The 57,671-nt window shown below is 68.4% G+C and carries 45 protein-coding genes and 1 pseudogene (1 of these 46 running past the window's edge); 27 read left to right on the top strand and 19 right to left on the bottom strand.

Annotation, left to right across the window (positions count from 1 at the left end; translation table 11 throughout):
• Both pbpC and BST28156_RS07515 read right to left on the bottom strand, forming a co-directional pair.
• On the bottom strand, nucleotides 1-2,169 hold the 5' portion of the coding sequence (pbpC, locus tag BST28156_RS07520; protein ID WP_059606007.1) for a penicillin-binding protein 1C. It extends 252 nt beyond the left edge of the window; the window shows 2,169 of its 2,421 coding nt (coding positions 1-2,169); its start codon is at nucleotides 2,167-2,169; its stop codon lies beyond the left edge, outside the window.
• Between the two features lie 30 nt (nucleotides 2,170-2,199).
• Nucleotides 2,200-8,202, bottom strand: coding sequence for an alpha-2-macroglobulin family protein (locus BST28156_RS07515; RefSeq protein WP_174901905.1), 6,003 nt, complete (start codon nucleotides 8,200-8,202; stop codon nucleotides 2,200-2,202).
• Nucleotides 8,203-8,480: 278 nt separating this feature from the next.
• Here BST28156_RS07515 and BST28156_RS07510 point away from each other — a divergent pair, with 278 nt between their 5' ends.
• Nucleotides 8,481-9,524, top strand: a complete 1,044-nt coding sequence (locus BST28156_RS07510; RefSeq protein ID WP_244131445.1) for a serine hydrolase domain-containing protein — start codon at nucleotides 8,481-8,483, stop codon at nucleotides 9,522-9,524.
• Between the two features lie 9 nt (nucleotides 9,525-9,533).
• On the opposite strand, the gene BST28156_RS07505 is transcribed toward BST28156_RS07510, so the two are convergent.
• The 3 genes from BST28156_RS07505 to BST28156_RS07495 form a co-directional block, all read right to left on the bottom strand.
• Nucleotides 9,534-10,346: a hypothetical protein gene (locus BST28156_RS07505; protein WP_060244520.1), complete on the bottom strand. Its 813-nt coding sequence runs from the start codon at nucleotides 10,344-10,346 to the stop codon at nucleotides 9,534-9,536.
• Between the two features lie 70 nt (nucleotides 10,347-10,416).
• Nucleotides 10,417-11,679: a Zn-dependent hydrolase gene (locus BST28156_RS07500; protein WP_174901903.1), complete on the bottom strand. Its 1,263-nt coding sequence runs from the start codon at nucleotides 11,677-11,679 to the stop codon at nucleotides 10,417-10,419.
• Nucleotides 11,680-11,917: 238 nt separating this feature from the next.
• Complete coding sequence (locus BST28156_RS07495) at nucleotides 11,918-12,847, bottom strand: 2-hydroxyacid dehydrogenase (protein ID WP_174901902.1); 930 nt, start codon at nucleotides 12,845-12,847, stop codon at nucleotides 11,918-11,920.
• Between the two features lie 165 nt (nucleotides 12,848-13,012).
• On the opposite strand from BST28156_RS07495, the gene osmF reads away from it, so the two are divergent.
• From osmF to BST28156_RS07470, 5 genes are all read left to right on the top strand, one after another.
• On the top strand, nucleotides 13,013-13,936 hold the full coding sequence (gene osmF, locus BST28156_RS07490; protein ID WP_060244526.1) for a glycine betaine ABC transporter substrate-binding protein OsmF: 924 nt from the start codon (nucleotides 13,013-13,015) through the stop codon (nucleotides 13,934-13,936).
• Nucleotides 13,933-15,111: an ABC transporter permease gene (locus tag BST28156_RS07485; protein ID WP_174901901.1), complete on the top strand. Its 1,179-nt coding sequence runs from the start codon at nucleotides 13,933-13,935 to the stop codon at nucleotides 15,109-15,111. Before osmF ends, BST28156_RS07485 begins: the two co-directional genes overlap by 4 nt.
• Nucleotides 15,108-16,046, top strand: coding sequence for an ABC transporter ATP-binding protein (locus BST28156_RS07480; protein ID WP_174901900.1), 939 nt, complete (start codon nucleotides 15,108-15,110; stop codon nucleotides 16,044-16,046). Before BST28156_RS07485 ends, BST28156_RS07480 begins: the two co-directional genes overlap by 4 nt.
• Nucleotides 16,043-16,831: an ABC transporter permease gene (locus BST28156_RS07475; RefSeq protein WP_174901899.1), complete on the top strand. Its 789-nt coding sequence runs from the start codon at nucleotides 16,043-16,045 to the stop codon at nucleotides 16,829-16,831. Before BST28156_RS07480 ends, BST28156_RS07475 begins: the two co-directional genes overlap by 4 nt.
• A gap of 184 nt (nucleotides 16,832-17,015) precedes the next feature.
• Nucleotides 17,016-17,693: a lytic transglycosylase domain-containing protein gene (locus tag BST28156_RS07470; protein ID WP_174901898.1), complete on the top strand. Its 678-nt coding sequence runs from the start codon at nucleotides 17,016-17,018 to the stop codon at nucleotides 17,691-17,693.
• Nucleotides 17,694-18,029: 336 nt separating this feature from the next.
• Here BST28156_RS07470 and BST28156_RS07465 read toward each other — a convergent pair whose 3' ends face one another.
• From BST28156_RS07465 to BST28156_RS07440, 6 genes are read right to left on the bottom strand one after another with little or no spacing between them, the layout of a single operon-like run.
• Nucleotides 18,030-18,470 carry a dihydroneopterin aldolase gene (locus BST28156_RS07465; protein ID WP_174901897.1) on the bottom strand — a complete coding sequence of 147 codons (441 nt, stop codon included), beginning with the start codon at nucleotides 18,468-18,470 and terminating at the stop codon, nucleotides 18,030-18,032.
• The gene (locus tag BST28156_RS07460; protein WP_060244545.1) at nucleotides 18,467-19,099 is read right to left on the bottom strand and encodes a sarcosine oxidase subunit gamma; all 633 of its coding nucleotides are present in this window, start codon (nucleotides 19,097-19,099) and stop codon (nucleotides 18,467-18,469) included. Before BST28156_RS07460 ends, BST28156_RS07465 begins: the two co-directional genes overlap by 4 nt.
• Nucleotides 19,089-22,100 (bottom strand): sarcosine oxidase subunit alpha family protein, encoded by a 3,012-nt coding sequence (locus BST28156_RS07455; protein WP_174901896.1) that lies wholly within the window; start codon nucleotides 22,098-22,100, stop codon nucleotides 19,089-19,091. The genes BST28156_RS07460 and BST28156_RS07455 overlap by 11 nt, the downstream gene beginning before the upstream one ends.
• On the bottom strand, nucleotides 22,097-22,411 hold the full coding sequence (locus tag BST28156_RS07450; RefSeq protein WP_060244548.1) for a sarcosine oxidase subunit delta: 315 nt from the start codon (nucleotides 22,409-22,411) through the stop codon (nucleotides 22,097-22,099). The genes BST28156_RS07455 and BST28156_RS07450 overlap by 4 nt, the downstream gene beginning before the upstream one ends.
• 16 nt (nucleotides 22,412-22,427) lie before the next feature.
• Nucleotides 22,428-23,672: a sarcosine oxidase subunit beta family protein gene (locus BST28156_RS07445; RefSeq protein WP_010089369.1), complete on the bottom strand. Its 1,245-nt coding sequence runs from the start codon at nucleotides 23,670-23,672 to the stop codon at nucleotides 22,428-22,430.
• Nucleotides 23,673-23,688: 16 nt separating this feature from the next.
• On the bottom strand, nucleotides 23,689-25,074 hold the full coding sequence (locus tag BST28156_RS07440) for an L-serine ammonia-lyase (protein ID WP_174901895.1): 1,386 nt from the start codon (nucleotides 25,072-25,074) through the stop codon (nucleotides 23,689-23,691).
• 271 nt (nucleotides 25,075-25,345) lie between these two features.
• On the opposite strand from BST28156_RS07440, the gene BST28156_RS07435 reads away from it, so the two are divergent.
• The 8 genes from BST28156_RS07435 to denD all read left to right on the top strand — a co-directional run bounded on the left by BST28156_RS07435 (nucleotide 25,346) and on the right by denD (nucleotide 33,519).
• The gene (locus BST28156_RS07435; protein ID WP_060244552.1) at nucleotides 25,346-26,422 is read left to right on the top strand and encodes a GlxA family transcriptional regulator; all 1,077 of its coding nucleotides are present in this window, start codon (nucleotides 25,346-25,348) and stop codon (nucleotides 26,420-26,422) included.
• A 214-nt stretch (nucleotides 26,423-26,636) separates the two neighbouring features.
• A complete protein-coding gene (locus tag BST28156_RS07430; protein ID WP_060244555.1) occupies nucleotides 26,637-27,341 on the top strand; it encodes a FadR/GntR family transcriptional regulator in 705 nt (234 codons plus the stop codon).
• A 61-nt stretch (nucleotides 27,342-27,402) separates the two neighbouring features.
• Complete coding sequence (gene ltnD, locus BST28156_RS07425) at nucleotides 27,403-28,293, top strand: L-threonate dehydrogenase (protein WP_059479565.1); 891 nt, start codon at nucleotides 27,403-27,405, stop codon at nucleotides 28,291-28,293.
• Nucleotides 28,294-28,312: 19 nt separating this feature from the next.
• Nucleotides 28,313-29,602 (top strand): 3-oxo-tetronate kinase, encoded by a 1,290-nt coding sequence (gene otnK, locus BST28156_RS07420; protein ID WP_174901894.1) that lies wholly within the window; start codon nucleotides 28,313-28,315, stop codon nucleotides 29,600-29,602.
• Nucleotides 29,599-30,237 (top strand): 3-oxo-tetronate 4-phosphate decarboxylase, encoded by a 639-nt coding sequence (gene otnC / locus BST28156_RS07415; protein WP_060244560.1) that lies wholly within the window; start codon nucleotides 29,599-29,601, stop codon nucleotides 30,235-30,237. Before otnK ends, otnC begins: the two co-directional genes overlap by 4 nt.
• A 121-nt stretch (nucleotides 30,238-30,358) precedes the next feature.
• Nucleotides 30,359-31,684, top strand: coding sequence for an MFS transporter (locus tag BST28156_RS07410; RefSeq protein WP_060244635.1), 1,326 nt, complete (start codon nucleotides 30,359-30,361; stop codon nucleotides 31,682-31,684).
• A 58-nt stretch (nucleotides 31,685-31,742) separates the two neighbouring features.
• Nucleotides 31,743-32,519 carry a 2-oxo-tetronate isomerase gene (gene otnI, locus BST28156_RS07405; RefSeq protein WP_060244562.1) on the top strand — a complete coding sequence of 259 codons (777 nt, stop codon included), beginning with the start codon at nucleotides 31,743-31,745 and terminating at the stop codon, nucleotides 32,517-32,519.
• 28 nt (nucleotides 32,520-32,547) lie between these two features.
• Nucleotides 32,548-33,519, top strand: a complete 972-nt coding sequence (denD, locus tag BST28156_RS07400; protein WP_174901893.1) for a D-erythronate dehydrogenase — start codon at nucleotides 32,548-32,550, stop codon at nucleotides 33,517-33,519.
• A 42-nt stretch (nucleotides 33,520-33,561) separates the two neighbouring features.
• Here the strand turns inward: denD and BST28156_RS07395 are convergent, their stop codons facing one another.
• Genes BST28156_RS07395 through BST28156_RS07385 form a run of 3 tightly spaced genes read right to left on the bottom strand, consistent with a single transcriptional unit; the run spans nucleotide 33,562 to nucleotide 36,173 of the window.
• Complete coding sequence (locus tag BST28156_RS07395) at nucleotides 33,562-34,602, bottom strand: lysylphosphatidylglycerol synthase domain-containing protein (RefSeq protein ID WP_174901892.1); 1,041 nt, start codon at nucleotides 34,600-34,602, stop codon at nucleotides 33,562-33,564.
• Nucleotides 34,602-35,771, bottom strand: a complete 1,170-nt coding sequence (gene hpnI, locus BST28156_RS07390) for a bacteriohopanetetrol glucosamine biosynthesis glycosyltransferase HpnI (RefSeq protein ID WP_174901891.1) — start codon at nucleotides 35,769-35,771, stop codon at nucleotides 34,602-34,604. The genes BST28156_RS07395 and hpnI overlap by 1 nt, the downstream gene beginning before the upstream one ends.
• Before the next feature lie 51 nt (nucleotides 35,772-35,822).
• A complete protein-coding gene (locus tag BST28156_RS07385) occupies nucleotides 35,823-36,173 on the bottom strand; it encodes a hypothetical protein (protein ID WP_060244572.1) in 351 nt (116 codons plus the stop codon).
• 284 nt (nucleotides 36,174-36,457) lie between these two features.
• On the opposite strand from BST28156_RS07385, the gene BST28156_RS07380 reads away from it, so the two are divergent.
• From BST28156_RS07380 to BST28156_RS07370, 3 genes are all read left to right on the top strand, one after another.
• Nucleotides 36,458-37,117 carry a response regulator gene (locus BST28156_RS07380; RefSeq protein WP_060244573.1) on the top strand — a complete coding sequence of 220 codons (660 nt, stop codon included), beginning with the start codon at nucleotides 36,458-36,460 and terminating at the stop codon, nucleotides 37,115-37,117.
• Nucleotides 37,114-38,520 carry an ATP-binding protein gene (locus BST28156_RS07375; protein ID WP_174901890.1) on the top strand — a complete coding sequence of 469 codons (1,407 nt, stop codon included), beginning with the start codon at nucleotides 37,114-37,116 and terminating at the stop codon, nucleotides 38,518-38,520. The genes BST28156_RS07380 and BST28156_RS07375 overlap by 4 nt, the downstream gene beginning before the upstream one ends.
• 70 nt (nucleotides 38,521-38,590) lie before the next feature.
• Entirely contained in the window at nucleotides 38,591-39,118 is a 528-nt protein-coding gene (locus BST28156_RS07370; RefSeq protein WP_174901889.1) for a cytochrome b, read from the top strand.
• Between the two features lie 108 nt (nucleotides 39,119-39,226).
• On the opposite strand, the gene BST28156_RS07365 is transcribed toward BST28156_RS07370, so the two are convergent.
• On the bottom strand, nucleotides 39,227-39,571 hold the full coding sequence (locus tag BST28156_RS07365) for a DUF4148 domain-containing protein (protein WP_174901888.1): 345 nt from the start codon (nucleotides 39,569-39,571) through the stop codon (nucleotides 39,227-39,229).
• Nucleotides 39,572-39,772: 201 nt separating this feature from the next.
• Between BST28156_RS07365 and BST28156_RS07360 the strand changes: the two genes are divergently transcribed.
• The 4 genes from BST28156_RS07360 (at nucleotide 39,773) to BST28156_RS07345 (ending at nucleotide 42,325) form a co-directional block, all read left to right on the top strand.
• Nucleotides 39,773-40,462 carry an aspartyl/asparaginyl beta-hydroxylase domain-containing protein gene (locus BST28156_RS07360; RefSeq protein ID WP_174901887.1) on the top strand — a complete coding sequence of 230 codons (690 nt, stop codon included), beginning with the start codon at nucleotides 39,773-39,775 and terminating at the stop codon, nucleotides 40,460-40,462.
• A gap of 91 nt (nucleotides 40,463-40,553) precedes the next feature.
• Entirely contained in the window at nucleotides 40,554-40,823 is a 270-nt protein-coding gene (locus BST28156_RS07355) for a MoaD/ThiS family protein (RefSeq protein WP_060244582.1), read from the top strand.
• 72 nt (nucleotides 40,824-40,895) lie between these two features.
• Entirely contained in the window at nucleotides 40,896-42,035 is a 1,140-nt protein-coding gene (locus BST28156_RS07350; RefSeq protein ID WP_174901886.1) for a WD40/YVTN/BNR-like repeat-containing protein, read from the top strand.
• 137 nt (nucleotides 42,036-42,172) lie between these two features.
• Entirely contained in the window at nucleotides 42,173-42,325 is a 153-nt protein-coding gene (locus tag BST28156_RS07345; RefSeq protein WP_254596356.1) for a chlorhexidine efflux transporter, read from the top strand.
• 92 nt (nucleotides 42,326-42,417) lie between these two features.
• Here the strand turns inward: BST28156_RS07345 and BST28156_RS07340 are convergent, their stop codons facing one another.
• The 4 genes and pseudogenes from BST28156_RS07340 to BST28156_RS07325 all read right to left on the bottom strand — a co-directional run bounded on the left by BST28156_RS07340 (nucleotide 42,418) and on the right by BST28156_RS07325 (nucleotide 47,179).
• The gene (locus tag BST28156_RS07340; protein ID WP_060244587.1) at nucleotides 42,418-43,368 is read right to left on the bottom strand and encodes a choline ABC transporter substrate-binding protein; all 951 of its coding nucleotides are present in this window, start codon (nucleotides 43,366-43,368) and stop codon (nucleotides 42,418-42,420) included.
• 98 nt (nucleotides 43,369-43,466) lie between these two features.
• Nucleotides 43,467-44,465 carry a GlxA family transcriptional regulator gene (locus BST28156_RS07335; protein ID WP_060244590.1) on the bottom strand — a complete coding sequence of 333 codons (999 nt, stop codon included), beginning with the start codon at nucleotides 44,463-44,465 and terminating at the stop codon, nucleotides 43,467-43,469.
• Between the two features lie 112 nt (nucleotides 44,466-44,577).
• Nucleotides 44,578-45,474 (bottom strand): choline ABC transporter permease subunit, encoded by an 897-nt coding sequence (gene choW / locus BST28156_RS07330; protein ID WP_060244592.1) that lies wholly within the window; start codon nucleotides 45,472-45,474, stop codon nucleotides 44,578-44,580.
• Nucleotides 45,467-47,179: pseudogene (locus BST28156_RS07325) on the bottom strand (quaternary amine ABC transporter ATP-binding protein). The gene choW and the pseudogene BST28156_RS07325 overlap by 8 nt, the downstream one beginning before the upstream one ends.
• Nucleotides 47,180-47,223: 44 nt before the next feature.
• Between BST28156_RS07325 and BST28156_RS07320 the strand changes: the two are divergent.
• The 6 genes from BST28156_RS07320 to BST28156_RS07295 form a co-directional block, all read left to right on the top strand.
• Nucleotides 47,224-50,655: a DUF2339 domain-containing protein gene (locus tag BST28156_RS07320; RefSeq protein ID WP_174901885.1), complete on the top strand. Its 3,432-nt coding sequence runs from the start codon at nucleotides 47,224-47,226 to the stop codon at nucleotides 50,653-50,655.
• A complete protein-coding gene (locus BST28156_RS07315) occupies nucleotides 50,652-52,016 on the top strand; it encodes a DUF3999 domain-containing protein (RefSeq protein ID WP_174901884.1) in 1,365 nt (454 codons plus the stop codon). Before BST28156_RS07320 ends, BST28156_RS07315 begins: the two co-directional genes overlap by 4 nt.
• Nucleotides 52,017-52,295: 279 nt before the next feature.
• Nucleotides 52,296-52,949 carry an NADPH-dependent FMN reductase gene (locus tag BST28156_RS07310; protein WP_009687262.1) on the top strand — a complete coding sequence of 218 codons (654 nt, stop codon included), beginning with the start codon at nucleotides 52,296-52,298 and terminating at the stop codon, nucleotides 52,947-52,949.
• Between the two features lie 224 nt (nucleotides 52,950-53,173).
• Complete coding sequence (locus tag BST28156_RS07305; protein WP_009687263.1) at nucleotides 53,174-53,392, top strand: hypothetical protein; 219 nt, start codon at nucleotides 53,174-53,176, stop codon at nucleotides 53,390-53,392.
• A 94-nt stretch (nucleotides 53,393-53,486) separates the two neighbouring features.
• Nucleotides 53,487-54,392 carry a ferritin-like domain-containing protein gene (locus BST28156_RS07300; RefSeq protein ID WP_174901883.1) on the top strand — a complete coding sequence of 302 codons (906 nt, stop codon included), beginning with the start codon at nucleotides 53,487-53,489 and terminating at the stop codon, nucleotides 54,390-54,392.
• Between the two features lie 1,030 nt (nucleotides 54,393-55,422).
• On the top strand, nucleotides 55,423-57,671 hold a 2,249-nt coding region (locus BST28156_RS07295), incomplete at its 3' end, for an ESPR-type extended signal peptide-containing protein (protein WP_302478004.1).

The raw sequence follows: 57,671 nt of genomic DNA, 5'->3' as shown, positions 1-57,671 counted from the left end.
CGTGATGCGCGGCGGATCGCCGTCGACCTGCCCCGCGTCGCGGCAGTCCGGATTCTGCGGCGGACGCCGGCGCGGGATGCCGGCCTGTACGAACACCTGCTGCAGATCCGACGGCCAGAACTCGAAGACCTCGGTATGCGTGCGCTTGCCGTCGTACGGCGGACACGCGGCGTTGCCGGTCGCGTCGTCGATCACGACCGGCCGGTGCACGGTGCTCACACGGATCGGCGACGTGCCGGGAATGAACCAGGTCCAGCCCTGCTGCGGACACCACTGGTTCGGCAGATCGCCGCTCGCCAGGCAGATCCGCACGCGCTTCAGGTTGGCCGGCACCGGGCGCGGCGGCTCGACCAGCGTGCGCTCGGCGTTCAGCGCGTCGATCACCTGGAAGAACAGCGGTGCGGCCGCATCGACGCCGACGAAGGCCGTGTTGCTCGAATTGTCGAAGTTGCCGACCCACACGACGAGCACGTACGGGCCGACCACGCCGGCCGTCCATGCATCGCGGAACGACCATGACGTGCCGGTCTTCCAGTAGACGGGCACGCCCGACGGCTGCGCGCCGCTGGTCTCGTCGGGGCGCAGGTGCTGGCGCAGCATGTCCATCGTCATGTAGCTCGCCTCCGCGCTCAGCAGCCGGCGGCCCGGCGCGACCGGCTCGTCGTCGCGCAGCCGCAGCGGCCGGAACACGCCGCGATTCGCGAGCATCGCGTAGAGGCCCGCGAGATCCTGCATCGTGACCTCGCCACCGCCGAGCACGAGCGCGAGCCCGTAGTGCTGCGCGCTCGCGAGCCGGCGCACGCCGGCTTCCTGCAGGAACCGGTACAGATCGGGCGACTTGAGCTGCGACGCGACCCACACGGCCGGCACGTTGCGGCTGCGGTTCAGCGCGTCGGTCGCGGTGATCGGCCCGAGGAAATGGCCGTCGAAGTTCTCCGGCGCATACGGGCCGAACGCGGTCGGCACGTCGCGCAGCACGGTTTGCGGATGCAGCACGCCCTGGTCGAAACCCAGCGCATAGATGAACGGCTTCAGCGTCGAGCCCGGCGAGCGCCGGGCGAGCGTGCCGTTCACCTGCCCGTCGATCGACCGGTCGAAGAAGTTCGCGGACCCGACCAGCGCCTTCACGCCCATGTCGCGCGTATCGACGAGCAGCGCCGCCGCGTTGCGCACGCCGCGCGTGTCGTTGCGCGCGACGTAGCGCGCGATCTGCCGTTCGAGCAGGTGCTGCAGGTCGAGGTCAAGCGTCGTTGCGAACGTGGCATTCGCGTCGTCGCCGTCGCCTGCATCGCCCGCCTCGCCCGAGCGCATGCGCCATGCTCGCCGCGCGGCGAGCGCCTGGTCGACCGCATGCGGCGCCTCGAACGGCAGCGCCGACAGCGGGCGCATCGCGAGCGGCAACGCGAACAGCGGCCGCAGCGACGCATCGCGCGGATGCACGCGCAACCAGCGCGCGTAAAGCCGGTTGCGCGACAGGGCGAGCGCGCGGTTGATCGCCTCCTGCCCGCCGCGCACGCGCCGCGCCGGGTCCTGCGGAATCACCGCGAGCGCGAGCGCCTCGGGCAGCGTCAGCGCGTCGGGCATCTTGTCGAAATAGACGACGCTCGCGGTGCCCGCGCCTTCGACGTTGCGGCCGTACGGCGCATCGTTCAGATAGGCTTCGAGGATCTGCCGCTTCGAGTAGAAGAGTTCGAGCTGGATCGCGCGCGCGACCTGTTCGAGCTTGCCGAGCGGCGTGCGCGTGTTGATCCGCCAGAGCGAACGCGCGAGCTGCATCGTCAGCGTCGAGCCGCCCTGCGGGTTGCCGCCGCGCACGTACGTGACCCATGCGCCGCGCGCGAGCCCGTACGGATTGAAGCCCGGATGCCAGCGGAACCAGCGGTCCTCGTGCAGCATCACCGCGTCGACCAGCTGCGGCGACATCCGGTCGAGCGGCACCCACAGCCGGTAGCGCTCGTCCTTCGCGAGAGTGAGCCGCAGCAAACGGCCATCCGCGGCGACCACCGCGGTCGACGATGGCTTCCAGTCGCGCAGCGGCGGATGCGGCCACAGCCGGCATCCGGCCAGCACCGCGAACACGAGCAGTGCGCCGACGATCCAGTTCTGCCAGCGCTGCAGCCAGCGGCCCGCGCCGCGCAGCACGCGCCGCAACGCCGATGCGTCAGCCATGCACCGGCACTCCCGCGCGCCCGCACCGCGTCATCGCGCGCGCTCCACCGTCAGCGCCGCCCCGCCCGGCGCCTGGGCCTGCAGCCGGCGATCGTACATCGACTCGCCGTAGGCGGGCGGCACGATGAAGCGGCCCGCGTTGCTCGCCTTGATCCGGTACACGAACTCGCGCACGTCGCTCGTCGCGGTGCCGTAGATCACCACGCGATCCTCGCGCACGTCCGCAAACTGCGGCTGCCAGGTCGAGCCGGCCACGCCGATCGGCGAGCGCCACGGCGCATCCGCGGCCGGCGCCGACGCACCGCCGTCGCCGCCATCGCCGTTGCTGCCGTCCTGCGCATCGGTCGCGGGCGGCGGCGCGATCACCGGATCGAAGCCGCCCGGCAGCAGATCGACGATCGCGACGTTGCCGACGCTCGCCGAGCCGGTCGCCCGGATCTTCAGATGCACGTCGATCTCCTGGCCGAGCACGATCTTGTCGAGCGGCTTGCCGTTCTTGTCCGTGTAGTCGCGCACGATCTCGAGGCCGTTGCGAATCGCCTGCTTCGACGTGCCGCGCTCGTAGCCCGACTGGCTCGCGACCCACCACGCGGGCAGCGCGCTGCCGTTCACGAAGTCGACGCGCGATGCGCCGGCCGCCCACGTGCCCGAGCGCACGAGATTCGCGCGGATCGACGACACGTCCTTCGTCGCGGCGCCCGCGCGGATCTCGTCGATCGCGAGCCGGTCGAGCTGGCCCGCATTCGACGCCGCGTACGCATCCAGCGCGAGGATCGTCATCGCCGACGACAGCGTGTTGAAGCGGTTGTCGACGATCGGCGCGGCGATGTTGTCCATCGCACGCGGCGACAGGCTGCGCGCACGCTCGGGGAAATGCTTCGCGAGCAGGTACAGCACGCTTGCGTCGCGCGTCAGCGGATCGAGGTAGTAGCCCGTCGCGTAGCCGTCGTCGGCGCGAGGCCGCCGCTCGAGCAGCGCCTGCGGGCCCGCGATCAGCGTGGCGGCCTCCTTGTCCTGCTTGAGCAGGCGGTACGATGCGGCCAGCCACGCGGCCGCGAGATCGTTCTTCCACGCGTCGGGATACGCATCCTGCAGGCGCTTCTGCACGGTCGCGAGGCTGTTGGTCGTCACGTTGCCCAGACGCGTCAGCAGGTACACCGCATACGCACGCTGGCGCAGCAGGTCGAGCGAACCGAGCGCGTCGTTCGCCGCGAGCTTCTGCAGATACTGCGTGCCGGCGTCGAGCATGTCCTTCGGCACGGCCGCGCCGCGCTCGCGCGCGTCGATCAGCACATGCATCGCGTAGGCGGACACGAACGGATCCGCGTCCGGCGTCGCGCTCCACATGCCGAAGCCGCCCTGCGCGTTCTGCCGGCTGCGCAACACGCCGAAGAACTGCGCGACCGCGTTCGCATTGGCCGCATCCGCGCCGGCTTCCGGCGCATGCATCGCGCTCGTCAGCGCACGCACCGACAGCCAGTTCGACGCGAACAACCGCGGCACGACCGCGCTCACCATCTGCTCGCTGCAGTAGTGATCGAAATTGACGAGATACGACGACAGCCCTTCCGACAGCACGAGCGGCGCGGTGGACAGGCTTGCGTCGCGCGACGCATACGCGTCGTACATCGGCCGCAGGTTCGGCACGCTCGCCTTCTTGCCCGCATCGAGCCGGCCGACGTCGAGCTGCGTGCGGAACGCGGCGGCCGGTCGCACCGACACGTCGACGTTCTGCTGCGCGCCCTTCGCGCCATAGCGCGCGCCGAACGACAGCGTGCCCGAGCCGAGCGTGTCGGTCGCCCTCACGCGGAACAGCGCGACGCCCTCGCGCTGCGGCGCGAGTGCGACGTTCTGCGTCGCCGCGCCGATCACCTGCAGCTGCGGGCCCGTCTTCAGCGTGACCGCAACCGGCACCGGCTGGTTGCCCGCGCCGGTCAGGTTGTTCGCGACGCCGACGCTGACGTCGGCTTCGTCGCCCGGCGCAAGCGTGGTCGGCACGTTCGGCGACAGCACGAAGTCGCCGCGCACCGTGGTCGCGCCTTCGAACGTGCCGACCAGGTCCGGCGACACCGACACCGCCATCACGCGCAGCTTCCCGTTGAAGTAGTCGGGCACCGTGTAGCTCACGCGCGTGTCGCCGTTCACATCGACGATCCCCGACCAGTAGACGACCGGCTTGTCGCGCTTGCGCCTGAATGGATTGAGCTGGCGGCCGATCGCGTCGTCGGCGTCGCCGCCCGGCGCGGCCATCGACATCAGCTTGTCGAAGTCCGGCAGGATCAGGTCGAGGATCTGCGACGTGCCGACTTCGAGCATCCGCTTGCGGAAGAAGAACTTCAGCGGATCGCCGAGCTTGTAGCGCGCGACCTGCAGGATCCCCTCGTCGACCGCGAACACGACGACCTTCGCCGGCTTCGCCGAATGCACGGTGAAATTCACCGTGTCGCCCGGCTTCACGAGCGCCGGCGCATCGACCGTCAGCGCGTTGCGGCGCGCGTCGAGGTTCACCGAGAACGGCACGACGCCGTAGCTCAGCGGGCTCATGAAGATCTCGTCCGACGAGGGATCGCGGATGTACTGCACGTTGATGTAGCCGTTGCCCTCGAAACCGGCCGGCACCGTGATGTGCTGGATCGAGCTCGTCGTGTCCGCATGGAACCACGCGTGCGCGTACACCTTGTCGCGCTCGATCGTGATCAGGCCGCTGCCCGCGTACGGCGCACGGATCGCGATCTCGACCTGCTCGCCCGGCTTGTAGTCGTGCTTCGCGAGGCTCACCTGCAACTCTGCGTTGCGGTCGAGCGAGCGCGTGACGTTCGCGTCGCCCGCCACCGCATACCCGATCCGGTTCACCGCGCCGCCGTTCGCGTCGCGGATCACGAGCGCGTAGCTGCCCGGCTTGTCGGTGCGCAGCGCGAAATCGACGCCGGCCGCCGGGATCGCCAGCGGCTTGTCGTCGACCGGCACCTCCTTCAGCCGCGAGTCGTATTTGTATACGCCGGAATCCTGCCGGGTCAGCACCGACACGTAGCGCTCCTCGACGAGCTGCGCGCGCAGGCCCTTTACCTCGATCGCCTTCGCGTTCGGATCGATCGCGACCAGCCGCACCGTGCGCGGGCTGCCGCGCTTCACGTACCCCAGATCGTCGACCGACCGGTAGCCGACCAGCCAGTCGTTGTTCGACACGAGCGTCTGCGCGTTCGCCGCGACGTTGCGTCCGCCCTCCGCTTCGTATGCCTTCGCCTGGAAGTAGAGCTGGTAGGTCGCGTCCGCGTACTTGTCGAGATCGAGGTCGAACTCCGCGTGGCCCTTGTCGTCGGTCGTGCCGTCCTGCAGCGTGGTCGTATAGCCTTCCTTCGCGCGCCGCGCGTCGAAGAAGCGGTAGCCCTGCCAGTTGCGGAACGACGGCCACACGGGGCGCAGCGTCAGCGTCGCAGCGACGCGCCGCTTCTCGGCCGGCGTGCCGAACAGGTTCTGCGCGTCGACGATGCCCTTCAGTCCCTTCGGCTTCACCCAGCCGTCGAGCACCTGCAGCGACAGCCTCGCATCGACCTTCATCCGGTCGGGCAGGAACTCCTTCACCTGCACCGTCGTGCTGCCGATCGGCTCGTCGCCGGGCTGACCGTTCTTCATGATGTACAGGTTGACCGTCCAGGTGCCGGTCGGCGCCGTCTCGGCCGTCGTATAGTCGAGCTCGGTGAAACCGGTCGCATCGACGCTCACCGGCTTGCGCTCGACCGTGATGCCGCGCGAATCGACGATCTCGGCCTGCAGCGGTACGCCGGCCGGGCTGCGCGCCCAGCTCGCCGCGCGCACGATCAGCCCGATATGGAACGGGTCGCCGGGCCGGTACAGTCCGCGATCCGAGAACAGGTATGCGGACAGCTGGCCCTGGCCCGTCGCGTTGCGCTCGCCGTCGACGTCGAAGCGCGAGAAGTCGAGCTGGCGGTCACGGCCGCCGACCGGCAGGAACGACAGGTCGCCGTCCTTCTTCACGACATAGAGCTGCGGGCGCTTCTCGCGGTCGAGGCCCTTGAACGCGGGGAAATGCACGACGCCGTCGGCGCTCGTCGTCTGCGTGAACAGCGCCTGCCCGTTCACCGCGAGCACCGACACGGTCGCGCCCGCGACCGGCCGGCCGGAGCGGATCGACTGGATGAACACGTCCTGGCTGCCGTCGAGCGCGCGCTTGACCAGCATCCCGAGATCGGTGACGACGATCAGCCGCGTGTCGCCGAGCGCGCTGTCGTCGTCGCTGCCGGCGTCGCCGGAATCGGCCTGGTCGGACTGATCCTGACTGTTGTCGCCGTCGGAGGATGCGTCGCCCTCCTGCGCGTCGTCGCTTTTCTTCTTCTCGGCGGCCGGGTCGTACTTCGACAGGTGCAGCAGGAACACGCCGCGCTTGCCGCCCTTCAGGTACTGGCCGAGATCGATGCCCTCGTAGTGCGCCTTGCCCGGATCGCCGGCCGGGAATGCGCGCTTCTGCACGAAGCGCTCGACGATGTGATCCTCGCTGAACGAATACGACAGCTCGGGACGCGAGTACGAGCCGTTGTTGAAGCTGACCAGATGCTGAAGCTGGTCGGGCACGACGCGGCCGATCTCGACCTTCATCCCCGGCAGGTTGCGCGACACGACCGACAGCCGCTTGCTGCCGCTCATCGACAGCAGCGAGCCGTCGGCCATGAAGCGCAGCAGCTTCGGATAGTCGGGCACCGTGAAAGCGCGCGTCACCGGCTTGCCGAGCAGGTAGCCGCCCGCCGATTTCAGCCCGTCGTCGAAGCGCACGTAGACGCGGTCGCCCGGCGTCGCGTGGTACTTGAAGCTCTGCATCGTCGCGTAGTCGTCCTCGGTCGGAATCGCTTCGAGCGGCAGCGGCTTCGATTGCTTCAGCACCGCGTCGCTGATGTCGGCGACGTTCCATTCGTACGGAGGATCGTCGTCGGACTGGTCGACGCCCGGCTTGCGCTTCGGCAGCACCCAGGCCTTCGCGCGCGCGGCGAGCTCGGCGCTGCGCACGCCGTCCGACGTTTCCGCGACGAGCACTTGCTCGGGCTCGTAGCGTTCGTTGTCGACGAGTGTCGGCGATACGTCGCCGATCGACAGGCTGTACAGGCCCGGCACGGCAACCGCCGCCTGCAGCGCGGCCTGCGTGCCGGCGCCGCCGCGCGCGCTCTTCACGCCCTTGTCGACGTCAAGGCGCGCGGACAACGGGTCGCGCGGAATCTCGAGCGGCTGCGAGCGGACCCACGCGCGCATTTTCATCGTGTCGTAGCTGACCGTGTAGCGCAGCGGCGTCGTGGTCTTGCCGTCGCGGCCGACCAGCACGAGGCCGATGCGCTTCTCGAGCTCGGCCGGATCGACCGGGTAGTTGAAGTTCAGTTGCAGCAGCGCCTGCTTTTCCGCCGGATTGTCGGGGTTCTGGTAGAACGTGTTGTCGCTCGACTGCATCGCGAATGCCGGGATGTCGAACGCGAAATGGTCGTCCTGCAGCGTGACCTGCGGCGCGAACGCCTGGCGCACCGCGAACCGCACCTCGACGTGCGCGCCAACCGGCCAGTCGGCCGCCGGCGTGAAGCGCAGCGTCTTGTCGTCGGCCCATTCCCATGCGCCCTTCAGCGCGGGCGTCATCTCGATGCCCTGCCCGGCCGGCTTGCCGACGAGTTCGATCGGCGCGGCCGACTGCGCGAACGCGACTTCGAGCGGATGCACGGTCAACTTCGGCTTGCCGCTGTCGTCGACCTCGTAGGCCGTGACGGCCGGCGCCTTCACAGTGAAGCCGACGGTCGCCGGCTCGGGCGGTTTCGGACGATGCTTGTACCAGTATCCGGCGGCGGCGAGCGCGGCCGCGAGCAGTACCGCACCGCCGGCATGCCACGGGCGGCGGCGCACGGCCGTAGCGGTGAGGCCGAGCCATGCGGGCGCGGTCCACGACACGTCGCCGAGCAGCGGCCGCAGCACGCGGCCGAGCAGACGCCAGACAAAACCGATCGCACGAATCGGCAGGAGCAGCAGAAAGCGCAGCAAATCCATTTTGTTATTTCCTTATCCAGGACATGCTGCCGGTACGGCAACGCTCCCCGAATCGTTCTCTCAGTGACGGCGCGGCCCGGTTGCGCCGTGGGTCTTCGACCCGATGTTGGTCGCCATTATGGGTCAGAGCGGGAACGATGCAAATATCGGTGTGCCGGCGCGCAACATTGGCGCATGCCGGCCGGTCGGCGATTTGCCGGTATGCTGGCGCGTGCCGCCCGCCGCATGCGTCGATCCGGAGCGCCGCGGTCCGACGCCATCTTCAACCGGAGGAACCGTTGAACTTCGAACGACTCGCCGCTGCGCTGCAGGACCTCGACACCCCGGTCGCGCTGTTCGCCACCGGCGACGGCCTCGCCACGTCCTGGAGCGCCGCGCACGGCGTCGCGAACGCCGCGACGGGGCAGCCGTTGACCGCCGATACGCCGCTGCGCGTCGCGAGCAATACGAAGACCTTCGTCGCCGCGGCGCTGATGCGCTTGTCCGAGCAGCGCCGCATCGACCTCGACGCGCCGGCCGATGCGTCGCTCGATCGCGAACTGGTCGCGCTGCTGGCCGACGCCGGCTACCGCCCGTCGTCGATGACGCTGCGGCAACTGGCGAGCCATTCGGCCGGCCTGCCCGACCACGCGGACGAAAACTATCTGCGGATCGTGCTGGCAAACCCGGCGCGCCGCTGGAGCCGGGCGGAACAGGTCGGTCTCGGCGTCGGCCGCGAACGGCCGAGCGACGCGCCGGGCACGCGATTCCGGTATTCGGACACCGGCTACCTGCTGCTCGGCGACGCGATCGAACGCGCGACCGGATGGCCGCTGGCGCACGCGGTGCGGCGCCTGCTGCGCTTCGACGCGCTCGGGCTCGCGTCGACCTGGTGGGAAGACGCCGAAGCGCCGCCGGCCGGCGTTGCGCCGCGCGCGCACCAGTCCTTCGGCGGCGTCGACGTCACGCACGTCGATCCGACGATGGACCTGTACGGCGGCGGCGGCCTCGTGATGACCGCGCGCGACCTCGCCGCGTTCATGCGCGGGCTGTTCGAGGGGCGCGTGTTCGACGCACGCGGGACGCTGGACGAGATGTTGAGGCCCGGCCCGCACGCGGGTGCGGACGGCTACCGTATCGGGCTCGCGGCCCAGACGATCGCCGGCCGGCCCTGCTATTCGCACGCCGGGTTCTGGGGCACGGTGGCCTGCTACGTGCCCGCGCTGCGCATCGCGATCGCGGGCTTCACGACGTCGCGCGAAACGCGCACCGGGCTGGTCTCGCTGATCGAAGCCGCGCTCGGCGACGCGTTGCGCGAGCCGGCGATACGCCCGGGCGCGTAGGCGCCGACATCAGGCGATCGCGTGGAAGCCGAGGCGGTTGCCGTCCTGCGAGCCGGGCGCGGCGAGCACCGCGAAGTCCATGTCGATCAGCACCGGCCGCATGCCGTACGTCTTTTGCCCTGAACCGTCGACGAAGACCGCCGTGCCGGACGACAGCTGGCGGTCGATATCCAGCAGCGCCAGCGTGCCGCGTGCGGTGCCGGCCGACTGCTCGACCTTCAGCGGCGTGCCGTCCTGCGCAACGTAGTGGCCGCCCGCTTGCAACAGCTCGTGATTGCGCTCGACGGCCGCATTGATCAGGTCCATGAAGCGGAAGCGCCCGTCGGCGCGCTGGCTGGCCGCCGCGCGATCGTCGGCGCTGAACGGCGTCTCGCCGCGCACCAGTGCGCCCTGCGCGTCGATGTCGACCGCCTGGTCGTGAAACGCGCGCGTCGCCAGCACCAGGTTCGCATTGCCGTTCAGCGTCTGCTCGATCCACGCGCGATCGCTTTCCTTCATCGTTTTCGACACGACCTGGATGGCGCCGTCGTCGGTGTGGAAGTCGAATTGCGCGTCCGCCAGATCGGGGCGCTTCGCGACAATCTCGCTCATGCTCGACGCGAGCGCGTCAGTCACCCGGTTCAGCTTCGTCGACAGTTCGCCCGCCATCGACAGCTGCTTCGTCAACGCCGCCTGCATCGCCTGCAGGTCGAGCGCACGCACCTCCAACGGCGGATCCTGCGGCGGCGCGGCCGCCGCGCCCGCAAGCTGCCGGTCGTCGAGCGCCGCCTGCGCCATTTGCGCAGGCGACAGGCTGCCCGCCGACGTGACCGAACTCGTCATGGCCCTCTCTCCTTTCAGATGGTTTTTTCAGGGTTTACGGACCGATTCCGAAGAAGTTGAGGGCGGCCGCTCAGCTCGCCGCGAGACGCCTGAGCACGACATCGAGCAACACGTTCGCGCCGTCGAGCAGCTGATCGTCGTCGGTGTGCTCGCGCGGGTTGTGGCTGATCCCGCCGCGGCTCGGCACGAAGATCATCGCGGCCGGTGCGATGCGCGCGATCATCTGCGCGTCATGCCCCGCGCCCGACGTCATCCGCCGATACGACAAACCGGCGCGGCGCGCCGACGCCTCGATCTCGTCGGCCAGGCCGGCGTCGAACACGACCGGCTCGAAACGAGCGAGCCGCTCGGTCGAGATCGTCACGCCCTCCTGTTCCGCCACCTGCACGAGAAATTCGGCCAGACGCCGCTCCGCATCCTGCAGCCGCCGTTCGTCCGGATCGCGCAGGTCCACCGTGAACACCGCCTTGCGCGAAATGACGTTGATCACGTTCGGCTCGATGCGCAGCATGCCGATCGTCGCGAGCGTCGTGCCGGCCTCGACCGCCAGCGTGCGCAGGAAGGCCGAGACGGCCGCCGCGACCCAGCCGGCGTCGTGCCGCAGATGCGTCGGCGTGGTGCCCGCGTGGTTCGCGTTGCCCTGGACGGCGATCTGCTGCCACGAGATGCCCTGCAGGTTTTCGACCACGCCGATGCGGACCTGCTCGGCCTCGAGGATCGGACCTTGCTCGATATGCAGTTCGAGGTATTCGTGCGGCACGATCGCGCCGGGCTCGAGATCGCCCGCATAACCGATGCGCGCCAGTTCGTCGCCGAGCCGCGTGCCGTCGATGCCGACCGTATCGAGCGCCGCTTCGACCGGCATGCCGCCCGCGTACACGAGCGAGCCCATCATGTCGGGCTGGTAGCGGATGCCTTCCTCGTTGGTAAACGCGCCGATCGTGATCGGGCGCCGCGGCTGGAGCCCTGCATCGCGGAAAGCCCGCACGACGGCGAGGCCCGCCAGCACGCCGTAGCAGCCGTCGAGTGCGCCGGCGTTCGTCACGGTGTCGATGTGGGAGCCGATCATCAGCGGACGCAGGTCGCCTGCATCGGCGTGCGCGCGCAGCGTGCCGAACAGGTTGCCGATCCGGTCGACGCGAACCTCGAGGTCCAGCTCGCGCATCCATGCGGCAACGAGATCGCGGCCGGCCCGCTCGTCGTCCGTCAGCGCGATGCGAGTCCGGCCGCCCGCTTCGCGGTCGGCGCCGATCTCGCCGAGCTGCCGCAACTGGTCGAGCAGAAGGGGACCGTCCAGTTTCAGGGCCGGCAGAGGTGCTGCAGAGGGATTCATCGGTCGTCTCCATGAGGCGCGCAGGTCCGGCCACGCAGCCGGACGTCATGGAGAAAAATATTATTTCAGGCCGCTCGATATTTCGGCTCTCAATGACCGGGCGCGGCGCAACTTTTTTTCATATTGAGCCGCCCGACGTGAACAAATGCGCGGAAGGGCGCGCGCCGCTGCGGTCGATCGCCGTACGACGCGTTCCTTCGCCGCAACACGCATCCCGCCGCTACAGCAGACGCAAGACTCACACCGGCGTCAGCACCGGTTGCCCGGCGAAATGCCGTGCAGCGTTGTCGAGAAACTGCTGCACCGAGCGGTCGAGCGCCTCGGGCGACCAGCCGCCCATGTGCGGCGTCAGCACGACGTTGTCGAGATCGGTCAGCGCGCGCGGCGGTTCGGGTTCGCCTTCGTACACATCAAGCCCCGCGCCCGCGATGCGCCCTTCGCGCAGCGCTTCCGCCAGGGCAGCGGTATCGACGACGCTGCCGCGCGACACGTTCACGATGAAACCGTCCGGGCCGAGCGCATCGAGCACCGCACGATCGACGAGGTGCCGCGTGCCCGCGCCGCCCGGCGTCGCGACGATCAGGAAATCGGCCCATTGCGCGAGCGCGTCGAGCCGGTCGAAATAGCGGTACGGCACGTCCTTGCTCGACCGGTTGTGATAGCCGATCTCGATGTCGAAGCCGGCCGCGCGGCGCGCGCATTTCTCGCCGATCTTGCCGAGCCCGACGATGCCGAGCTTCTTGCCCGACACGTTCGGCGGCATCGGCAGCCCGTCGCGCCACACGCCGGCGCGGGTGTGCGCGTCGAGCCTGACGACGCCGCGCACCGTCGCGAGCAGCAGCGCGAACGCGTGGTCGGCCACGCAGTCGTCGTTGGTGCCGGCGCCCGTGACGACCGTGATGCCGCGCGCCTTCGCGTGCGCGACGTCGATCTGCTCGTAGCCCGCGCCCAGCGCGCTGACGAACGTCAGTTGCGGCAACCGGTCGATCTCGGCGGCGCCGAGGCCCGTGCTGCCGTTGGTCAGCACCGCGCGAATCGTGCCGCCGTAATCGGCGATCGCGCGTTCGCGCGCGTCGGGCGTCGACGCGTCGTGCACGACGAACGACGCCGCAATCCGGCGTTGCGCGTCGCCGCGCAGCGCAATGAGGACCAGCAGTTCTGGCTTCATGACAGGAGATGTCCGCAGGGCGGGAACGGCTTGCAGTGTAGCAAGCGTGAGACGGATGCGGGTTATCCCCACACAGGCTGTGGATACGCCGCCGCACGCGGTTTGCCAAAGCCGGCTCAGTCAAGTAAGTTTCGGCGTACGCCCCCGTCCTGGAGATTGGCCCAGATGAAGCTCGCCCTGCCCGCCCGGATCCTGGGCCTCGCGCTCGCCGCCGCGTTCGTCGCGCCCGGCGCGCACGCCGACACGCCCGTCGTGGTGTCGTCGAAGATCGACACCGAAGGCAACCTGCTCGGCAATCTCATCGCGCAGGTGCTGAAGGCCCACGGCATTCCGGTCACCGAAAAGATCGCGCTCGGCGCGACGCCGATCGTGCGCAAGGCGCTCACGAGCGGCGAGATCGACATCTACCCCGAGTACACCGGCAACGCCGCGTTCTTCTTCAACAAGGCCGACGATCCGGTCTGGAAGAACGCCGGGCAAGGCTACGACACGGCCAAAAAACTCGACTACGCAGCGAATCATCTAGTCTGGCTCGCGCCCGCGCCCGCGAACAACACGTGGGGCGTCGCGGTGCTCTCGCAGGTCGCGCAGTCGCAGCACCTGAAGACCTTCTCCGAATTCGGCAAGTGGATCGCCGGCGGCGGCAAGGTGAAGCTCGCGGCCTCGGCCGAGTTCGTGAACAGCGCGTCGGCGCTGCCGTCGTTCGAGAAGGCGTACGGCTTCAAGCTGAAGCCCGAGCAGCTCGTCGTGCTGTCGGGCGGCGACACGGCTGCGACGATCAAAGCCGCCGCGAACCAGACCGACGGCGTGAACGCCGCGATGGTCTACGGCACCGACGGCGGCATCGCGTCCAGCGGCCTCGCGGTGCTCGACGACGACAAGCACGTGCAGCCCGTCTATGCGCCCGCGCCCGTGATTCGCGAAGCGGTGCTGAAAGCGCATCCGCAGATCGCCGACTACCTGAAGCCCGTGTTCGCGAGTCTCGACCTGAAGACGCTGCAGACGCTGAACGCGCGCATCCAGATCAACGGCGAGCCGGCGGCCGGCGTCGCGAAAAGCTACCTGAAGTCGAAAGGCTTCGTGAAATGACGGGTCGCGCGGCGGCCTCCGCGCGGCGCATCGCGCCCGACAAGGTCGGCATCCTGATCGGGGTCCTGACGATCGTCGCGGTGCTCGGCCTGCCGTTCGCCGTGCTGCGGCCGAACCGCATCGCGGCCGGCACGGGGCTGTCGGTATTCGCCGCACTGCCGGCCGCGCAGGGCGCCGCGCTCGCCGCGCTGTGGATCGCCGGCGCGCTGTGGGCGATGACGGCAAGCCGCCCCGCGTGGCGGCTTGCGGCCGGCTGCACGTGGCTCGCGACGCTTGCCTATGCGCTCGGCGCGGCCGCCGCGCACATCGTCGCACCCGACGACATGCTCGCGCGCGTGTCGCCCGCCGCCGGCGTGTGGCTGCTGCTGTTCGCATGGGCCGTGCTGGTCGCGGACGCGGTCGCGCGGCTCGCGTTCGGCCCGTGGCGGCGGCTCGCCGCGCTGGTCGTCGCGGTCGCCGCGGTCTCGGTGCCGCTCGCGAGCGGCTGGTGGGACGGCCTGTCGGTGATGCGCGAATACGCGGTGCGCAGCGACGACTTCTGGCGCGAGGCGATCCGTCACGTGTCGCTCGCGGGCGGCTCGGTCGCGGCCGCACTCGTCGCGGGGCTGCCGCTCGGCATCGCATGCGCGCGCATTGCCGCGGTGCGCGCGATCGTGATGCCCGTGCTCAATGTCGTGCAGACGATCCCGAGCATCGCGATGTACGGGCTGATGATGGCGCCGCTCGGCCTGCTCGCCGCGCACGTGCCGCTCGCGGCCGCGCTCGGCATCCGCGGGATCGGCGTCGCGCCGGCCGCGCTCGCGCTGTTCCTCTATTCGCTGCTACCGATCGCGTCGAGCGTCGCGGTCGGTCTCGCCCAGGTGCCGCCGCACGTGACCGAAGCCGCGCGCGCGATGGGCATGACGCGCGCGCAGCGGCTGCTGTGTGTCGATCTGGTGCTCGCGCTGCCGGTGATCCTGAGCGGCGTGCGCATCGTGCTCGTGCAGAACATCGGGCTGACCGCCGTCGCCGCGCTGATCGGCGGCGGCGGCTTCGGCACCTTCATCTTCCAGGGCATCGGACAATCGGCCGCCGATCTCGTGCTGCTCGGCGCGATCCCGACGATCGCGCTCGCGCTGATGGCCGCTGTCGTATTCGAAGCCGCGACGTCGCTCGCGAAGGGACGTGCCGGATGATCGAAATCGAACGCATCGGCAAGCGCTTCGGCGACGTGGTCGCCGTCGACGACGTGTCGCTGACGGTGCAGCGCGGCACGATCACCGCGCTCGTCGGCGCGTCGGGCAGCGGCAAGTCGACGCTGCTGCGAATGATCAACCGGCTGATCGCGCCGACCAGCGGCACGATCCGCATCGACGGCACCGACACCGCGAGCCTGTCGCCCGAACAGCTGCGGCGTCGCATCGGCTATGTGATCCAGGGGCACGGGCTGTTCCCGCACTGGAGCGTCGCGCGCAACATCGCGACCGTGCCGCGCCTGCTCGGCTGGTCGGCCGAGCGGATCGACGCGCGCGTGCGCGAACTGCTCGAACAATTCCATCTCGCGCCGGCCGAGTTCGCCGGCAAGCTGCCGCACGAATTGTCCGGCGGGCAGCAGCAGCGCGTCGGCGTCGCACGCGCGCTTGCGGCCGAGCCCGCGATGCTGCTGATGGACGAACCGTTCGGCGCGCTCGACCCGATCATTCGCGGCAAGGCACAGGACGAGCTGTTCGCGCTGCAGCGCCGCCTCGGCATCACGGTCGTGATCGTCACGCACGACATCGAGGAAGCGCTGAAGCTCGGCGACACGATCGCGGTGATGGACGGCGGCCGGCTGCTGCAGGTCGCGTCGCCGGCCGAGATCCTCGGCAAGCCCGCCGCGGGCGTCGTCGAGCAGCTGGTTGCGGGCGTCGACCGGCCGCTGCGGCTGCTTGCGCTGACGCCGGTCGATGCGGTGGCCGAAACCGGCGAGGCGGACGGCGAACCGATCGCCGCGACGCGCACGCTGCGCGACGCGGTCTCCGAGCTGCTGTGGCGCGGCGTCGACGCGCTGCCGGTCGACGACGGCAACGATCGCCACGCGCGCCGCATCACGCTCGATGCGATCCGCGCGCACGCGAGGAAGCCGGCATGACGGCGCGCAACGCAGCGTACGGGACCCAGGCATCGCGCGTGCCGCTGCCGCGCCGGCTGCCCGCGTACGCGGCCCGCGCGGCCGCGCTCGCGCTGCTGCTCGTGCTGCTGTTGCGCCCCGCATGGCTGCAGGGGCTGTTCGCGCCGTTCGCGGACAACGGCTCGCCCGTCATCTACGATCGCGCGAGCCTGCTCGACCTCACGCTCGCGCACCTCGGTACGGTCGCGCTGTCGAGCCTGATCGGCACGCTCGTCGCGGTGACGGCCGGCATCGCGGTCACGCGGCCGGCCGGCGCGGATTTCCTGCCGGTTGCACGCAGCATCGTCGATATCGGCCAGACCTTCCCGCCGGTCGCGGTGCTCGCGCTCGCGGTGCCGGCCGTCGGCTTCGGGCTCAAGCCGGTGCTGATCGCACTCGTGCTGTACGGGCTCCTGCCCGTTTTCGAGAGCACGATCGCGGGGCTGGAAGACGTGCCGCGCGATGTCGTCGACGCCGCGCGCGGGATGGGCATGAGCGGCTGGCAGCAGCTGGCGTCGGTCGAGCTGCCGCTCGCGTTTCCGGTGATCGTCAACGGGATCCGGCTCGCGGTCGTGATCAACCTCGGCACCGCAACGATCGGCTCGACCGTCGCCGCGCGCGGGCTCGGCGACGTGATCATCGCCGGCCTGCAGACGTCGAACACCGCGTTCGTGCTGCAGGGCGGCGTGATCGTCGGGCTGCTCGCGGTGCTCGTCAGCGACGCGATCGGCGCACTGGCGAAGGTCGCGACCGCGCGGCGCGCATGAGGCGGCGCGACGCGCGCGTCCTGCACTCGTGCGGACTCCGATGCGTGTCCGTGCAACGATTCCGCCGCCAATCGTCGGCACGCACCGACACAAGCCTACATCCCGCTTTCATTCGAGCGCACCTTCAGCCGCGCGGCGCGATTGGTCGATATACTATGCGCCTCCCGATTCCCCCACTTCGACCATGCGACGATTGCTCTGGCTGATCGTGCTTTCGTTTGGCGTCGCGCATCATGCGTCGGCGCAGCAGGCGTCCGTGCTTACGGCGTCCGCGCTTACGGCGTCCGCGCTCGCGGCATCCGCGCCGAACGTTGCCGCCGCATCGATCCCCGCCTCCGATCCGCTCGCGAACGATCAGCCGAACGAAGCAAACCGCCGCATCACGTCGTACCTGACGAAGAAATTCGGCGTCGCGAAGGAAAAGGCCGTGAAGCTCGCCGACATCGTGAGCGTCACTGCGACGAAATATTCGCTGCCGCCGGCACTCGTTTACGCGATCATCTCGATCGAATCGCGCTTCCAGGAAAAGGCGCGCGGCCAGCATGGCGCGACGGGGCTGATGCAGGTCGTGCCGGCCGCGCACCGCGGGCTGCTGCGCAACGTGAAGGACCTGACGGAGCCGAACGCGAACGTCGAGGCCGGCTCCGCGATCCTGTCGGGCTACGTGAAGGCCGCCGGCGGCAACGTGCAGGCCGCGCTGAAGAGCTACGGCGGTTCCAGTGCGTACGCGTCGAAGGTGATGCAGCGCGTCGATTCGTTCCGGTTCGTGCTGGAACCGGCCGACGAGGCGAAAACCGGCAGCGATGCGAAGGCGCGCATGGTGCCGGTCAGCGATTCGGCGGCGGGGCCGCGTAATCCGTAAGCGCGACGACCGCTCGATCGGCCGCCTCGCGCTTGCGCGGCCCGATCCCGCTTTTACCCCCGGCTCGCACAGAAGCTCAATGAAATGCTGCGCGTTCGCGCGCGGGTAGTCGACTATCCGGCGCCAAGCGCTGCGGCGGCACGATGAATCAGAGCTTGCTGCAGCAGCGCGCCGGTACGAGTGTAGTCCGGCACCCAACTGGAATCACGACAATGCTCGGTTGCCCATGCAAAACGGCCAATTGTTCCGATATTTCCGGAACAATTGGCCGTTTCTCGCCAGGCCGATCGATTATTCCGACATTCCAGGAACAATCCGTCCCGCACCCGCCAGCGCTCAGATTTGCCCCGCCGCCCCCGTCCATCGCAGGTAATCGCCGCGCGTCCAGTCCAGCGACACGCCGACGCGCTTGGTCCCGGGCCGAATCTTCGGCTTGTGCACCGACAGCGTCAGCGACTCCAGCGCCGGCCACTCGCGGAACGACAGCACCGCGATATCGGCGACGAGCGTTTCGAGCAGCCGCGTATGCGGCTTGTGCGCGAGAAACGACGCGACGCGCGCGCAGTAGCCGTCGTAGTCGATCCACTCGCCCTGCTCGCTCGGCTCGCAGCGATACTCGAGCCGCGCATCGATCACGATCGGCTGCGGCGCTTCGTGCTCGTGCGCGTGAATGCCGATCCGCGCGGGCACCTTCAGTTCGTCGACGAACACGCTCCAGCCGCGCCCGCGCAGGCGCGGCGCGTCGATCGCCGCGAACGGTTCGTCGAACGGCTTCATGACACGAGCGGCGCGGCTGCGTCGAGCATGATGCGCACGAAATAGTCGGCGAAACTGCGGCGCAGCACGATCTCGAACGCATCGTCGCCGGTCGGGATCAGCACGATCGACGCCTTGAAGTAGTGCGACTGCGCGCACTGGCCCGGCTTGAACAGGCGCGGATGCAGGTCGAGCGGGCAGCCGCGCGCGAGCACGTCGCGCACGCGTTCGCCGCTGATCTCGACGACCGTGTAGCCGCTGCCGACGTCGACCGCCGCTGCATACGAACCCTGCACGGCGTCCGCGAGCTTCGCCTCGAGCACGCCCGCCTGCACGGGCCCGTTCGAACGCACCAGCCACTCGTCGGGGCCGAGCCACAGCACGTCATACTCGGCGCTGCGCGCAACCGTGTTCGGCTCGGCCGGCGGCCGGCAGCCGACCACCCGCTCGAACGCGCTCACGAACGCCGGGTCGTGCAGCTCGCCGCGCACGTTCACGAGATCGAGGAACGCGCGCTCGCGCAGCGCGAACTTCTTCGAGGCGCGCGCCTGGTGCGCCTTCAGCACGTCGGCCGCGCCGACGAACGGCGACTCGAGCTGCACGCCGCCCGCGCCCGCCACCGGCGCCTGGTTTCTCGTTTCATTCCACATGCTGACGCACCCCTTCGGTATCGTAGAAAACCGGGCTCGAGATCTTCGCGGTGATGCGCTTGCCGTTGGCCAGCGGAATCACGACGCTCTCGCCCATCTTGTCCAAGCCGCCCTTCACCACCGCCAGCGCGATCGAGCGCTTCAGGATCGGGCTGTAGTAGCTCGACGTCACGTGGCCGATCATCGGCGTCGGCTCGGTCGTGGACACCTGCGTGTCCTTCGCGATGATCTGCGCGCCTTCGGGCAGCACGAACTGCTCGTCCTCGGTCAGCAGGCCGACGAACTGCTTGCGGCCTTGCTTCGCGGTATCCGAACGCGACAGCGAACGCTTGCCGAGGAAGTCCTTCGACTTCGCGACGACGCCGCCCATCCCGAGGTCGTACGGCGTGATCGAGCCGTCGGTGTCCTGGCCGACGATGATGTAGCCCTTCTCCGCACGCAGCACGTGCATCGTCTCGGTGCCGTACGGCGTGATGTCGAACTCGGCGCCGGCCGCCATCAGCGCTTCCCACACCGCGCGGCCCGCATTGGCCGGCACGTTCACTTCATAGGCCAGCTCGCCCGAGAAGCTGATCCGCATCACGCGCGCCTTCGCGCCTGCGACCGTGCCGTTCCGGTAGCTCATGAACGGGAACGCCTCGTTGCCGAAGTCGATGTCCTGGCACACCTTCTGCACGACCTTGCGACTCTTCGGGCCGACCACCGCGAACGTCGCCCAGTGATCGGTGACCGACGACAGGCGCACCTTCATGTCCGGCCACTCCGTCTGCAGCCAGCGCTCGAGCCAGGTCAGCACGCGCGCCGCGCCGCCGGTCGTGGTCGTCATCATGAAGTGCTGATCGGCGAGGCGCACCGTCACGCCGTCGTCGAACACCATGCCGTTCTCGTCGAGCATCAGCCCGTAGCGGCACTTGCCCACCTCGAGCTTGTTCCACGGGTTCGTGTACATCCAGTTCAGCAGCTTCACCGCGTCCGGGCCCTGGATGTCGATCTTGCCGAGCGTCGACGCATCGAGGATGCCGACGCTGTTGCGCACCGCGAGGCATTCGCGCTTCACGGCCGCATGCAGGTCCTCGCCGTTCTTCGGGAAATACCAGGGCCGCTTCCAGTTGCCGACGTCCTCGAACAGCGCGCCGTGCTCGACGTGCCATTCGTGGATGCAGGTCTTGCGGATCGGGTCGAGGAAATCGCCGAGCTCGCGGCCCGCGAACGTGCCGAACGACACCGGCGTGTAGTTCGGCCGGAACGTCGTCGTGCCCGTTTCCGGAATCGACTTGCCGAGCGCCTGTGCGAGGATCGCCATCCCGTTGATGTTGCCGAGCTTGCCCTGGTCGGTGCCGAAGCCCATCGCCGTGTAACGCTTCACGTGTTCGACCGACTCGAAGCCTTCGCGCGCCGCCAGCAGGATATCGGCGGCCGACACGTCGTTCTGGAAATCGACGAACTGCTTCGGCCCGCGCGACGCGGCCTCGCGGCTGCCGACCAGCCAGAGCGGCTGCAGCGCGCCTTCGACGGTTTCCGCGACCTGCGGCGCGACGGGGCGCTGCGCGGCCGTGAAGCCCGCGGCCTTGGCCGCCTCGGCGCCCGCGTCGAGCGCGAGGCGCAACGCGCGCGCCAGCCCGAATTCGCCGGCGGCCGCGCCGACGCTGGCCTCCGCCTGCACCGGCTTGCCGGGCAGGAAGCACGCCTTCTCGTCGTTCCAGCATGCCTTGCCGCCCGACTGCGCGAACAGGTGCAGCACCGGGCTGAAGCCGCCCGACATCGCGACGAGGTCGCACGGCAGCGACTGCAGCTTGCCGCCCGTCTGGCCGTTCGTGTACGACGCGACGTCGACCGACGATACGCGCAGCTTGCCCGACGCGGCCGTCACGACCGCACCGCTCATCACCGTCACGCCCTGCCGCTTCGCGGCCGCGGGCAGCGCGCCGTTCGACGACGCGCGTGCATCGACGACCGTCACCTTCGCGCCGCACGCCTTCAGGTCGAGCGCGGTCTGGTACGCGCGGTCGTTGTTCGTGAACACGACCGCATTGCGGCCCGGCAGCACGCCGTAGCGATGAATATAGGTCGACACCGCGCCGGCGAGCATCACGCCCGGCAGGTCGTTGTTGCCGAACACGATCGGCCGCTCGTGCGCGCCGGTCGCGAGAATCACCTGCTTCGCGCGGACCTTCCACAGCAGTTCGCGCGTGCCCTTGCGCATCGACACGGGCATGTGATCGGTCAGGCGCTGCGTGACGGTCACGAGGTTGTGGTCCTGGTAGCCGAACGCAGTGCTGCGCGACAGGATCGTCACGTCGGGCAGCTTGCGCAGTTCGGCCTCGATCTTCTCGACCCACTGCAGCGCGGGCTTGCCGTCGATCTCCGCACGGCACGACAGCAGGCTGCCGCCGAGTTCGCGCTGGTCGTCGACGAGGATCACGCGCGCGCCGGCGGTCGCTGCCGCGTGCGCGGCCGCGAGGCCCGACGGGCCGCCGCCGACCACCAGCACGTCGCAGTGCGCGTAGCACTTGTCGTAGCGATCGGCGTCGAGCGCGTCGGGCGCCTTGCCCAGACCGGCCGCTTCGCGGATCTTTTCCTCATACTTCGGCCACATCTTGCGCGGCCACATGAAGGTCTTGTAGTAGAAGCCGGCGGGAAGGAAACGCGACAGCTTCTGGTTGATCGCGTACTTGTCGTTCTCGAGCGACGGCTCCGCGTTCACGCTCGACGCGACGAGCCCCTGATACAGCTCGATCTCGGTCGCGCGCGCGTTCGGCACGCTGTACGGGCCCGATTCGAGCTGCACGACGGCATTCGGTTCCGCGACGTCCGCCGTCACGATCCCGCGCGGACGGTGGTACTTGAAGCTGCGCGCGACGAAGTGCACGCCGTTCGCGAGCAGCGCGGACGCGAGCGTGTCGCCCTGGAAGCCCTGATACGTGCGGCCGTTGAACGTAAACGTCAGCGGAATCGCGCGATTGATGCGGCCACCGGTGCCGAGACGGTCTTTCTGGCTCATTTGCTCGTGCCCTCTTCGTGTGCGTTGCCGGCGGCAGCGCCGCTGACGGCGGCCCCACCGAACTTCTCATAGCTCTTGATTTCGTACGTGACGGTGTCGCGCGTGACCTTGAACCAGCGGCGGCAGCCCTGCGTGTGCAGCCACTGCTCCTTGTGCAGCCCGCGCTTGTTTTCGCGCATGAACACGTACTCGCCCCATTCGCGGTCGGTCATCGTTTCGTTCGCGACCGGGCGCACGATGTCGGCTTCGCCGCCGCACGTGAACTCGGATTCGGCGCGCGGCCCGCACCACGGACATTCGATCAGCAACATGTTGGTTTCTCCTCGTTCAGTGCGCGACGGCGGCGGCGCCGTGTTCGTCGATCAGGTGGCCGGTGTAGAAGCGGTCGAGTGCGAACGGCGCGTTCAACGGATGCGGCTCGTCGCGCGCGATCGTGTGCGCGAACACCCAGCCCGAACCCGGCGTCGCCTTGAAGCCGCCGGTGCCCCACCCGCAGTTGAAATAGAGGCCCTTCACGTCGGTCTTGCTGATGATCGGGCACGCGTCCGGCGACACGTCGACGATGCCGCCCCACTGGCGGTTCATCCGCACGCGCGAGAACACCGGGAACATCTCGACGATCGCCTGCAGCGTGCCTTCGATGATGTGGAAGCTGCCGCGCTGGCCGAAGCCCGTGTACTGGTCGATGCCCGCGCCGATCACGAGGTCGCCCTTGTCGGACTGGCTGATGTATGCGTGCACCGCGTTCGACATGATCACCGAGTTGACGACCGGCTTGATCGGCTCGGACACGAGCGCCTGCAGCGGATGGCTTTCGATCGGCAGGCGCACGCCGGCCATGTCGGCAAGCGTCGTCGTGTTGCCGGCCGCGACCACCGCGACTTTCTTCGCCTTGATGAAGCCCTTCACCGTGTCGACGCCGACCACCGCGCCGCCTTCGCGGCGGATGCCCGTGACCTGGCAGTTCTGGATGATGTCGACGCCGGCGCGGTCCGCGCCGCGCGCGAAGCCCCAGGCCACCGCATCGTGGCGCGCGACGCCCGCGCGGCGCTGGATCGATGCGCCGAGCACCGGGTAGCGGCTGTTGAGGTTGATGGTCGGCTCGATTTCCTTGATCTGCGCGGGCGTCAGGAATTCGGCGTCGACGCCGTTCAGCCGGTTCGCGTTGACGCGGCGCTCGGTGTCGCGCACGTCCTGCAGCGTGTGCGCGAGGTTCATCACGCCGCGCTGGCTGAACATCACGTTGTAGTTCAGGTCCTGCGACAGCCCTTCCCACAGCTTCATCGCCTTCTCGTACAGCGCGGCCGACTCGTCCCACAGATAGTTCGAGCGCACGATCGTCGTGTTGCGCGCGGTGTTGCCGCCGCCGATCCAGCCCTTCTCGAGAATCGCGACGTTCGTGATGCCGTGCTCCTTCGCGAGGTAGTACGCGGTCGCGAGCCCGTGCCCGCCGCCGCCGACGATCACGACGTCGTATTCCTTCTTCGGTTCCGGGCTCTTCCACTGCTTTTCCCAGTTCTCGTGATACGAGAGGCCGTTGCGGAACAGGCTGAATATCGAGTAGCGGCTCATTTTGATGGACCCTTCGTTAGCATTCGATGACGTTCACGGCGAGACCGCCGCGCGACGTTTCCTTGTATTTCGTCTTCATGTCGGCGCCGGTCTCGCGCATCGTCTTGATGACCGAATCGAGCGACACGTAGTGCTGGCCGTTGCCCTTGAGCGCCATGCGCGACGCGTTCAGCGCCTTGATCGCGCCCATCGCGTTGCGCTCGATGCACGGGATCTGCACGAGCCCGCCGACCGGGTCGCAGGTCATGCCGAGGTTGTGCTCCATGCCGATCTCGGCCGCGTTCTCGACCTGGTCGGGTGTGCCGCCCATCACCGCGGCGAGCGCGGCCGCGGCCATCGAGCACGCGACGCCGACTTCGCCCTGGCAACCGACTTCCGCGCCGGAGATCGACGCGGTTTCCTTGTAGATGATCCCGATCGCCGCGGCCGTCAGCAGGAATTCGACGACGCCCGCTTCGTTCGAACCCGGCACGAACTTCACGTAGTAGTGCAGCACGGCCGGAATCACGCCGGCCGCGCCGTTGGTCGGCGCGGTGACCACGCGCCCGCCCGCCGCGTTCTCCTCGTTGACGGCCATCGCGTACAGGTTGACCCAGTCGAGCATCGACAGCGGGTCGCGCAGCGATTCCTCCGAACGCGCGCGCAGGCGGCCGTACAGCTCGGCCGCGCGGCGCTTCACGCGCATCGGGCCCGGCAGGTCGCCCTCAACCTTGCAGCCGCGCTCGACGCAGGCGGCCATCGTGCGCCAGATCGCGAGGAGTCCTGCGCGCACTTCGTCTTCCGGACGCAGCGCGCATTCGTTGCGCATCATCAGCTCGGCGATCGACAGCCCGTGCTCGCGGCACTGGCGCATCAGGTCGTCGCCGGTGCGGAACGGATAGGGCACCTCGGCCGCCGCGCGCACGCCGTTGACGCGATCGCCGTCGCGGTTCACGACGAAGCCGCCGCCGATCGAGTAATACTCTTTCTCGACGAGCAGCTGGCCGTGCTCGTCGAACGCCTGGAAGCGCATCCCGTTCGGGTGCACGATGCTGGTGCCCGTCATCAGCTTGCGATAGAAGCCGATGTGCTCCTTCTCGTCGAAGCGGATCGACTGCCGGCCGAGCAGCGACAGCGACTTTTCCGCGCGGATCGCCGCGAGGCGCGGCTCGATCAGGTCCGGATCGATGGTGTCGGGCAGATGGCCCTCGAGGCCGAGCAGCACGGCCTTGTCGGTGCCGTGGCCCTTGCCGGTCGCGCCGAGCGACCCGTACAGCTCGACCCGCACGCGACGCACGAAGCCGAGCAGGTTCGCGTCCTCGACGTGCGACGCGAAGCGGCACGCGGCGATCATCGGGCCGACCGTGTGCGAACTGGACGGGCCGATGCCGATCTTGAACAGGTCGAAAACGCTGACGTTCATCTGGCTTCCTTTGGATGGATACAGGCGAAGTGACGCTGGACGCCAGTACATCAAAGCGTAAAATCCGCCGATAGAACAAAAACGGCATCGGCGTGGGATACCGCCGCCAAGCGCGCGGCCCCGCGGCCCGAAAGTGCGCTTTGGCGATGGTTCGCGACGCAAAACCACAAGTCCGGCCGACGCGGCTGCAGCCGCGTTGCCCCGTCGCCCTCCGCTTGCCGTATCCTGAATGGCGTGAGACCGCCCGCCCGGCGTAACGAGACTGGCTGCAATGACACCCGACGTACCCGCTTCCCCCCTCGCAGAGCCCGCGCCGCAGCGCATCCGCTTCGGCATCGTGCTGCTGCCGAACTTCACGTTGACCGCGTTCTCGGGCTTCGTCGACATGCTGCGGCTGTCGGCCGACGACGGCGACTACAGCAAGCCCGTGCGCTGCGCGTGGAGCGTGATCGGCGACACGCTCGCGCCGGTGCGCGCGAGCTGCGGGATCCAGATCACGCCGTGGGAGACGTTCGACGCGGCCGAGCCGTTCGACTACGTGGTGGTGGTCGGCGGGCTGCTGCATTCGGGGCCGCAAGCCGGCCCCGAAACGCTCGAGTTCATCCGCCGCGCGGCCGCGGCCGGCGCGACCGTCGTCGGGATCTGCACCGGCGTGTTCACGCTGATGCGCGCGCGCGTGCTCGACGGCTACCGCACCTGCGTCAGCTGGTTCCACTACTGGGATTTCATCGAACGCTTCCCGAACGCCGATCCGGACCTGCTGATCGCCGACCGGCTGTTCGTGATCGACCGGCGCCGGATCACCTGCTCGGGCGGCCGCGCATCGATCGACGTCGCCGCGGCGATCCTGCTGCGCCACTTCGACCATGCGACGGTGCAGAAGGCGCTGCGCATCCTGCTGGTCGGCGAGATGCAGAAGGGCAATGCGCCGCAGCCGCATCCGCCGGGCCTCGAACCGGCGACGCATCCGAAGGTCAAGCGCGCGATTCTTCTGATGGAACAGCACGTCGGGCGCGCGCTGCCGCTCGACGAACTTGCGTGCAAGCTCGACCTGTCGACGCGGCAGCTCGAACGGCTGTTCAAGGCCGAGACCGGCAAGAGCCCGCAGGCATTCGCGAAGCAGGTGCGGCTGCGGACGGCCGCGTGGCTGCTGACCAGCTCGGACCGCACGGTCGCCGACATCGCGACGAGCTGCGGATTCGCCGACGCGTCGCACCTCGGGCGCGAATTCCGCAAGCAGTTCGGCGTACCGCCGGCGGCGTATCGCGAGCGCGGCGGCGCAGGCGCGGCGGCAGACGCGACGCACGATGCGGCGACGGCCGACGCCGCTGAAGACATCGTCGACTGACGGCGGACGCCGGCGCTGTCACGGGCGAAAGTCGACCAGACGAAATCCCCGAACACACCGTCAAGGCCGCCCATATCGCGCCCGTTTGATATCTTTTGGAACCGGTTCCAGTCGATTTAACCGACGTTGAGCCCCGTTAACCGAGGGTTATCCCGGATGCTTGCGTCCGTCCAAATTTGTATGATGACCACATCACCTTACAAAACTGGGCGTCATGTTCGAGAAAATTCCGGCCCGCGCGATGAGCGATCACGTCGCGCAGCAACTGCTGAAGCAGATCGAAGTCGGCAGCTTTTCGGCCACCGGCAAGCTGCCGACCGAAGCCGTACTCGCGCAGGAATTCGGCGTCAGCCGCACCGTGATCCGCGAAGCGATTTCGCGCCTGAAGAACGAAGGCGTCGTCGAGCCGCGTCAGGGCAGCGGCGTGTACGTGAACCAGCACGGCGCGATCCGCCCGCTGCGGATCGACTATGCGGAAGCGGTCGAGGCAAGCTCGCTGCCGCACCTGCTCGCGGTGCGCCGCGCGATCGAGGCCGAGGTCGCGGCCGAAGCCGCGCTGCATCACACCGACGACGACATGGCCGACATCGACGACGCGCTGCGCAAGATCGACGACGCAGTCGCCGAAGGGCGCGACGGCGTCGCCGAGGATGTCGCATTCCACCGCACGATCGCCGCCGTCACCGGCAACCCGTATTTCCTGAAGACACTGCAGTTCCTGAACCAGTACCTCGAGGCCGGCGTGAAGGTCACGCGTCGCAACGAAGCGACGCGCGAGGATTTCTCGCGGCAGGTGCGCGACGAACACGCGGCGATCGCCGACGCGATCCGCGCACGCGACCCGATGGCTGCGCGCAACGCGGCGCGCACGCACATGTACAACGCCGCCCGCCGCCTTGCGGAAGCCGGCATCTGCTGAACCCGGCGGCCTCCGCTGACCCGGACGCCGCCTCTGTCCCGAATCGATCAAGGTTTTGACCATGTCACGAAATGTTGGAGTCATCGGCCTCGGCGCGATGGGCCTCGGCGTCGCCCGCTCGCTGCTGCGCGCGGGTTTCCGCGTGCACGCCTGCGACGTGCGCGACAACGTGCTGCAGGCCTTCGCGGCCGAAGGCGGCATCGCCTGCGCGACGCCGGCCGAACTCGGCGCGCAATGCGACGTCGTCGTCACGCTCGTCGTCAATGCCGCGCAAACCGAAACGGTGCTGTTCGGCGAACACGGCGCGGTCGCGTCGATGCAGCCGGGCGGCGTCGTGATCGCGAGCGCGACCGTCGCGCCCGAATTCGCGGTTGCGCTCGGCGCGCGCCTCGAGGCCGCCGGCCTGCAGATGCTCGACGCGCCGGTGTCGGGCGGCGCCGCGCGCGCCGCCTCGGGCGAGATGACGATGATGACGTCCGGCCCCGCCGCCGCGTACGCCGCCTGCGAAGACGTGCTGGCCGCGATCGCCGGCAAGGTGTACCGGCTCGGCGATACGCACGGCGTCGGCTCGAAGGTGAAGATCATCAACCAGCTGCTGGCCGGCGTGCACATCGCGGCGGCGGCCGAAGCGATGGCGCTGGGCCTGCGCGAAGGCGTCGACGCCGACGCGCTGTACGACGTGATCACGCACAGCGCCGGCAATTCGTGGATGTTCGAGAACCGCGTGCCGCACATTCTGAACGGCGACTACACGCCGCTGTCGGCCGTCGACATCTTCGTGAAGGATCTCGGCCTCGTGCTCGACACCGCACGCCGCAGCAAATTCCCGCTGCCGCTGTCGGCCACCGCACACCAGATGTTCATGAGCGCATCGAGCGCCGGCCACGGCGGCGAAGACGATTCCGCCGTGATCAAGACTTTCCCCGGCATCACGCTGCCGCCTGCCCGCTGATTCGAACCCCGCTTTCGCCATGACCGCTTCCGCTTCCCGTCCCCTGCTCGGCTGCATCGCCGACGATTTCACCGGCGCGACCGATCTCGCGAACATGCTCGTCAAGAGCGGCATGCGCACCGTGCAGACGATCGGTGTACCGGCCGAATCCGCATCGATCGACGCCGATGCGATCGTCGTCGCGCTGAAGTCGCGCACGATCCCTGCCGCCGATGCCGTCACGCAGTCGCTCGCCGCGTACGAATGGTTGCGCGCGCAAGGGTGCCGGCAGTTCTTCTTCAAGTACTGCTCGACCTTCGACTCGACCGACGCCGGCAATATCGGCCCGGTCGCCGACGCGCTGCTCGACGCGGCCGGCGGCGGCTTCGCGATCGCCTGCCCGGCCTTCCCCGAGACCGGCCGCACGATCTGTCGCGGCCACCTGTTCGTCGGCGACGTGCTGCTGAACGAATCGGGGATGGAAAACCATCCGCTCACGCCGATGAAGGACGCGAACCTCGTGCGCGTGCTGCAGCGGCAGACGCCGTCGAAAGTCGGGCTGATCCGCTACGACACGATCGCGCTCGGCGCGGCCGACGTGCGGGCACGAATCGACGCGCTGCGCGCCGACGGCGCGCGCTTCGCGATCGCCGATGCGCTGTCGGACCGCGACCTCCACGTGCTCGGCGAAGCCTGCGCGAACCTGCCGCTCGTCACCGGCGGCTCGGGCATCGCGCTCGGCCTGCCCGCCAACTTCCGCCGCGCGGGACTGCTGCCCGAACGCGACAACGCGGCGTCGCTGCCGCGCATCGACGGGCTCGCGACGGTGCTCGCCGGCAGCGCGTCGAAGGCGACCAACGCGCAGGTCGCCGCGTGGTGCGCGCAGCGGCCGGGCTTCCGCATCGATCCGCTCGCGGCCGCGCGCGGCGAGCCCGTCGTCGAGCAGGCGCTCGCGTTCGCGCGTTCGCATCTGCCGGAACCGGTGCTGATCTATGCGACCGCAACGCCCGACGAAGTGAAGGCCGTGCAGCAGGCGCTCGGCGTCGAGGCAGCCGGCCATCTCGTCGAAAGCACGCTCGCGGCGATCGCGAAAGGCCTGCGCGAACTCGGCGTACGCAAGTTCGTCGTCGCGGGCGGCGAAACGTCCGGCGCGGTCGTGCAGGCGCTCGACGTGAAGTCGCTGCAGATCGGCGCGCAGATCGATCCGGGCGTGCCGGCCACCGCGACCATCGACGCGCAGCCGCTCGGCCTCGCGCTGAAGTCCGGCAATTTCGGCGCGATCGACTTTTTCGACAAGGCGCTGCGCGCACTCGACGGAGCCGCCCGATGAGCACCGAAGCGAAACTGCGCGAAGAGATCTGCGTGGTCGGCGCGAGCCTGTATGCGCGCGGCCACGCGGTCGGCAGCGCGGGCAACATCAGCGCGCGCCTGCCCGACGGCTGGCTGATCACGCCGACCGACGCGTGCCTCGGCCGGCTCGATCCGAACGACATCGCGAAGGTCGACCTGAACGGCCAGGCCGTGTCGGGCGGCAAGCCGTCGAAGACGCTGACGCTGCATCGCGGCATCTATGCGCGCAACGCCGAAGCGAACGGCATCGTCCACACGCATTCGACGCACCTCGTCGCGCTGACGCTCGCGGGCGTGTGGCGCGACACCGACGTGCTGCCGCCGATCACGCCGTACTACGTGATGAAGGTCGGCCACATTCCGCTGATCCGCTATCGGCGTCCGGGCGACCCCGACGTCGCGGCCGAAGTCGCCGCGCTCGCCGACCGCGTGCGCGGCGTGCTGCTCGACCGTCTCGGCCCCGTGATGTGGGGACCGTCGGTGTCGCACGCGTCGTACGCGCTCGAGGAACTCGAGGAAACCGCGCGGCTGTGGCTGATGACGAACCCGAAACCCGAGCCGCTGTCCGACGCGGCGCTCGACGCGCTGCGCCAGGCCTTCGGCGCGCGCTGGTAGCCCGGCGCACCGCCGCCGCCCGAATCCCATGCCCGCCGTGTGCGCGGGCCTTTCCGTCAGCACACACACCTACGACCGGCAGCGTGCGCGCCGCCGGCACTCGCCACCTTTGGAGACGACGATGACTGCTCTCGACGCGGCCGCAGGCCGTACGCCCGCCGCGGCCGCCAGCGCGGCCGAGCTTGACCTCACCTACAAGAAAGTGTTCTGGCGCATCGTGCCGTTCCTGATGCTCTGCTACGTGGTCGCGTATCTCGACCGCGTGAACGTCGGCTTCGCGAAGCTGCAGATGTCGCAGGATCTCGCATTCAGCGAAACCGTGTTCGGGCTCGGCGCGGGCATCTTCTTCCTCGGCTACTTCCTGTTCGAACTGCCGAGCAACATGCTGATGCATCGGATCGGCGCGCGCATCTGGATCGCGCGGATCATGATCACGTGGGGGCTGCTGTCCGCGCTGTTCGCATTCGTGAAGACGCCGACCCAGTTCTACGTGCTGCGCTTCCTGCTCGGCCTCGCGGAAGCGGGCTTCTATCCGGGCGTGATCCTGTACCTGACGTACTGGTTCCCGTCGCACCGCCGCGCGAAGATCATCGCGGTGTTCATGTCGGCGATTCCGGTGTCGGGGATCTTCGGCAATCCGCTGTCCGGCTGGATCATGGAGAAATTCCACGGCGGCTCCGGCTTCCATGGCTGGCAATGGATGTTCATGATCGAGGCCGTGCCGGCCGTGCTGGTCGGCATCGCGACGATCCTCTATCTCGACAACAACATTCGCAGCGCGAAGTGGCTGAACGAGCGCGAAAAGCAGCTGCTCGAAGACGAGATCGCCGCGCAGCCGCAGGAACAGCAGAAGCACGGCCATTCGCTGAAGGCCGTGTTCTCGGACCCGCGCATGTGGTGGATGTCGCTGATCTACTTCGCGTTCGTCACGGGCCAGTACGGCCTCACGTTCTGGATGCCGACGCTCGTGAAGTCGACCGGCATCACCGATACGTTCCAGATCGGGCTGCTGTCCGCGATTCCGTTCGTCGTCGCGATCGTCGTGATGAACCTGTTCGGCCACAGCGCGGACAAGCGCCGCGAACGCCGCTGGCACCTGATCGTGCCCGCGCTGATGGGCGCGGTCGGGTTTGCAGTCGCCGCGTCGTATTCGCACAATACGGTCGTGTCGATCGTGTTCCTGTCGCTCGCGGCGGGCGGCGTGCTGACCTGCGCGCCGCTGTTCTGGTCGCTGCCGACCGCGTTCCTCGCGGGCAGCGCCGCCGCGGCCGGGATCGCGATCATCAACTCGGTCGGCAATCTCGCCGGCTTCGCGAGCCCGTACGTGATCGGCTACCTGAAGGACCTCACGCACAGCACGTCGTCCGGCATGTACGTGCTGGCCGCGATGCTCGTGATCGGCGCGATCGCCGTGTGGCTCACGCCCGCGAAACTCGTGAACCGCTGAGCCCGTTCGACGCGGGGCGCGCTGCGCCCCGCCCCATTCATTCACTGGACCCGTCGCCATGCCACGCTTCGCCGCCAACCTCTCGATGATGTACAACGAGCATGCGTTCCTCGAACGCTTCGCCGCTGCCGCCCACGACGGCTTCAAGGCCGTCGAGTACCTGTTCCCGTACGACTTCTCCGCCGACGACATCCGCGCGCGCCTCGACGCGCACGGCCTCGAACAGGCGCTGTTCAACGCGCCGCCCGGCGACTGGGCTGCCGGCGAACGCGGCATCGCGTCGCTGCCGGGCCGCGAGGACGAGTTCCGGCGCGGCATCGACCAGGCGCTCGACTATGCGCGCGTGCTCGGCAACAAGAAGCTGCACGTGATGGCCGGCCTGGTCGCGCCGGGCGCCGACCGTGCGCGCCATCGCGACACCTATGTCGCGAACCTGCGCCACGCGGCACAGGCCGCCGCCGCGCACGGCATCACGGTGCTGATCGAGCCGATCAACCAGCGCGACATGCCCGGCTATTTCGTGAGCCGGCAGGACGACGCGCATGCGCTCTGCGCGGACATCGGCGCGCCGAACGTGAAGGTGCAGTTCGACTGCTACCACTGCCAGATCGTCGAAGGCGATCTCGCGATGAAGCTCAAGCGCGACTTCGCCGGCATCGGACATATCCAGATCGCGGGCGTGCCCGAGCGTCACGAGCCGGATCTCGGCGAACTCAACTACCCGTATCTGTTCGAGCTGATCGACGCGCTCGGCTACGACGGCTGGATCGGCTGCGAATATCGCCCGAAGGCCGGCACGTCGGAAGGACTCGGCTGGCTGCGCGCCTACCTGTAATTCAAGCATTCCGAAGAGGATTCACACCATGAAGGTACTGATCACCGGCGGCGCCGGCTTTCTCGGCCAGCGCCTCGCGCGCAAGCTGCTCGAACGCGGCGAACTGACCGGCCCCGGCGGCCGGCCCGAGAAGATCGACGAGCTGGTCCTGCTCGACGTCGTCAAGGGCAGCGATTTCGGCGACGCGCGCGTGACGTCGATCGTCGGCGACATCGCCGACCGCGCGGTGCTGGAAAGCGCGATCGACACGCAGACGGGCGCGATCTTCCACCTCGCGGCGATCGTCAGCGGACAGGCGGAAGCCGACTTCGATCTCGGCATGCGGATCAATCTCGACGCGTCGCGCGCGCTGCTCGAAGTGTGCCGCGCACGCGGCCACCAGCCGCGCGTCGTGTTCACGAGCTCGGTCGCCGTCTACGGCGGCACGCTGCCCGAGGTCGTGCAGGACGACACCGCGCTGAATCCGCAATCGTCGTACGGCGCCGAGAAGGCGATCGCCGAGCTGCTGCTGTGCGACTACGCGCGACGCGGCTTCGTCGACGGCCGCGTGCTGCGCCTGCCGACCATCAGCGTGCGGCCCGGCCGGCCGAACGCGGCCGCGTCGTCGTTCGCGAGCGGCATCATCCGCGAACCGCTGAACGGCGAGGAAAGCGTGTGCCCGGTGCCGGGCTCGACGCGGCTGTGGCTGCTGTCGCCGCGCGGCGCGATCGATGCGCTCGTCGCGGGCTGCGAACTCGACGGCGCGCAGCTCGGCAACAAGCGCGCGATCAACCTGCCCGGCCTGTCGGTCTCGGTCGACGAGATGATCGCCGCGCTGCGCGAAGTGGCGGGCGACGAAGTCGCGAAGCGGATTCGCCATGTGCCGGACGAACGCGTCGAGAAGATCGTCGGCAGCTGGCCCGGCCGCTGGGACACGACGCGCGCCGAAGCGCTCGGCCTCAAGGGCGACACGTCGTTCGCGGATGTGATCCGCAGCCATATCGAAGACGAACGGCGCTGATGCATCGGCGCACCGTCGCGGCATGCGGCGGTGCGCCGCCCTTCATCGCGGCGACGCCGACCGGCGTCGCACTGCGAACTGCCACGCGAACAAGCCGGGGACGTAGAACAGCAGGTCGCGCACGCGCCGCGCGCCGGCCAGCGCCAGGCAGGTCGGCGCATCGAAGCCGAGCAGCCCGCCGATCAGCACGAACCCGCCCTCCTGCACGCCGAGCCCGCCCGGCATCGCGAACGCGATGCTGCTCAGCATCTGGATCAGCGCCTCGATCACCAGCGCCTGCGCAAACGTCGCGTCCGCGCCGAGAAAGTGCAGCGCGATCCACAGTTCGAGCGCATGGCCGGCGAACTGCAGCGTCTGCCAGATCGCGACGTAGCGCACCACGATGCCGGTCTTTCGCCAGATCAGCCGCAGCGACTGGTCGGTCCGCGCCGATTCGCCGACGAGCGCGACCACCTTGCCGCTCGTCACGCGATTGATCGCGCGCATCGCGCGTTCGAACGGCCGCGCATGCTGCACCAGCACGAACAGCAGCAGGATCGGCATCATCGCGGCCATCCCGAGCGCGAGCTGCGCCGCGACGCGCGCGGTATCGGACGACACATGCTCGAGCACGTAGCCGATCGCGGCCAGCGCGAACACGACCTGGCTGACCAGCGTGAGCTGCATGTCGGCGACGAGGCTGGCCACGGCGGTCGCCGGCCGCACGCCCGCGCGCCGGAGCAGGCTGAACGACACGATCTCGCCGCCGATCCGCGCGACCGGCAGCAAGCCGTTGATCGATTCGCGGATCCACACGAGCTCGAGCATCGTCGCGAACGACGGCCGGCGCGCGCCGCGGATCAGCATCCGCCAGTCCCACGCATTCGCGAGCATCGGCAGCACATGCACCAGCGCGGCGAGCAGCAACCCGGCGCCGGCCGTCTGCAGCCGACGCAGGATCTCCAGCGGATGCTCGCGCCAGATCAGCCAGACGGCGATCACCAGCCCGCCGAGTGCGGCCGCGCGCCCCGCATGCCGCAGCCGCGCCTCGCGGCGCACGGACAGCCAGTTGCCGCCGGCGTCGCCGGAATACGCATCGCGCATCACGCCTCGCCCGCCGGCGACAGCCGGCCCTGACGGTCGACGCGAAAGCGCTTGCCGCGCCACACGACATGCGACGAGAAGAAGCTCGACACGAATACCGCGAACTGCACGACATCCACCAGCGGCAGCCACACGGCGCCGCGCGTGCCGGCACCGGTCGCGCGGCTCGTTCTCAGCACCAGCAGCGCGCGCGCCGCGAGCGCCGCGACGGTCAGCCCCCACGCGGCGCTCGTCCCGCCCGACAGCAGCGCGGTCAGCAGCGCGAGCGGAAGCGGATGCATCAGCACCGAGCCGGCATGGCCGAGCCGGTCCGCCGCGCGGATCGTGCAGCTCCAGCGCAATTCATGCGCGTACAGCGTCGCGAAGGTCCGTTCGACGCACGCGTGCCCGACGACGAACGGCGGGATCACGACGCGGGCGCCGACCTGCCGCACCGCTTCGCCGAGCGCGTGGTCCTCGGCCAGGTGATGCGCGAAACGGGCGAGCCCGCCGATGCGTTCGAGCGTCGCGCGCGTGATCGCGATCGTCTGCCCGAAGCACGGCCGCGCACGCCCGATGAACAGCCCGGTAATCACGCCCGGCAGGAAATGGAAGTTGGTCATCGCGGCGGCGAACGCAGGCCAGACACCCGGCGACGGCACCCCGCGATACACGCTCGTCACGATGCCGACATCGGGCTGCTGTAGCGCGCCGACGACCGCGCGCAGATAGTCGCGCTCGACGAGCACGTCGCTGTCGGCCAGGCAGAGCACCGCGTGCTCCGCGTGTTCGAGCATGTTGACGAGATTGGCGATCTTGCGATTCGGCCCGTACAGCCGCGCATCGGCGACGACCTTGATGTTCGCGTCCGGATAGCGCACGCGCAGCGCGTCGACGGCCGCGAGCGCGGCGTCGCCCGCATCGTGCACGCCGAACAGGTGCTGTACCGGCCCCGGATAATCCTGTACGAAGAAGCTTTCAAGATGCTGTACGAGATGCCACTCGTCGCCGTGCAGCGGCTTCGCGACGGTGACGCCCGGATAGTCGTGCGGCGACGGCGACGGCCGCGCGAAGAACCTGCCGACCAGTACGCTGGCCGTCACCGTATACGCGATGCCCAGCAGCACGGCCAACCCGCAGACCATCGACATCGCGCCGCCAAGCGCGTGCAGCTCATGCAGCAAAACCATGCTTCCCCCCGTGGTGGCCCATCCGGCAGCAACGCCCGCGCGCAGGCGGGCTCACCCGAGCAGGTGGCCGAACCGGTTTCCGTTGAGCCGGATGTAAAGGACGACCAGCAGACGGTACGCGCAATCAGATGACACGACTACCTTGCTGCGGTCGATTCCGGCCGCGCGCACGTGTCCGCACACGATCGCGGCCCTGAACGCCGCGTCGGCAAGCCTGCGGGCCGCCACGATGGCCGTCGCGACGGCCACGACGGTCCAGCCGCGAAACGTCGTCGTGGTGAAGAAAACGGCGGGGACGCGCAACACAAGCAGCAGAACCAGCACGAAGCACTGGATGAACATGCCGGCCAGCGCGGCGATCAGCAGGTGGGCGCGCCATCGCTGGATCGTCGAGGGTGCCATCGTGAGTGAATCTCCCGTAGAACGACTGTCATCGACCCGAAAGGTCGGGGCGGCGCGAACGAGCGCGTTCCGCGCCGTGGCAGAAGCACCGGACCGGAGTCGGGATCAGGGGAATCGGAGATCGACCGGAGAAATGCTGTGGCCGATAGTAGCGGGAATGCCGGCGGCAAACCTTAAGCGTTCTTCAGAATCGTCCGGCATTCGACACCCCGTCGATTACAATCCGTTGCACGGCGCGCGCAGTCGGCCTCGTACAATCGCTGCGCGTGCATTGCGAATCGACCATGCGACTCCTCCTTGTTGAAGACGACGATCTGATCGGCAGCGGCCTCGAAGTCAGCCTGAGCCAGGCCGGCTATCACGTCGACTGGCTGCGCGACGGCAACGCGGCCGCCGCGGCGCTCGCGACCACGCGCTTCGCGCTCGTCGTGCTCGATCTCGGCCTGCCGGGGAAGTCCGGCACGCAACTGCTGCGGGCGTTGCGCGATGCGGGCGATACGGTGCCGGTGCTGGTGCTGACCGCGCGCGGCAACGTGGCCGATCGCGTCAGCGGCCTCGACGACGGCGCGGACGACTATCTCGCGAAACCGTTCGAGCTGTCCGAGGTGCTCGCACGCTGCCGCGCACTCGTGCGGCGCTCGCAGGGCCGCGCCGGCGACGAGATCGTGTGGCGCGACATCACGATCGACCTGACCACCCATACCGTGACGCGCGACGCATCGCGCATCGCGCTCACCGCGCGCGAATGGGCGATCCTGGTACAGCTCGTCAGCCACCAGGGCATTCCGCAGTCGCGCGCCCGCCTCGAGGACGGCCTGTACGGCTGGCAGGAAGGCCTCGAAAGCAACGCGATCGAGGTCCATATCTCGAACCTGCGCAAGAAGCTCGGCGCGGACCTGATCCGCACCGTGCGGGGCATCGGCTACGTCGTCGACAAGCCATGATGTCGCGCTCGATTCGACGCCGCGTATCGTTGATGGCGGTCGGCTGCGTGACCGTCGTGTGGATCGCCGCGGTATTCGGCAGCTTCCGGCACGCGACGCGCGAGATCGGCGAATGGGACGATGCGCGCCTCGTCGAATATGCGTCGCTGCTCGCGGTCCTGTCGCCGGGCGACCTCGACCGGCTCGCCCGCTCCCCGCCCGATTCGCGCGTCGAACTGCCCGGCCGCAGCTCCGACCCTGAAAACGACAGCGATCGACAGCCGCGCGACGTGCTGTTCGAAGTGCGCGACGCACAGGGCAGCGTCATCGCGTCGAGTCTTCCGGCCGCTGCCGGGCTGCCCGACGCGCACGACACGCTCGGCACACCGGAAACGATCGTCATCCGCGGCACCGAGTGGCGCATGCACACGTTGCGCGACCGCGCGTCGGGGCGGTCGATCCGCGTGATGGAGACGGCGAACACGCATAGCGATCTGGCGACCGGCATCGCGCGCGGCATCGTCTGGCCGCTGATCGGCGCGCTGCCGGTGCTCGCGCTGCTGCTCTGGTACGTGATCGGGCGCAGCCTCGCGCCGCTGAAAACCTTGTCGGCCGTCATCGGCGCGCGCGACGCGCGCTCGCTCGAGCCGCTCGGCATCGCGACCGTGCCGGACGAAGTGCGCACGCTGGTCGACGCGATCGACCGCCTGCTCGCGCGCCTGCGGCAGTCGATCGGGCGCGAGCGCGCGTTCACGTCCGACGCCGCGCACGAACTGAAGACGCCGCTGGCCGCGATCAAGGTGCAGGCGCAGGTGGCGCTGTCGACCGACGATCCGGCGCGCAAGCAGCTCGCGATGCAACGCGTCGTGCAAGGCGTCGACCGCAGCGCGCGCCTCGCCGAACAACTGCTGCTGCTCGCCCGGCTCGACGAATACGAACCCATTCCGACGCGCGCCGTCGGCATCCGCGAACTCGTCGACGCGGCCGTCGAGCGCCATCTCGCGCCAGCATCGGACAAGGCCATCGACATCGTCGCCGGCGACCTCTCCGCACGGGCGATCCAGGCCGATCCGATCCTGATCGGCATCCTGCTCGACAATCTGCTCGACAACGCGATCAAGTACGGCCGTCGCGGCGGCCGCGTCGAGATCGGCGTGCACGACGACGGCGCGACCCAGCGCATCGTCGTGCGCGACGACGGGCCGGGCGTCGCCGACGACGAGCACGAGCGGATCGGCGACCGCTTCTATCGCGGCAGCGGCACGCAGGCGCCCGGCAGCGGGCTCGGGCTGTCGATCGTCAAGCGCATCGCGCAATACTTCGGCGGCAGCGTGCAGTTCGGGCGCGGCATCGACGGCGCGGGCCTCGGTATCGCGATCGCGCTGCCGTCGGCGGATACCGTCGCATCGGCGCCGCCTGCTTAACCTTTCGTTAAGAATTCCTCCGTAGAATCCGCGTGACGCCAACGCCTCGATTCATTTATCTGGAGATGCCATGTCCACGCCGGCCCGATACGACGCAGTCGCCCGCCTTCTTCACTGGCTGATCGTGGCGCTCGTCGTCGCGCAGTATGCGATCGGCTGGACGATGCCCGACATCCATCGCGGCACGCAGCCGGTCGGCCTGATCGCCGCGCACCTGATCGTCGGCACCGCGCTGCTCGCGGCGATGGCGTGCCGCGTGCTGTGGCGCGCGACGCACCGGCCGCCCGCCAGCGACCTGTCGCCCGCGATGCGTATGCTGTCCGGCGTCACGCATGCCGGGCTCTACGTGCTGCTGATCGCGGTGCCGCTGCTCGGCTGGATCAACGCGTCGTCGCGCGCGTGGGCCGTAACGCTGGTCGGTATCGTTCCGTTGCCGGCGCTGTCGGCGGCCGGCTCCGGGTTCGGTCACGCCATGGGCGACGTGCACGGCATCCTCGCATGGGTGTTGCTGGCCTGCATCGGCCTGCACGTCGGCGCCGCGCTGCTGCATCGTTTCGTGCTGCGCGATGGCGTGGTGCAGCGGATGATGCCTTGGTAAACGCTGTTTTCGCGTTCATCCTGCGCATGACGCGCATGGCGCGAATCGCCCGATCATCAGGATTCCTGCTTTCGAGATGAATGCAAACGCAACGATCGGGCCGCTGCATCAACTGCCGAAATACACCGAGCAGTAACTCGCCGGGCCCACGCACGCGCCGGAAGCCGGCACCGCCGGCTTCACGGCCGGCTTGCCCGCATCGGACGCGCTACCGGCATAGCCGCCGGCACCGCTGTTCGCCTGGTCGCGCCGCGTCTCGGCTGCCGCGCCTTCGAACAACGGACTGACGGCCGGATACGACGTATCGGTCACGAAGCGCGAACCCTGATCCTCGGCCTCGATCAATGCCTGGCGCACTTCGGCGCGCGTCAGTGCCTGCGCCGACGCATGCGTTGCAAAACCTGCGAACGAAACGACCGCCATCGACGCGGCGATCAGCCTGGACGTGTTCATGATCAGCTCCTTCGGGAAGTGGAAAAACGACTTGCCACACCCCGTAGGACGCACCCCGCCAATCGTTTATTCCCGTCATGCGGCTGCACGCGCATTCATTTTCCTGTCATTGATTCGTCAGTCGGCGTAACCTGACGTAACGCAGTCGCCACCGTGCCTGGGGCAGACTGACGTCACCCTACGGACCGCCATCGATCGCCCATGTCCGCCGTCTACGATTACGCCGCCGGCCTGCTGCGCACGCTGTACGACCGCCATCTCGACGGCGGCGCCGTGCTCGATGCGGCCGCCTTCCCCGACGCCGACCGTTTCGTTCGCACGTGGCCGGCCATCCGCGCCGAAGCGCTCGCCGTCGCGCGCGACCTGCCGCGCATCCCGCGCTTTCACGAAATCATGAGCGAGCAGCGCGACATCTCGGCCAACGATGCGCGCGACTGGCGCATGTTCATCATGCAGGCATACGGGCAGCCGTTTCCGCGCAACCTGTCGCGCTGCCCGAGCGTCGCGTCGCTCGTCGCGGCATCGCCGGACGTGCTGTCCGCATCGCTGTCGTTCCTCGCGCCGGGCAAGCATATCCCGCCGCACCGCGGCCCGTTCCGCGGCATCCTGCGCGGCTATCTCGTGCTGTCGATGCCGAAGCGCGCGGACGGCACGCCGGCGGCCGTGCTGAAGGTCGACGGTCGCGAGTACCGGCTCGACGAAGGCCGCTTCCTGCTGTGGGACGACACGTTCGAGCACGAGGTCTGGAACGCCAGCGACGAAGTGCGAATCGTGCTGCTGCTCGACATACGCCGGCGCGGGATGCCGCGTCTGCTCACCTGGCTGTCGAATGCGGTGATCGGCATCGTGCGGCTCGGCATTCGCATTCGGGGCGGATCGATTCCGGTCTAGTTCCCGGCGCGCAGCACCATACGGATCGCCTACACTACAGAACCGACGGCCGCTGCACGCCTGCGCACGGCCCCCTTTCCGGCGACCCGCGATGGCACACCTTTTCTTCGCCGCTTCGATCCAGCGGCATATCGAGACGCCCGAGCGCGACGTCGACGCGCGCACGCTCGGCGACGCGCTGGAGACGGTGTTCGGCGAGCAGCCGCGACTGCGCGGCTACATCCTCGACGATCAGGGCGCGCTGCGAAAGCATCTCGCGGTGTTCATCGACGGCCGGCCGGTGCGCGACCGCCAGCATCTGTCCGATCCGCTCGACGCCGCGAGCCGCGTCTACGTCGTACAGGCGTTGTCCGGCGGATAAAGGGGTCGATCTCGATCGGCGCATGTGCCGCCCGCGCCGTCCGAACCCGCAACAGACAAGGAGACACCCGGCATGAACGATCGATTGCTTGTCGCCACCCGCAAGGGGCTGTTCGTGCTGCACGCCGACGGCGCCGGCGGCTGGTCGCTCGGCGCGCCGCATTTCGTCGGCGAGCCGGTCAGCATGACGCTCGCCGATCCGCGCGACGGCACGCTCTATGCCGCGCTCAATCTCGGCCATTTCGGCGTGAAGCTGCATCGCCTGCGCACCGGCGCGGCCGATTGGGAACCATGCGCGGTTCCCGTCTATCCGCCGCAGCCGGCCGACGAAACCGCTGCGGGCAGTCGCTCCGCCAACGACGAAGACGACGCCCCGCCGTCCGCGCCGGGCCCCGCGTGGTCGCTTCAGCAGATCTGGTCGCTCGAAGCCGGCGGCGCGGACGAGCCGGGCGTGCTGTGGGCCGGCACGATTCCCGGCGGGCTGTTCCGTTCCGACGACGGCGGCGACACGTGGACGCTCAACCGCGCGCTGTGGGATCGCCCGGAGCGGCGCGAATGGTTCGGCGGCGGCTACGATGCGCCGGGCATCCATTCGGTGATGGTCGATCCGCGCGACAGCCGGCACGTGACGGTCGGCATCTCGTGCGGCGGCGTCTGGCAAACCGGCGACGGCGGCGCGACGTGGCGCGTGAGCGCCGACGGCATGGAAGCCGACTACATGCCGCCCGAGCGGCGCGGCGAGGCGAACGCGCAGGATCCGCACCGCGTCGTCCAGTGCGCGGCCGCGCCGGACGTGCTGTGGACGCAGCACCATTGCGCGATCTTCCGCTCGACCGACGGCGCGGCGCACTGGCAGCGGATCGAGGCCCGGCCGTCGAGCTTCGGCTTCGCGGTCGCCGTGCATCCGCGCGAGCCGGACACCGCGTGGTTCGTGCCTGCCGTGAAGGACGCATGCCGGATTCCGGTGAACGGCGAGTTCGTCGTCACGCGCACGCGCGACGGCGGCCGCAGTTTCGAGCCATTCTCGAACGGCTTGCCGCCCGCGCCCGCCTACGATCTCGTGTACCGGCACGGGCTCGCGGTCGACGACTCGGGCACGCGCCTCGCGATGGGATCGACGACCGGCGGATTATGGACGTCCGCAGACGGCGGAGAAAACTGGCAACAGGTGTCCGCGCATCTGCCGCCGATCTATTGCGTCCGGTTCGGATGACGGGATGCGGCACGGCCGGTCGCAGGAGACCGCCGCGTTGGACTGCGCGCGCGTGCCATGTGTCTTCGTCGTTCGCTTCCTGAACGCCTCATCCGCGTCGCTCATGCACCCGCACCGATGCGGGCGACTTCATCCTGATGCCGGTCGTGTCGTGGTGGCTCGCCATCTCCTGGTTCGATGCGTTCGTCGTCGATATCGCGCTGTTCGCGTTCTTCTTCTGCTACGCGTTCGTGTTCCAGTGGACGTTCGATCGCGTGTTCGACGTGTCGGCGGCGCCCCGGCCACGCTGAAAAACGACGCGGCCCGCACGCATCGCGCGCGGGCCGCGTTTCGTCCGGTCGGCCCGCCGCCGCAGCGGCGGCAGCGCCGATCGTCGCGATGTTCAATGCACGCCGAGATACGCCTTCACCGCCGGCAGGCCCGGCTTGCCGTCGACCGTCGTCACGCCGGCCAGCCACTTGTCGAGCATCTGCGGGTTCGCCTTCAGCCACTCGGCAGCCGCCTTGTTCGGGTCTTCCTTGTTCATGATCGGCACCATCACATGGTTTTCGATCGCGGTCGTGAACTGCAGGTTCGACACGAACTTCGCGACGTTCGGGCAGCGCTGCGCATAGTCGGGCGGCGTCGCCGTCAGCACCTTCGCCTCGCCGTAGTTCGGGCCGAACACGTCGTCGCCGCCGCTCAGGTAGTCGATCTTCATCTGCACGTTCATCGGATGCGGCTCCCAGCCGAGGAACACGATCCACTGCTTGTCGCGGATCGCACGATTCACCTCGACCAGCATCCCGGCCTCGCTCGACTCGACGAGCTTGAACTTGCCGAGCCCGAACTGGTTGCCGTCGATCATCTTCTTGATCAGCGCGTTGCCGTCGTTGCCCGGCTCGATCCCGTAGATCTTGCCGTTCAGCTTGTCCGCGTACTTCTGGATGTCGGCGAACGACTTCAGGCCGCCCTGGTACACGTAGTCGGGCACCGCGAGCGTGTACTTCGCGCCGGTCAGGTTCGGCGTCGCGAGCACCTTGATCGTGCCGGCCTTGGTGAACGGCTGGATGATCGGGTCCATCGTCGGCGACCAGTAGCCGAGGAACACGTCGATCTGCTTGCTCTTGATCCCTGCGAACGTGATCGGCACCGACGCGATGGTCTTCGTCGGGTTGTAGCCGAGCCCTTGCAGCATCGTCGACGCAAGGCCCGTCGTCGCGGCGATGTCGGACCAGCCGACGTCCGCGAACCGGACGTTCTTGCACACCGGCGGATCGGCCGCATGAACGGCCGAAACCGGTGCGGCGGCGATCCCGATGCCACATGCCGCTGCGATCAATAGGCGCTTCATCTTTCTTCTCCTCTAAGTGATGCTGTTTGCACGAGTACGGGATCGTCATGAAAGCCGCGCGCCGCGATCCCGGCGGCGCCGCGGATGATTCGCGCCGGTCAGCGTCCCGGCAGCCGGCGTTCGTAGCTCGGCGCATGGCCGAACTGCGCGCGATAGGCCTTGCTGAAATGACACGGCGAATGGAAGCCGCAGACGGTCGTCACGCGCGCGATCGACGCGTCGGTCGTGCGCAGCAGGTCGCGCGCGCGCTTCAATCGCAGCGTCAGGTAATAGTGGGTCGGCGACACGTTCAGGTACACCTTGAACATCCGCTGCAGATGCCGCTGCGACAGTCGAACGAGCCGCGCGAGCTCCTCGAGCGACAGCGGCTCCTCGATGTTCGCTTCCATCAGCCGCACGACCTCGATCAGCTCCGCGCGCGAAAAACCGACGCGGGCATCGACCGGGATCGGCTGCGTGTCGGTCGAGCTGCGGATGCGTTCGAGAATGAACTGCTCCGACACCTGCGCGGCAAGCTGCTGGCCGAAGCGCATCCCGACGAGGTTCAGCATCAGGTCGAGCGGCGCGGTGCCGCCCGTGCAGGTCAGCCGGTCGCGATCGACGACGAACAGCTCGTCGGCGAAGCCCACCTGCGGAAACTCGGTATGCAGTGCGGACAGGTTTTCCCAGTGCACGGTGCAGCGATAGCCGTCGAGCAGCCCGCTCGACATCAGCGCATACGCGCCCGTGCAGATCCCGCCGAGCGGCAGGCCGCGCTCGGCGAGCGCCGCCAGCGTATCGCGCGCGCCGTCGTCGACCACGTCGCGGATGCGGATCCCGCCGCACACGATCATCACGTCGGGCAGGCGCGTATAGTCGAGCGCCTGCGTCGGGCGCACCGCGATCCCGTTGCTCGCATGCACGGGCGCGCCGTCGAGCGAGTAGATCGACCACCGGTAGTGGTCCTCGCGGGTCACGTAGTTTGCCATCCGAAGCACTTCGACCGCGCTCGAGAACGCGATCATCGAGAAATTCGGCAGTGTCAGGAAGCCGAAGTGCGCGAGGGACGAAACCGGTGAAACGCAGGCAGCGGGCGCGACAGCGGCGGCGGACGTCACATCGCTCTCCTATCGACGAGGTTGCAGAAGTTCAGCCCCGTGGCGCACGCCACGGGAGCCGGTGCTTGAGTGGAGGAAGGCGGCCGGACGAGAGGCGTCGGCCGCCGGTCGATCAGGCCTGCGCGGTTTCGGCCTTCATGCGGAACAGCTGCTTCAGGCCCGAGAACAGCGGGGCGCGGACGGTGCCCGGTGCGCGGCCGAAGCTTTCGGTGATGCGGTCGAGAATGATCGCGAGCAGCACGACCGACAGGCCGCTTTCGAAACCGAGGCCGATGTCCAGGCGCTGGATGCTCGCGAGCACGTCGTTGCCGAGACCGCCCGCGCCGACCATCGACGCGATGATCACCATCGACAGCGCCATCATGATCGTCTGATTCACACCCTGCATGATCGACGGCAGCGCATTCGGGAACTGCACCTTGTACAGCAGCTGCCACGGCGTGCAGCCGAACGCCTGGCCGGCTTCGACGATCTCGCGGTTCACGTGGCGGATGCCGAGGCTCGTCAGGCGCACGGCCGGCGGCATCGCGAAGATCACCGTCGACAGGATCCCCGGCACGCGGCCGAGACCGAACAGCATCGCGGCCGGAATCAGATAGACGAAGGCCGGCATCGTCTGCATCAGGTCGAGGATCGGACGCACGATCGCGGCCACCCACTTGCTCTTCGCGGCCCAGATGCCGAGCGGAATGCCGAGCACGAGGCTGATGATCGTCGACGATAGCGTGAGGCCGAGCGTGATGACGGTCTGGTCCCAGAAGCCCGTCGCGAAGATCAGCAGCAGCGACGCGGTCGTAAACAGCGCGAAGCGCCAGCCGACCCGCCACAAACCGATGCCGATGAAGATCGCCATCATCAGCCACATCGGGATCGCCTGCAGCCCGTGCTCGACGAATGCCGCGAGACCCTCGATCGCCTGACCGATCGCGTCGAAGGTCTTCGCGTCGTGGTCGAGCAGGTAGTGAACGGACTGGTCGACCCAGGTACCGAGCGGAATCATTTCAGACATGGGAACCTCGCGAACGCGTGATGGCCTTCAGGATAAGAGCGCGGTCGACCGAGCCGCAGTAGCAGCCGTCGTCGTCGACGACGGGCAGCGCGTTCGGGTTCGCCACCACGCGGGCGACGACGTGATCGAGCGTCGCGTCGCGGCGGATGCTTTCGATCGGCCGCACCGACGGCGTGGCCTGACCGATCGCATCGCGCGTGACGAAGCCGCGCAGCTTGCGTTCGGCGTCGAGCACGAACGCGTATTCGGCGCTGCCGTTCAGCGTCGCCGCGACGTTCGCGGCATCGCACTTCGACACGATCGGCACCGCGCCCGTCTGCATCAGGTCGCCGGCCGTCAGGTAGCGGCTCGTGTCGATGCCGTCGAAGAACGCGCGCACGTAGTCGTCGGCCGGGTTCGCGATGATGTCCTGCGGCGTGCCGACCTGCACGAGCTTGCCGCCTTCCATGATCGCGATGCGGTTGCCGATGCGCAGCGCCTCCTCGAGATCGTGCGACACGAACATGATCGTGCGGCGCTGTTCCTTCTGCAGTTGCAGCAGCACGTCCTGCATTTCGCGGCGCTTGAGCGGATCGAGCGCGGAAAATGCCTCGTCCATGATCATCAGCGACGGGTTCACGGCCAGCGCGCGCGCGAGGCCGACGCGCTGCTGCATGCCGCCCGACAGCTCGGACGGCAGCTTGTGCGAGAACGGTGCGAGGCCGACCTGTTCGAGCACTTCCATCGCACGCCGTTCGCGCTCCTTCTTGCCGACGCCGGCGACCTCGAGGCCGAACGCCGCGTTCGACACCACGGAGCGATGCGGCATCAGCGCGAACGACTGGAACACCATGCTCATGTCCTTGCGGCGCAGCGCGGTCAGCGCCGAGCGGCGCGCCGACGCGACGTCGAGCCCGTCGATCAGCACCTTGCCGGCGCTCGGATCGACCAGCCGGTTCACGAGGCGGATCAGCGTGGATTTGCCGGAGCCGGACAGGCCCATCAGCACGAAAATTTCGCCTTCCTGCACGTCGAACGATACGTTGTGCACGCCGACAACCTGGCCCGTGCGCTTCAGTACGTCGTCCTTCGTCGCACCGGCGGCGAGCATGTCGAGCGCCTGCTGCGGATTACTTCCAAACACCTTGCACAGACCTTCGACTACGACCTTGGGGGCATCCATCGAAACCTTCTCCTCGTGTAGCGGGGACTCACGCGTGTCACAGCGTGCCTACATAGTTGCCAGAAAAAACCCCGGCCTGCCGACGAATTACGACAAACGCTTGCGCAAATACGACACACCCCGCAGCCCCGCCGGGCGGCCAGGTGCCCGCGGCGGCCTTCGATTGCGGCGATGCAAAACGCGTACGGCCAGCAACGACGGGCATCGCGACCGGGTCTTGTGCGCAGCAGCGGATGCCTTGTCGGGCGATGTTTTGCGACAACGCCGACCGCACGCGCGTCGCTTTGCGACAATTTCACGTCCGATCAGACTGTCTCGCCAATAAAAAGCATGACCGTCCGCAAAAGCGATGCGAAGCCTGCGCCGCAAGCGGATCGCACACCTGCCGCGGCGCCGCTCCAAGCTCGAAAATCGCCGTCGGCAGCTGTGATACATTCCCCGCAATCCAGCGAGGCCGCGCGCCCCTGTCGCGCGACGCTCCGCTGACGATGCACGCAAGCCGGTTCGCCTGCCGGCCGTGCAGAAACAGCCTCGATCCGGCACGACCCGCGATCGAAGGACGATAAAGATAGAGAGGGAGCAAGGCGATGAACTGGGCCTTTGCCGTAATCGGCTTCGTCGTGGGCGGCATCGCCGCATTGATCGGGGATTTCTCGGCCGCCAATGGCTCGCTGCTCGGCGCGGTGGCCGGCTTCTGTCTCGGCTATATGCTGCGGCAGCGCAAGCGCAGCGACGACAGCAGCAACAGCACCGCACGCGATCCGTTCACGCTGCCCGCGCAGCCGCAACAGCCGGTCGCGCCGCTCGCCGATCGCGTCGCGCGCCTCGAAGCGACGGTCGAATCGCTGAACCGCGAAGTCGCTTCGCTGCGCGCTCAACTGGCCGGCGCGAAGGCCGGGACGACGCCTGCCGACGCAGTTGCATCCGCGCCCGCTGCGACCGCCGCCGGCGTCACGGCCGCGCCGCTGACGCCCGCACCTGTTGCCCCTGCCGGTCCACCGTCACGCCCGCCCGCGCAACCGGCGGTCGCCCGCCCGGCAGCTGCGCCGGCTTCCGCATCGGCGCCCGCGCCGACGCCCACACCGCACGCGACACCGGTTCCGGCCGCAACACCACGCACAAACGAAAGCCCCGCCGCCGCTCCGGTGCCCGCCACACCGCCGCGCCCTGCCGCGCCCGTGCCGCATGAACCCGGTTTTGCCGAACGCGCATTCCGCGCCGCGCGCGACTGGCTGCTCGGCGGCAACACGGTCGTGCGCGTCGGGATCATCGTGCTGTTCTTCGGCGTCGCGTTCCTGCTCAAGTACGCGGCCGACAACAACCTGCTGCCGATCGAATTCCGCCTCGCCGGCACGGCGCTCGGCGCGGCCGCGCTGCTCGCGCTCGGCTGGCGCATGCGCGCGCGCCGCGCGGCATACGGCCTCGTGCTGCAAGGCGGCGGCGTCGGCATCCTGTACCTGACCATCTTCGCCGCGACCAAGCTCTATGCGCTGCTGCCCGTCGGCGCGGCGTTCCCGCTGATGGTCGCGGTCTGCGCACTGAGCGCGTTCCTCGCGGTCAAGCAGAATGCGCTGCCGCTCGCGTTCATGGGCAGCGCCGGCGGCTTTCTCGCGCCGGTGCTGCTGTCGACCGGCCACGGCAGCCACGTCGCGCTGTTCAGTTACTACGCATTGCTGAACGCAGGCATCTTCGCGATCGCGTGGTTCAAGGCATGGCGGCCGCTGAACCTGCTCGGCTTCGTGTTCACCTTCACGATCGGCTCCGCATGGGGCGTGACCGCATACCGCCCCGCGCTGTTCGCCAGCACCGAACCGTTTCTGCTGCTGTTCTTCCTGATGTACGTGGGCATCGCGCTGCTGTACGCGGTGCGTCGCGAACTGGCGCTCCGGCACTACGTGGACGGCACGCTCGTGTTCGGCACGCCGATCGTCGCGACCGCGCTGCAGGCCGCGCTGGTGAAGGACATGCCGTTCGGGCTCGCGTGGAGCGCCGTCGCGCTGTCGGCGTTCTACGTCGCAGTCGCCGCGTGGCTCGCGCGGCGGCGCGCGCGCCTCGCGCTGCTGTTCGAAGCGATGCTCGCGCTCGCGGTGATCTTCGCGACGCTCGCGGTGCCGCTCGCCTTTTCCGGCCCGACGACCAGCGCGGCCTGGGCGATCGAGGGCGCGGCGCTGGTCTGGATCGCGGTGCGCGAGAAGCGCCTCGCGCCGTTCTGCTTCGGCCTGCTGATGCAGGTCGCGGCCGCCGGCGCGTTCTTCACGAGCCTGCTCGGACCGAGCGATGCGAACGCGCTGCCGGTGCTCAACAGCGCCTATATCGCGATGCTGCTGATCGCGCTCGCCGGCCTGTTTACGGGCTGGTGGCTGCACGGGCGCGACGAGGCGCGCGCATGGCGTGCGTGGGCGCCCGAGATCGGCGCCGCGGCCGCCGCGTGGGGCTTGCTGTGGTGGATCAGCGGCGGCCTTCATGAAATCCTGCTGTACGCGAGCCGGCACGTCGATCTGCATGCCGACCGCTTCGTCGTCGATGCGATCGCGCTGTTCGCGGCCGGCACCGCATGGCTCGCACACGTCGCGCGCCGCCGGCTCGCATGGCCGCTCGCCGAATGGCCCGCGCTGGCGCTGACGCCGGTGCTTGCGCTGCTCGCGGTGCGTGCATACGAAGCGCACGAAGCGCCGCTGTCGGGCATGGGCGCGTTCGCGTGGCCGATCGCCGTGATCGCGTGTTATGCGTTGCTGTGGCGTCAGTCGCGCGACGGCACCACCGACGCCGCCGCGAAGGATGCTGCGGCTCCCGCGCGCAGCCACGTCGCCGGCCTGCTGGCCAGCCTGATCGCACCGCTGCATACGCTGATGTTCTGGACGCTGTGCGGACTGCTGTCGCTCGAAGGGTTCTGGCGCCTGCGCACGTTCGTGCCCGAAGGCGCATGGAGCTGGAGCGCATGGGCATACGGCTTCGGCGCGCTGCTCCTGCTGGTGTCCGGCCCCGGCTCGCGGCTGCGCTGGCCCGTCGCAGCGTTTCCGCGCGCGTACCAGGTGTGGGGCGCGGCGCCGCTCGCCATGCTGCTGTGGGCGTGGAGCATCGCCAGCGTGACCAGCGACGGCGACGCGTCGCCGCTGTTCTGGCTGCCGCTGCTCAATCCGCTCGACGTCGCGCAGGGCCTCGTGTTCGTCGCGATCGCGGCGTGGCTGCGCCGGCTGAAATCGCTCGGCATCGGATGGCATCCGCGCGTCGTCGACTTCGCGGCGATCGCGACCGTGTTCCTGTGGTTCAACGCGCTGATGCTGCGCACGCTGCATCACCGTTTCCACCTGCCCTACGACGTCGATACGGTGCTCGCGTCGTTCGGCCTGCAGCAGGTGTTCATGGTCGGCTGGAGCCTGTTTGCGTTCGCCGGGATGTGGCTGACGCGCCGCGACGGCATCGCGCGCGTGTGCGCGCTCGCGTCGCTGCCGCTCGTCGTCGTGATGTGGGTGTGGACCTTCTACGCGAACTTCACGCAGGACGGCGGAAGCTGGGCGCGCGTGCCGCTGTTCAATTCGCTCGATCTGGTGCTGGTGGTCGTCTATGCGCTCGCGGTGTCGTGGTTCGTGCGCGTGCGCCGCTTCGGCTGGTCGTTCGACAACTATCGCGTCGAACTGCTGAGCGCTGCCGGCGCCACCGCGTTCCTGTGGCTGAACGCCATCCTGCTGCGCACGCTGCATCACTGGACCGGCGTGCCGTACGCATTCGGCGCGATGGCGGCATCGACGCTCGTGCAGGCGTCGGTGTCCGTGTACTGGACGCTCTGCGCGCTCGCGACGATGATCTGGGCGACGCGTCGCGGGCTGCGTCCGCTGTGGTTCGTCGGCGCCGCGCTGCTCGCGCTGACCGTCGTCAAGCTGTTCCTGTTCGACCTGTCGCACGTGACGGGCATCGAACGCATCGTGTCGTTCATCGGCATCGGCGTGCTGCTGCTGTTGATCGGTTATTTCTCGCCGCTGCCGCCGAAGGCCGCGGCCCATCGCGAAGACACCCCATGAAGCCGCTTGCCGCCCTGCTCGGACTGAGCCTGCTGGCGTCGTTCGCGGCGGCGGCCGACGGCGCGCCGCCCGCCGAGCGCGTCGAACAGCGTTTTGCGCTCGACCTCGACGGCAGCGCCGCGTACTACCAGCTGACCGTGCCGCAGCCCGTCTATGCGGCGAGCCGGCGCGACGATCTCGGCGACCTGCGCGTGTTCAACGGCGCGGGCGAGCCGGTGCCGTATTCGCTCGACGCGCCGGCCGCCGCGACGCCGGCAGCGCCGCCGTCGCGTGTTCCGGTGCACTGGTTTCCGCTGCCGGCCGCCCGCGCCGACGACGGCCACGCGCCGCTCGGCGTGTCGGTCGGGCCCGACGGCTCGTTGCGGGCCGCCGTCGTCGCACCGTCGCGCGCGAAGCGCGGCGCGGATCTCGTCGACCTGTCGCATGCGGACGGCCAGCCCGACGCGCTGCTCGTGCACGTGAGCGACGACAGCTACCAGGGGCGCGTCGCCGTCGAAGCCAGCGACGACCTGCGAAGCTGGCGCCTGCTCGGCGATACGCAGTTGCTGAAGGTCGGTCGCGGCGACGCGATGCTGGTGCAGGAGCGCATCGCGCTCGACGGCGCCGCGCCGCGCTATCTGCGGCTGAACTGGCTCGACGGCGCGCCCGCGATCGCGTCGATCGAGATCGAAACGCATCCGCGCGACGCGCGCGCAACCGACGCCGCGGCCGTGCCGCGCCAATGGCGTAATGCCGTGCACGTGCGGACCGGCGACGCGACGGGCGAATACCGGTTCGAAACCGACGGCGCGTATCCGGTCGACCGGCTGCGCATCGACCTGCCGCAGCCGAACACCGTCGCGCGCGCGACTTTGCAGAGCCGTCCGAACGCGCAGACGCCGTGGCGCGACGTCGCGGACGCCGTGCTGTTCCGGCTGCAGGGCAAGGCCGGCGAGCAGCGCAATCCGCCGCTCGCGTTCGCCGCAAATACGGATCGCACCTGGCGGCTCGTCGTCGACATGCGCAACGGCGGGCTCGGCAGCGGCCAGCCGGCCATCTCGTTCGGCTGGCATCCGGCCGCGCTGACCTTCGTCGCGCGCGGCGCGCCGCCGTTCACGCTCGGCGTCGGCAATGCGTCGCTGGTGTCGTCGGCGGTGGGGCGCGACGCACTGCTGGTCGGCATGGCGCCCGAGGTCCGGCCCGCGCGCGTCGGCGCCGCACTGCCAGTCGCGGCGCCCCCGCCGGCACCGGTCGACGTCGATACCGACGCGAAGCGCCGCTACGTGCTGTGGGGTGCGCTGGTCGCCGCAGTCGGCGTGCTCGGCACGATCGCGTGGCGACTCGCGCGCGGCAGCGGCAATCCGCGCGGCGACGACGAGTGAGCTTGCGCGGAACGAAAAAAAGCCCCGCCTGCATCCGCGCGGCGGGGCCAACCCATGTCAGTAGAGACATCATGGAGGAGACGGATTCATCATATCGACGACGAGATGCGATCCCAACCAAGCATTTCTGCTATCGATCTGCGCCGCCGCACGCACGATCGACCTGCCCGCACCGCATATCGATAGAACGAAAAGTCGTTTTCACAGCGGCGACGGGGTCGTTACCATGCTGTTTTAAGCCTGTGCTTAGCCGGGCAAGCCATCGCTGAGGAGCGCCCCTTGACTGCATTCGATCAACACCGCCGCCCGTTCGTCGTCGGCATCGGCGGCACCACCCGCGCAGCGTCGTCGACCGAACGCGCGCTGTCGTTCGCACTGCGCGGCGCGCAGGCAGCCGGCGCGCGCACGCGCCTGTTCGACGGCCCGTTCCTGCACACGCTGCCGCACTACGCCCCCGAGCACAAGACGCTGACCGACGCGCAGCGCGAGCTGATCGACGCGGTGCGCGAGGCCGACGCGATCATCATTGCGACGCCCGGCTATCACGGCGGTGTCTCGGGCCTCGTGAAGAACGCGCTCGACACGCTCGAGGAACTGCGCGCCGACGAGCGCCCCTACCTCGACGGCCGCGCGGTCGGCCTGATCGTCACCGCTTACGGCTGGCAGGCGGCCGGCACCGTGCTGACTTCGCTGCGCTCGATCGTGCACGCGCTGCGCGGCTGGCCGACGCCGTTCGGCGCCACCGTCAACACGCTCGAAACGCGCTTCGACAGCGCCGACAGCTGCTCGGACCCGAAAGTGGTCGCACAGCTCGAAACGGTCGGCGCGCAGGCCGCCGAATTCGCGCTCGCCTTCGCGTCGCATCGCGCGGCGTCGCATGCGGCGTCGGTCGACGCGCTCGCGCCCGTGCTGAAGATCGCCAACAACAAGTAACGCCCCGCCTTCCCGCCGCCCGCGCCCGGCCGACGACGTTCGCCCGCGCGGGTGGCGCATATGCGGCCCACTCCCGCGGATGCCGCCCCGCCGACGTCAACGCACACGCGCCCGACCGCCGATAAAGATTCTGCCCGCCACCTGATTTGCATTGGCCGAAAGATTGGTTCACGCGGGCCGCGGGTTTTCGTACGCTGAAAGCCCGAACCTTCTTCGCGCAAGCCATGAACCGCACGATCCGCTACAAGGGCTACGAAGTCGCCCCCGCTGCCGCCCGGCTGCCGAACGGGCTGTTCGCCGCCAACCTGACGATCGAGAAGGCGAGCGGCGGCCCGTCGTCACGCGCCGTTTCGTTCGACGCGATCGACTTCTTCTTCGAGGAGGAGCACGCGCTCGCCTACGCGTCCCGCTGGGGGCGCCTCTGGGTCGACACGCACGCCTGACGCGTCGGGTGCGGCGTGCGCATGGCCGCACGAAAATACGCGAATACGGAAGCTATGTGAGAATCTTTCGATCCGTAATCGCATAACAACAGCCATGACTGACACGCTGCACGAAGAGCATGCAGCAGCAGATCACGCGATGCGCAACTGGACTTTCGAGAGAACGGGTCCGGTCCGGATCGGTTCCGATGCGCACAAGCAGATGTTCTGCCGCATGCTGCTCGATACACACAACCCGTACAAGCCGGCCGTGATCGACTGGCCGCCGCTCAAGCCGAACGAGCTCGAGCGGCTCACGTCGCTGCCGATCTGGGACATCGCGGTCCAGACCGAAGGGCGCGCATCGATCCGCGTCGCGACGTTCGCGGCGACCGTCGACGATCCGCTGCTGCGGCAGGCGCTCGACATGGACGGCAGCGAGGAAGCGCGCCACAAGGTCGTCCTGTCGAAGCTGGTCGACGCGTACGGCATCAAGCTCGCGCCCGAGCCGGCCTATCCCGCGCCGAAGGATCCCGAGTGGTCGTGGATGGTGACGGGCTTCAGCGAATGCATCGACAGCTTCTTCGCGTTCGGGCTGTTCCGCTCCGCGCAGCGCTCCGGCTACTTCCCGCCCGAACTCGTCGACACCTTCGAGCCGGTGATCCAGGAAGAAGGCCGCCACATCCTGTTCTTCGTCAACTGGTTCGCATGGTACTGGCGCAACATGCCTTGGTGGCGCCGGCCGTGGTTCTTTGCGCGCGTCGCGGCCGTGTGGGCGTTCCTGGTATGGGAGCGCATCGGCATCGCGCGCGGCATCGACGCCGACGGCGTCGCGCATGACGCAAACTTCCCGGCGACGGGCACGGCCGCCGTCGGCGACGCGCTCGATCCGCGCGAACTGATCGAACTGTGCCTGTCGGAGAACGACCGGCGGATGGCCGGCTACGACGGGCGCCTGTTGCGCCCGACCTTCGTCCCGCGCATGGCGCGCCTCGCGCTGCGCTTTATCCGGAAGAAATAGGCTGGACGGGCCCCGGGGTCGGATCGTGATCCGGCGGCGGCGGCCCGTTTGGGTTTTCATCCCGCATCAGGTGTCGTGATCGGTTGTTCACGATCCACGGCGCAGGTTGCGCAGGGCCGATCGGCCACTGGCAGCCGATGGCGCCGCTCGCGATCGCACGCCGGTCACATGCGCCTCCGCGCAACGCGGCGGCTTCGGCCTCAAGCTCGTTTTCCCGGGCTGCCGCGGACCCTTCACCGGACTCCCCCGCCTCGGGCACTACGTGCCGCCCGGACACGGACGCATCCCGCCCTTTTCACCCGTCCGGGATCTTGCACGGTGTCGGGGCGAGCGAATCGGTACGTCGGCAAACTTGCCGAAAAAGCCGTTTCCGCCAATCGGAAAATTTGACGGTAAATCGACGGCGTCATGTCTCTATCTCGGTAGCAAATTCTTACAAATCCGCCAGACGGACCGCTTCGAGAGGCCCGTCCCACGGGCGATCGCACGGAGGGCGATGCGCAAATCTGCACAATCGGAATTCCACGATTTATCAATTATTATATTAAATACAATCCATACAAATTTGATATATCTAGATAATAGAGAACATTTCAAAATCTCAACGAGAGGTCTTATTTATTCAGAACCTGCCACTCGGCAAACATTACATTCGCGAAAGAATTACCACACGCGCAAACGTTTGCTCTTTCGATTTCCTTTCATCTTCATATGAATAATGCTTGTTGCGAGCCACATATTTCCAGCATCCTATTGATTTAAAACGAAAAACTATCGTGGATCAGATTTGGAAAACTTCTTACACAATACCTTTTCACACCCTCCATAGTCATTACCGCCTGCTGCATCAAAATGTGATCAATTAACGATCTTTTGACTTTCGAAACCGTCAATTTGTCATTCCTTTGCAGTCTCAAAAATCACCCTCCAATAAACTCCGGCGATATTTTTGAGATGCGCGCGAGCGTCCGGCATATTCATCTAACGAAAGAGACCGGTGTGTTGCGTGCTTATTTGGAGGTAGCAGGGCATGAACCGCACATACCGCTCGATCTGGAACGAAGCACTCGGGGCCTGGGTCGCTGCATCGGAAATTTCTACCGCGCGCGGCAAGCCGAACAAGTCGGCTGTGGCGAAGGCCGTGGTGGCGGCCGTACTCGCGACCGGGGCAGGCGTAACCCACGTCGCGCACGCGCAGTACACGGTGGGTACCCGATCTTCCGCGAGCAGCGGTGCGGTCGCAATCGGCGGCGGTACCGGATCGTCGTACTCCTCCACGGCGTCGGGCCTTTACGCGGTCGCGATCGGCAACGGCGCAACCGCTACCGGAAACGCGTCGGTTGCCGGCGCGATCGCGATCGGCAACGCAACGGCCGGCACGTCGAACTCGACTTTGCAAAACGGTGCAATTGCAATCGGCCAGGGCGCTCAGGCTATCGGCACCAACTCGGGCCAGGGAACCTCGCCGGTGGCCATCGGCGCCACCGCGACGGCCACCGGCCTCGGCTCGCAGGTTGCAATCGGCGACCAGGCACTCGCCACCGGCACGGACGCGCTCGCGATCGGCGGCCATGCCGGTGCGACAGGCTCGCAGGCGACCGGCAACCAGTCGATCGCGATCGGCCAGTCGGTCACCGCGTCGAGCCAGTCGTCCGTCGCGATCGGCAACGGCGCGACGTCGGCCGCCAGCGGTGCGGTCGCACTGGGCGCCAGCACGGCCGGCGTGGGCGTCAATTCGATGGCGCTCGGCAATTCGGCTCGAACGATGTCCAACGGCGACGTTGCGATCGGCCAGAGCGCCTATGCGCAGGGCACGACCGGAACGGCGACGGGCCTGTCCGCCACCGCGCTCGGCAACGCCGCAACGGCGACGGGGAACAATGCCGCTGCGTTCGGCAACACCTCGAATGCATTGGCCAACAATACGACCGCCTTCGGCGCGGGCGCCTCCGCGACCGCCGCGAACGCATCGGCGTTCGGTACGGGGGCTACGGCAAACGTGACGGGTTCGGTTGCAATCGGCCAGGGCGCGGTGACGACCGGCACAGCATCGACCGCGACTGGCGGTACCAGCACCGTGCTCAGCACGACGATCGGCGGGCAGACGTTCGGCAGCTACGCCGGCAGCGCTGCAAACGGCGGGGTCGTCAGCGTCGGCTCCGTCGGTGCGGAACGACGCGTGCAGAACGTCGCCGCGGGCCTGGTTTCGGCCACCAGCACCGATGCGATCAACGGCAGCCAGTTGTATTCGGTCGCTAGCACGACGACTTCGAGCATCGCCAGCCTTTCCTCGTCGACGTCGACGGGGTTGTCGTCGGCCAACAGTTCGATCGGGTCGTTGTCGACCGGGCTGAGCTCGACCAACAGCTCCGTGCTGTCTCTGTCCACGTCGACCTCGACCGGCATCAGCTCGCTGTCCACCGGACTCAGCTCCACCAACAGCAATGTCGCCTCGCTGTCGTCCTCGACTTCGACGGGGCTGTCGTCGGCGAACAGCTCGATCGGGTCGCTGTCGACGGGCCTGAGCTCGACCAACAGCTCGGTGTTGTCGCTGTCGACGTCGACCTCGACCGGTATCAGCTCTCTGTCCACTGGACTCAGCTCCACCAACAGCAATGTCGCTTCGCTGTCGTCGTCGACTTCGACAGGGCTGTCGTCGGCCAATAGCTCGATCGGGTCGCTTTCGACCGGGCTGAGCTCGACCAACAGCTCGGTGTTGTCGCTGTCGACGTCGACCTCGACCGGCATCAGCTCGTTGTCGACCGGCCTCAGTTCCACCAACAGCAATGTCGCTTCGCTTTCGTCGTCGACTTCGACGGGGTTGTCGTCGGCGAATAGCTCGATCGGCTCGCTGTCGACGGGGCTTAGCTCGACCAATAGCTCGGTGCTGTCGTTGTCCACCTCGGCTTCGACCGGCATCAGTTCGCTGTCCACCGGCCTCAGTTCCACCAACAGTAACGTCGCTTCGCTGTCGTCGTCGACTTCGACGGGGCTCTCGTCGGCTAACAGCTCTATCGGCTCGCTGTCGACGGGGCTGAGCTCCACTAATAGCTCGGTGCTGTCGTTGTCCACCTCGACTTCGACCGGCATCAGCTCGTTGTCGACCGGCCTCAGTTCCACCAACAGTAACGTCGCTTCGCTTTCGTCGTCGACTTCGACGGGGTTGTCGTCGGCAAATAGCTCGATCGGCTCGCTGTCGACCGGGCTTAGCTCGACCAATAGCTCGGTGCTGTCGTTGTCCACCTCGGCTTCGACCGGCATCAGTTCGTTGTCCACCGG

The sequence above is a fragment of the Burkholderia pseudomultivorans genome (assembly GCF_902499075.1).
Lineage (GTDB): Bacteria > Pseudomonadota > Gammaproteobacteria > Burkholderiales > Burkholderiaceae > Burkholderia > Burkholderia pseudomultivorans.
The sequence above is the reverse complement of the archived record's forward strand: the minus strand, read 5'-3'. Positions and strand labels throughout refer to the sequence as shown.

Bases quoted from the DNA above. Each gene is read 5' to 3' on its own strand.
- BST28156_RS07515 (WP_174901905.1), bottom strand. From the start codon at position 8,202: ATGGATTTGCTGCGCTTTCTGCTGCTCCTGCCGATTCGTGCGATCGGT.
- BST28156_RS07505 (WP_060244520.1), bottom strand. From the start codon at position 10,346: ATGACGAGTTCGGTCACGTCGGCGGGCAGCCTGTCGCCTGCGCAAATG.
- BST28156_RS07500 (WP_174901903.1), bottom strand. From the start codon at position 11,679: ATGAATCCCTCTGCAGCACCTCTGCCGGCCCTGAAACTGGACGGTCCC.
- BST28156_RS07495 (WP_174901902.1), bottom strand. From the start codon at position 12,847: ATGAAGCCAGAACTGCTGGTCCTCATTGCGCTGCGCGGCGACGCGCAA.
- osmF (WP_060244526.1), top strand. From the start codon at position 13,013: ATGAAGCTCGCCCTGCCCGCCCGGATCCTGGGCCTCGCGCTCGCCGCC.
- BST28156_RS07485 (WP_174901901.1), top strand. From the start codon at position 13,933: ATGACGGGTCGCGCGGCGGCCTCCGCGCGGCGCATCGCGCCCGACAAG.
- BST28156_RS07480 (WP_174901900.1), top strand. From the start codon at position 15,108: ATGATCGAAATCGAACGCATCGGCAAGCGCTTCGGCGACGTGGTCGCC.
- BST28156_RS07475 (WP_174901899.1), top strand. From the start codon at position 16,043: ATGACGGCGCGCAACGCAGCGTACGGGACCCAGGCATCGCGCGTGCCG.
- BST28156_RS07470 (WP_174901898.1), top strand. From the start codon at position 17,016: ATGCGACGATTGCTCTGGCTGATCGTGCTTTCGTTTGGCGTCGCGCAT.
- BST28156_RS07465 (WP_174901897.1), bottom strand. From the start codon at position 18,470: ATGAAGCCGTTCGACGAACCGTTCGCGGCGATCGACGCGCCGCGCCTG.
- BST28156_RS07460 (WP_060244545.1), bottom strand. From the start codon at position 19,099: ATGTGGAATGAAACGAGAAACCAGGCGCCGGTGGCGGGCGCGGGCGGC.
- BST28156_RS07455 (WP_174901896.1), bottom strand. From the start codon at position 22,100: ATGAGCCAGAAAGACCGTCTCGGCACCGGTGGCCGCATCAATCGCGCG.
- BST28156_RS07450 (WP_060244548.1), bottom strand. From the start codon at position 22,411: ATGTTGCTGATCGAATGTCCGTGGTGCGGGCCGCGCGCCGAATCCGAG.
- BST28156_RS07445 (WP_010089369.1), bottom strand. From the start codon at position 23,672: ATGAGCCGCTACTCGATATTCAGCCTGTTCCGCAACGGCCTCTCGTAT.
- BST28156_RS07440 (WP_174901895.1), bottom strand. From the start codon at position 25,074: ATGAACGTCAGCGTTTTCGACCTGTTCAAGATCGGCATCGGCCCGTCC.
- BST28156_RS07435 (WP_060244552.1), top strand. From the start codon at position 25,346: ATGACACCCGACGTACCCGCTTCCCCCCTCGCAGAGCCCGCGCCGCAG.
- BST28156_RS07430 (WP_060244555.1), top strand. From the start codon at position 26,637: ATGTTCGAGAAAATTCCGGCCCGCGCGATGAGCGATCACGTCGCGCAG.
- ltnD (WP_059479565.1), top strand. From the start codon at position 27,403: ATGTCACGAAATGTTGGAGTCATCGGCCTCGGCGCGATGGGCCTCGGC.
- otnK (WP_174901894.1), top strand. From the start codon at position 28,313: ATGACCGCTTCCGCTTCCCGTCCCCTGCTCGGCTGCATCGCCGACGAT.
- otnC (WP_060244560.1), top strand. From the start codon at position 29,599: ATGAGCACCGAAGCGAAACTGCGCGAAGAGATCTGCGTGGTCGGCGCG.
- BST28156_RS07410 (WP_060244635.1), top strand. From the start codon at position 30,359: ATGACTGCTCTCGACGCGGCCGCAGGCCGTACGCCCGCCGCGGCCGCC.
- otnI (WP_060244562.1), top strand. From the start codon at position 31,743: ATGCCACGCTTCGCCGCCAACCTCTCGATGATGTACAACGAGCATGCG.
- denD (WP_174901893.1), top strand. From the start codon at position 32,548: ATGAAGGTACTGATCACCGGCGGCGCCGGCTTTCTCGGCCAGCGCCTC.
- BST28156_RS07395 (WP_174901892.1), bottom strand. From the start codon at position 34,602: ATGCGCGATGCGTATTCCGGCGACGCCGGCGGCAACTGGCTGTCCGTG.
- hpnI (WP_174901891.1), bottom strand. From the start codon at position 35,771: ATGGTTTTGCTGCATGAGCTGCACGCGCTTGGCGGCGCGATGTCGATG.
- BST28156_RS07385 (WP_060244572.1), bottom strand. From the start codon at position 36,173: ATGGCACCCTCGACGATCCAGCGATGGCGCGCCCACCTGCTGATCGCC.
- BST28156_RS07380 (WP_060244573.1), top strand. From the start codon at position 36,458: ATGCGACTCCTCCTTGTTGAAGACGACGATCTGATCGGCAGCGGCCTC.
- BST28156_RS07375 (WP_174901890.1), top strand. From the start codon at position 37,114: ATGATGTCGCGCTCGATTCGACGCCGCGTATCGTTGATGGCGGTCGGC.
- BST28156_RS07370 (WP_174901889.1), top strand. From the start codon at position 38,591: ATGTCCACGCCGGCCCGATACGACGCAGTCGCCCGCCTTCTTCACTGG.
- BST28156_RS07365 (WP_174901888.1), bottom strand. From the start codon at position 39,571: ATGAACACGTCCAGGCTGATCGCCGCGTCGATGGCGGTCGTTTCGTTC.
- BST28156_RS07360 (WP_174901887.1), top strand. From the start codon at position 39,773: ATGTCCGCCGTCTACGATTACGCCGCCGGCCTGCTGCGCACGCTGTAC.
- BST28156_RS07355 (WP_060244582.1), top strand. From the start codon at position 40,554: ATGGCACACCTTTTCTTCGCCGCTTCGATCCAGCGGCATATCGAGACG.
- BST28156_RS07350 (WP_174901886.1), top strand. From the start codon at position 40,896: ATGAACGATCGATTGCTTGTCGCCACCCGCAAGGGGCTGTTCGTGCTG.
- BST28156_RS07345 (WP_254596356.1), top strand. From the start codon at position 42,173: ATGCCGGTCGTGTCGTGGTGGCTCGCCATCTCCTGGTTCGATGCGTTC.
- BST28156_RS07340 (WP_060244587.1), bottom strand. From the start codon at position 43,368: ATGAAGCGCCTATTGATCGCAGCGGCATGTGGCATCGGGATCGCCGCC.
- choW (WP_060244592.1), bottom strand. From the start codon at position 45,474: ATGTCTGAAATGATTCCGCTCGGTACCTGGGTCGACCAGTCCGTTCAC.
- BST28156_RS07320 (WP_174901885.1), top strand. From the start codon at position 47,224: ATGAACTGGGCCTTTGCCGTAATCGGCTTCGTCGTGGGCGGCATCGCC.
- BST28156_RS07315 (WP_174901884.1), top strand. From the start codon at position 50,652: ATGAAGCCGCTTGCCGCCCTGCTCGGACTGAGCCTGCTGGCGTCGTTC.
- BST28156_RS07305 (WP_009687263.1), top strand. From the start codon at position 53,174: ATGAACCGCACGATCCGCTACAAGGGCTACGAAGTCGCCCCCGCTGCC.
- BST28156_RS07300 (WP_174901883.1), top strand. From the start codon at position 53,487: ATGACTGACACGCTGCACGAAGAGCATGCAGCAGCAGATCACGCGATG.